General features: G+C 66.9%; 53 protein-coding genes, 1 tRNA gene, 5 pseudogenes and 1 other annotated feature. Of the genes and pseudogenes, 25 read left to right on the forward strand and 34 right to left on the reverse strand.

Features of this window, described 5'->3' with window-relative positions; genetic code table 11:
* A partial coding sequence (locus ABZ796_RS05470) for a HAMP domain-containing protein (protein ID WP_357335251.1) occupies nucleotides 1-4,156 on the forward strand: 4,156 nt, incomplete at its 5' end.
* The gene (locus ABZ796_RS05475; protein WP_357335253.1) at nucleotides 4,153-4,806 is read left to right on the forward strand and encodes a response regulator; all 654 of its coding nucleotides are present in this window, start codon (nucleotides 4,153-4,155) and stop codon (nucleotides 4,804-4,806) included. The genes ABZ796_RS05470 and ABZ796_RS05475, both read left to right, overlap by 4 nt.
* Nucleotides 4,807-4,835: 29 nt before the next feature.
* Here the strand turns inward: ABZ796_RS05475 and ABZ796_RS05480 are convergent, their stop codons facing one another.
* The 3 genes from ABZ796_RS05480 to ABZ796_RS05490 are packed head-to-tail and all read right to left on the reverse strand — an operon-like array spanning nucleotide 4,836 to nucleotide 7,115.
* A complete protein-coding gene (locus ABZ796_RS05480; RefSeq protein WP_357335254.1) occupies nucleotides 4,836-5,072 on the reverse strand; it encodes a DUF6752 domain-containing protein in 237 nt (78 codons plus the stop codon).
* 1 nt (nucleotide 5,073) lies between these two features.
* Nucleotides 5,074-6,687: a class I SAM-dependent methyltransferase gene (locus tag ABZ796_RS05485; protein WP_357335256.1), complete on the reverse strand. Its 1,614-nt coding sequence runs from the start codon at nucleotides 6,685-6,687 to the stop codon at nucleotides 5,074-5,076.
* Entirely contained in the window at nucleotides 6,684-7,115 is a 432-nt protein-coding gene (locus ABZ796_RS05490; RefSeq protein ID WP_350660472.1) for an adenylyltransferase/cytidyltransferase family protein, read from the reverse strand. The genes ABZ796_RS05485 and ABZ796_RS05490 overlap by 4 nt, the downstream gene beginning before the upstream one ends.
* A 234-nt stretch (nucleotides 7,116-7,349) precedes the next feature.
* Between ABZ796_RS05490 and ABZ796_RS05495 the strand changes: the two genes are divergently transcribed.
* Nucleotides 7,350-8,150, forward strand: coding sequence for an alpha/beta fold hydrolase (locus ABZ796_RS05495; protein ID WP_357335257.1), 801 nt, complete (start codon nucleotides 7,350-7,352; stop codon nucleotides 8,148-8,150).
* On the opposite strand, the gene ABZ796_RS05500 is transcribed toward ABZ796_RS05495, so the two are convergent.
* The 3 genes from ABZ796_RS05500 to ABZ796_RS05510 form a co-directional block, all read right to left on the reverse strand.
* Nucleotides 8,089-9,084 carry a TerC/Alx family metal homeostasis membrane protein gene (locus ABZ796_RS05500; RefSeq protein ID WP_357335259.1) on the reverse strand — a complete coding sequence of 332 codons (996 nt, stop codon included), beginning with the start codon at nucleotides 9,082-9,084 and terminating at the stop codon, nucleotides 8,089-8,091. The two genes, ABZ796_RS05495 and ABZ796_RS05500, sit on opposite strands and share 62 nt — an antisense overlap.
* Nucleotides 9,081-9,377: a hypothetical protein gene (locus ABZ796_RS05505; RefSeq protein WP_357335260.1), complete on the reverse strand. Its 297-nt coding sequence runs from the start codon at nucleotides 9,375-9,377 to the stop codon at nucleotides 9,081-9,083. Before ABZ796_RS05505 ends, ABZ796_RS05500 begins: the two co-directional genes overlap by 4 nt.
* A gap of 309 nt (nucleotides 9,378-9,686) precedes the next feature.
* Nucleotides 9,687-10,436, reverse strand: a complete 750-nt coding sequence (locus tag ABZ796_RS05510) for a zinc-binding dehydrogenase (RefSeq protein WP_357335262.1) — start codon at nucleotides 10,434-10,436, stop codon at nucleotides 9,687-9,689.
* Between the two features lie 445 nt (nucleotides 10,437-10,881).
* Between ABZ796_RS05510 and ABZ796_RS05515 the strand changes: the two genes are divergently transcribed.
* Nucleotides 10,882-11,037, forward strand: a complete 156-nt coding sequence (locus ABZ796_RS05515; RefSeq protein WP_357335264.1) for a hypothetical protein — start codon at nucleotides 10,882-10,884, stop codon at nucleotides 11,035-11,037.
* 253 nt (nucleotides 11,038-11,290) lie between these two features.
* Nucleotides 11,291-12,193: a hypothetical protein gene (locus ABZ796_RS05520; RefSeq protein WP_357335266.1), complete on the forward strand. Its 903-nt coding sequence runs from the start codon at nucleotides 11,291-11,293 to the stop codon at nucleotides 12,191-12,193.
* 72 nt (nucleotides 12,194-12,265) lie between these two features.
* Here ABZ796_RS05520 and ABZ796_RS05525 read toward each other — a convergent pair whose 3' ends face one another.
* Nucleotides 12,266-13,789: a SulP family inorganic anion transporter gene (locus tag ABZ796_RS05525; RefSeq protein WP_357335505.1), complete on the reverse strand. Its 1,524-nt coding sequence runs from the start codon at nucleotides 13,787-13,789 to the stop codon at nucleotides 12,266-12,268.
* Between the two features lie 204 nt (nucleotides 13,790-13,993).
* Here ABZ796_RS05525 and ABZ796_RS05530 point away from each other — a divergent pair, with 204 nt between their 5' ends.
* Nucleotides 13,994-14,413 carry a MerR family transcriptional regulator gene (locus ABZ796_RS05530; protein ID WP_357335267.1) on the forward strand — a complete coding sequence of 140 codons (420 nt, stop codon included), beginning with the start codon at nucleotides 13,994-13,996 and terminating at the stop codon, nucleotides 14,411-14,413.
* Here ABZ796_RS05530 and ABZ796_RS05535 read toward each other — a convergent pair.
* The 11 genes and pseudogenes from ABZ796_RS05535 to ABZ796_RS05585 all read right to left on the reverse strand — a co-directional run bounded on the left by ABZ796_RS05535 (nucleotide 14,389) and on the right by ABZ796_RS05585 (nucleotide 25,599).
* A pseudogene (locus ABZ796_RS05535) lies at nucleotides 14,389-15,500 on the reverse strand (aldehyde dehydrogenase family protein). The gene ABZ796_RS05530 and the pseudogene ABZ796_RS05535 overlap by 25 nt on opposite strands.
* A gap of 128 nt (nucleotides 15,501-15,628) precedes the next feature.
* Nucleotides 15,629-15,817 carry a hypothetical protein gene (locus tag ABZ796_RS05540; protein WP_357335269.1) on the reverse strand — a complete coding sequence of 63 codons (189 nt, stop codon included), beginning with the start codon at nucleotides 15,815-15,817 and terminating at the stop codon, nucleotides 15,629-15,631.
* 121 nt (nucleotides 15,818-15,938) lie between these two features.
* Entirely contained in the window at nucleotides 15,939-17,207 is a 1,269-nt protein-coding gene (locus ABZ796_RS05545) for an amidohydrolase family protein (RefSeq protein ID WP_357335271.1), read from the reverse strand.
* Between the two features lie 41 nt (nucleotides 17,208-17,248).
* Nucleotides 17,249-18,322: a ribose-phosphate pyrophosphokinase gene (locus tag ABZ796_RS05550; RefSeq protein ID WP_357335273.1), complete on the reverse strand. Its 1,074-nt coding sequence runs from the start codon at nucleotides 18,320-18,322 to the stop codon at nucleotides 17,249-17,251.
* 56 nt (nucleotides 18,323-18,378) lie between these two features.
* On the reverse strand, nucleotides 18,379-19,329 hold the full coding sequence (locus ABZ796_RS05555; RefSeq protein WP_357335274.1) for a PfkB family carbohydrate kinase: 951 nt from the start codon (nucleotides 19,327-19,329) through the stop codon (nucleotides 18,379-18,381).
* 37 nt (nucleotides 19,330-19,366) lie between these two features.
* Nucleotides 19,367-20,164, reverse strand: coding sequence for a glutamine amidotransferase (locus ABZ796_RS05560; protein WP_357335276.1), 798 nt, complete (start codon nucleotides 20,162-20,164; stop codon nucleotides 19,367-19,369).
* 23 nt (nucleotides 20,165-20,187) lie between these two features.
* Nucleotides 20,188-20,802, reverse strand: coding sequence for an HAD-IB family phosphatase (locus tag ABZ796_RS05565; RefSeq protein WP_357335278.1), 615 nt, complete (start codon nucleotides 20,800-20,802; stop codon nucleotides 20,188-20,190).
* 47 nt (nucleotides 20,803-20,849) lie between these two features.
* A complete protein-coding gene (locus ABZ796_RS05570) occupies nucleotides 20,850-22,349 on the reverse strand; it encodes an aldehyde dehydrogenase (protein ID WP_357335279.1) in 1,500 nt (499 codons plus the stop codon).
* Between the two features lie 97 nt (nucleotides 22,350-22,446).
* Nucleotides 22,447-22,776 (reverse strand): NIPSNAP family protein, encoded by a 330-nt coding sequence (locus ABZ796_RS05575; RefSeq protein ID WP_357335281.1) that lies wholly within the window; start codon nucleotides 22,774-22,776, stop codon nucleotides 22,447-22,449.
* Between the two features lie 112 nt (nucleotides 22,777-22,888).
* Nucleotides 22,889-24,091 carry an LLM class flavin-dependent oxidoreductase gene (locus ABZ796_RS05580; RefSeq protein ID WP_357335283.1) on the reverse strand — a complete coding sequence of 401 codons (1,203 nt, stop codon included), beginning with the start codon at nucleotides 24,089-24,091 and terminating at the stop codon, nucleotides 22,889-22,891.
* A gap of 44 nt (nucleotides 24,092-24,135) precedes the next feature.
* Nucleotides 24,136-25,599 (reverse strand): nicotinate phosphoribosyltransferase, encoded by a 1,464-nt coding sequence (locus ABZ796_RS05585; RefSeq protein ID WP_357335285.1) that lies wholly within the window; start codon nucleotides 25,597-25,599, stop codon nucleotides 24,136-24,138.
* 538 nt (nucleotides 25,600-26,137) lie between these two features.
* Between ABZ796_RS05585 and ABZ796_RS05590 the strand changes: the two genes are divergently transcribed.
* From ABZ796_RS05590 to ABZ796_RS05600, 3 genes and pseudogenes are all read left to right on the forward strand, one after another.
* Nucleotides 26,138-27,130 carry a LacI family DNA-binding transcriptional regulator gene (locus ABZ796_RS05590; protein ID WP_357335287.1) on the forward strand — a complete coding sequence of 331 codons (993 nt, stop codon included), beginning with the start codon at nucleotides 26,138-26,140 and terminating at the stop codon, nucleotides 27,128-27,130.
* Nucleotides 27,131-27,215: 85 nt separating this feature from the next.
* Nucleotides 27,216-27,509, forward strand: coding sequence for a transposase (locus tag ABZ796_RS05595; RefSeq protein ID WP_357335289.1), 294 nt, complete (start codon nucleotides 27,216-27,218; stop codon nucleotides 27,507-27,509).
* Between the two features lie 146 nt (nucleotides 27,510-27,655).
* Nucleotides 27,656-28,050 (forward strand): annotated as a pseudogene (locus tag ABZ796_RS05600) (transposase); the annotation flags it as partial.
* A gap of 60 nt (nucleotides 28,051-28,110) precedes the next feature.
* Here ABZ796_RS05600 and ABZ796_RS05605 read toward each other — a convergent pair.
* The 6 genes and pseudogenes from ABZ796_RS05605 to ABZ796_RS05630 form a co-directional block, all read right to left on the reverse strand.
* Nucleotides 28,111-28,299 (reverse strand): annotated as a pseudogene (locus tag ABZ796_RS05605) (ISL3 family transposase); the annotation flags it as partial.
* A 303-nt stretch (nucleotides 28,300-28,602) separates the two neighbouring features.
* Entirely contained in the window at nucleotides 28,603-29,166 is a 564-nt protein-coding gene (locus ABZ796_RS05610) for a flavin reductase family protein (RefSeq protein ID WP_357335507.1), read from the reverse strand.
* Nucleotides 29,167-29,190: 24 nt separating this feature from the next.
* A pseudogene (locus ABZ796_RS05615) lies at nucleotides 29,191-29,736 on the reverse strand (ester cyclase); the annotation flags it as partial.
* Nucleotides 29,737-29,831: 95 nt separating this feature from the next.
* Nucleotides 29,832-30,827, reverse strand: coding sequence for a nucleoside hydrolase (locus tag ABZ796_RS05620; RefSeq protein WP_357335290.1), 996 nt, complete (start codon nucleotides 30,825-30,827; stop codon nucleotides 29,832-29,834).
* Between the two features lie 207 nt (nucleotides 30,828-31,034).
* Nucleotides 31,035-31,393: pseudogene (locus ABZ796_RS05625) on the reverse strand (transposase); the annotation flags it as partial.
* Nucleotides 31,062-31,208: a sequence feature (AL1L pseudoknot), on the reverse strand. (Overlaps the previous pseudogene by 147 nt.)
* Nucleotides 31,394-31,640: 247 nt before the next feature.
* Nucleotides 31,641-31,719: transfer RNA gene (locus ABZ796_RS05630), tRNA-Gln, on the reverse strand.
* A gap of 303 nt (nucleotides 31,720-32,022) precedes the next feature.
* On the opposite strand from ABZ796_RS05630, the gene ABZ796_RS05635 reads away from it, so the two are divergent.
* Entirely contained in the window at nucleotides 32,023-32,610 is a 588-nt protein-coding gene (locus ABZ796_RS05635; RefSeq protein WP_357335292.1) for a GNAT family N-acetyltransferase, read from the forward strand.
* An 11-nt stretch (nucleotides 32,611-32,621) separates the two neighbouring features.
* Here the strand turns inward: ABZ796_RS05635 and ABZ796_RS05640 are convergent, their stop codons facing one another.
* Both ABZ796_RS05640 and ABZ796_RS05645 read right to left on the reverse strand, forming a co-directional pair.
* Complete coding sequence (locus ABZ796_RS05640; RefSeq protein ID WP_357335509.1) at nucleotides 32,622-33,236, reverse strand: type 1 glutamine amidotransferase domain-containing protein; 615 nt, start codon at nucleotides 33,234-33,236, stop codon at nucleotides 32,622-32,624.
* Nucleotides 33,237-33,332: 96 nt separating this feature from the next.
* On the reverse strand, nucleotides 33,333-34,019 hold the full coding sequence (locus tag ABZ796_RS05645; protein ID WP_357335294.1) for an aldehyde dehydrogenase family protein: 687 nt from the start codon (nucleotides 34,017-34,019) through the stop codon (nucleotides 33,333-33,335).
* 33 nt (nucleotides 34,020-34,052) lie between these two features.
* Here ABZ796_RS05645 and ABZ796_RS05650 point away from each other — a divergent pair, with 33 nt between their 5' ends.
* The 3 genes from ABZ796_RS05650 (at nucleotide 34,053) to ABZ796_RS05660 (ending at nucleotide 35,278) form a co-directional block, all read left to right on the forward strand.
* Nucleotides 34,053-34,244 carry a hypothetical protein gene (locus ABZ796_RS05650; protein ID WP_357335295.1) on the forward strand — a complete coding sequence of 64 codons (192 nt, stop codon included), beginning with the start codon at nucleotides 34,053-34,055 and terminating at the stop codon, nucleotides 34,242-34,244.
* Between the two features lie 104 nt (nucleotides 34,245-34,348).
* Nucleotides 34,349-34,612, forward strand: coding sequence for a GlsB/YeaQ/YmgE family stress response membrane protein (locus ABZ796_RS05655; protein WP_357335297.1), 264 nt, complete (start codon nucleotides 34,349-34,351; stop codon nucleotides 34,610-34,612).
* Between the two features lie 105 nt (nucleotides 34,613-34,717).
* Nucleotides 34,718-35,278 (forward strand): DUF1269 domain-containing protein, encoded by a 561-nt coding sequence (locus ABZ796_RS05660; protein ID WP_357335299.1) that lies wholly within the window; start codon nucleotides 34,718-34,720, stop codon nucleotides 35,276-35,278.
* Between the two features lie 29 nt (nucleotides 35,279-35,307).
* On the opposite strand, the gene ABZ796_RS05665 is transcribed toward ABZ796_RS05660, so the two are convergent.
* Genes ABZ796_RS05665 through ABZ796_RS05675 form a run of 3 tightly spaced genes read right to left on the reverse strand, consistent with a single transcriptional unit; the run spans nucleotide 35,308 to nucleotide 37,231 of the window.
* Complete coding sequence (locus ABZ796_RS05665; RefSeq protein ID WP_357335301.1) at nucleotides 35,308-36,114, reverse strand: ABC transporter permease; 807 nt, start codon at nucleotides 36,112-36,114, stop codon at nucleotides 35,308-35,310.
* Entirely contained in the window at nucleotides 36,102-36,869 is a 768-nt protein-coding gene (locus ABZ796_RS05670) for an ATP-binding cassette domain-containing protein (protein WP_357335303.1), read from the reverse strand. The genes ABZ796_RS05665 and ABZ796_RS05670 overlap by 13 nt, the downstream gene beginning before the upstream one ends.
* Nucleotides 36,866-37,231: a hypothetical protein gene (locus ABZ796_RS05675; RefSeq protein ID WP_357335304.1), complete on the reverse strand. Its 366-nt coding sequence runs from the start codon at nucleotides 37,229-37,231 to the stop codon at nucleotides 36,866-36,868. The genes ABZ796_RS05670 and ABZ796_RS05675 overlap by 4 nt, the downstream gene beginning before the upstream one ends.
* 61 nt (nucleotides 37,232-37,292) lie before the next feature.
* Between ABZ796_RS05675 and ABZ796_RS05680 the strand changes: the two genes are divergently transcribed.
* A complete protein-coding gene (locus tag ABZ796_RS05680; protein ID WP_357335306.1) occupies nucleotides 37,293-37,814 on the forward strand; it encodes a helix-turn-helix domain-containing protein in 522 nt (173 codons plus the stop codon).
* 28 nt (nucleotides 37,815-37,842) lie between these two features.
* On the opposite strand, the gene ABZ796_RS05685 is transcribed toward ABZ796_RS05680, so the two are convergent.
* Nucleotides 37,843-38,973: an aminopeptidase P family protein gene (locus tag ABZ796_RS05685; protein WP_357335308.1), complete on the reverse strand. Its 1,131-nt coding sequence runs from the start codon at nucleotides 38,971-38,973 to the stop codon at nucleotides 37,843-37,845.
* 26 nt (nucleotides 38,974-38,999) lie between these two features.
* Nucleotides 39,000-39,389, reverse strand: coding sequence for an STAS/SEC14 domain-containing protein (locus ABZ796_RS05690; RefSeq protein WP_357335310.1), 390 nt, complete (start codon nucleotides 39,387-39,389; stop codon nucleotides 39,000-39,002).
* 197 nt (nucleotides 39,390-39,586) lie between these two features.
* On the opposite strand from ABZ796_RS05690, the gene ABZ796_RS05695 reads away from it, so the two are divergent.
* The 5 genes from ABZ796_RS05695 (at nucleotide 39,587) to ABZ796_RS05715 (ending at nucleotide 44,606) form a co-directional block, all read left to right on the forward strand.
* Nucleotides 39,587-41,071: an APC family permease gene (locus ABZ796_RS05695; RefSeq protein WP_357335312.1), complete on the forward strand. Its 1,485-nt coding sequence runs from the start codon at nucleotides 39,587-39,589 to the stop codon at nucleotides 41,069-41,071.
* Nucleotides 41,068-41,514: a hypothetical protein gene (locus ABZ796_RS05700; RefSeq protein WP_357335314.1), complete on the forward strand. Its 447-nt coding sequence runs from the start codon at nucleotides 41,068-41,070 to the stop codon at nucleotides 41,512-41,514. The genes ABZ796_RS05695 and ABZ796_RS05700 overlap by 4 nt, the downstream gene beginning before the upstream one ends.
* Before the next feature lie 3 nt (nucleotides 41,515-41,517).
* The gene (locus tag ABZ796_RS05705) at nucleotides 41,518-42,864 is read left to right on the forward strand and encodes a dipeptidase (protein WP_357335316.1); all 1,347 of its coding nucleotides are present in this window, start codon (nucleotides 41,518-41,520) and stop codon (nucleotides 42,862-42,864) included.
* 86 nt (nucleotides 42,865-42,950) lie between these two features.
* Nucleotides 42,951-44,048: an ATP-dependent DNA ligase gene (locus ABZ796_RS05710; RefSeq protein WP_357335317.1), complete on the forward strand. Its 1,098-nt coding sequence runs from the start codon at nucleotides 42,951-42,953 to the stop codon at nucleotides 44,046-44,048.
* A 33-nt stretch (nucleotides 44,049-44,081) separates the two neighbouring features.
* Complete coding sequence (locus ABZ796_RS05715) at nucleotides 44,082-44,606, forward strand: hypothetical protein (RefSeq protein WP_357335319.1); 525 nt, start codon at nucleotides 44,082-44,084, stop codon at nucleotides 44,604-44,606.
* 200 nt (nucleotides 44,607-44,806) lie between these two features.
* Here ABZ796_RS05715 and ABZ796_RS05720 read toward each other — a convergent pair whose 3' ends face one another.
* Nucleotides 44,807-45,892, reverse strand: a complete 1,086-nt coding sequence (locus ABZ796_RS05720; RefSeq protein ID WP_357335320.1) for a DNA polymerase domain-containing protein — start codon at nucleotides 45,890-45,892, stop codon at nucleotides 44,807-44,809.
* Nucleotides 45,893-46,034: 142 nt separating this feature from the next.
* Here ABZ796_RS05720 and ABZ796_RS05725 point away from each other — a divergent pair, with 142 nt between their 5' ends.
* Nucleotides 46,035-47,306: a hypothetical protein gene (locus ABZ796_RS05725; protein WP_357335322.1), complete on the forward strand. Its 1,272-nt coding sequence runs from the start codon at nucleotides 46,035-46,037 to the stop codon at nucleotides 47,304-47,306.
* A gap of 125 nt (nucleotides 47,307-47,431) precedes the next feature.
* A complete protein-coding gene (locus ABZ796_RS05730; RefSeq protein ID WP_357335324.1) occupies nucleotides 47,432-48,313 on the forward strand; it encodes a DUF4349 domain-containing protein in 882 nt (293 codons plus the stop codon).
* Between the two features lie 72 nt (nucleotides 48,314-48,385).
* Here the strand turns inward: ABZ796_RS05730 and ABZ796_RS05735 are convergent, their stop codons facing one another.
* Nucleotides 48,386-49,693: an MFS transporter gene (locus ABZ796_RS05735; RefSeq protein WP_357335326.1), complete on the reverse strand. Its 1,308-nt coding sequence runs from the start codon at nucleotides 49,691-49,693 to the stop codon at nucleotides 48,386-48,388.
* Between the two features lie 336 nt (nucleotides 49,694-50,029).
* On the opposite strand from ABZ796_RS05735, the gene ABZ796_RS05740 reads away from it, so the two are divergent.
* The 4 genes from ABZ796_RS05740 (at nucleotide 50,030) to ABZ796_RS05755 (ending at nucleotide 54,973) form a co-directional block, all read left to right on the forward strand.
* Nucleotides 50,030-51,667 carry an FAD-dependent monooxygenase gene (locus ABZ796_RS05740; RefSeq protein ID WP_357335328.1) on the forward strand — a complete coding sequence of 546 codons (1,638 nt, stop codon included), beginning with the start codon at nucleotides 50,030-50,032 and terminating at the stop codon, nucleotides 51,665-51,667.
* Between the two features lie 34 nt (nucleotides 51,668-51,701).
* Nucleotides 51,702-52,754, forward strand: a complete 1,053-nt coding sequence (locus ABZ796_RS05745) for an amidohydrolase family protein (RefSeq protein ID WP_357335329.1) — start codon at nucleotides 51,702-51,704, stop codon at nucleotides 52,752-52,754.
* A gap of 126 nt (nucleotides 52,755-52,880) precedes the next feature.
* Nucleotides 52,881-53,612, forward strand: a complete 732-nt coding sequence (locus tag ABZ796_RS05750) for an IclR family transcriptional regulator C-terminal domain-containing protein (protein ID WP_357335331.1) — start codon at nucleotides 52,881-52,883, stop codon at nucleotides 53,610-53,612.
* Between the two features lie 65 nt (nucleotides 53,613-53,677).
* Nucleotides 53,678-54,973, forward strand: coding sequence for a GNAT family N-acetyltransferase (locus ABZ796_RS05755; RefSeq protein WP_357335332.1), 1,296 nt, complete (start codon nucleotides 53,678-53,680; stop codon nucleotides 54,971-54,973).
* A 4-nt stretch (nucleotides 54,974-54,977) separates the two neighbouring features.
* Here ABZ796_RS05755 and ABZ796_RS05760 read toward each other — a convergent pair whose 3' ends face one another.
* Nucleotides 54,978-55,418 (reverse strand): cysteine dioxygenase family protein, encoded by a 441-nt coding sequence (locus ABZ796_RS05760; protein WP_357335334.1) that lies wholly within the window; start codon nucleotides 55,416-55,418, stop codon nucleotides 54,978-54,980.
* Nucleotides 55,419-55,524 lie beyond the last annotated feature (106 nt).

Genomic DNA, 55,524 nt, shown 5'->3' on the forward strand with positions numbered 1-55,524 from the left:
GGCCGGCGGCGACCTGTCCCAGAAGATCACCGTCGACGTACGCGGCGAGCTCGCCGAGCTCAAGACCACCGTCAACACCATGGTCGACCAGCTCTCGGCCTTCGCCGACGAGGTCACGCGCGTGGCCCGCGAGGTCGGCACCGAGGGCAAGCTGGGGGGCCAGGCCGAGGTGCCCGGCGTCGGCGGCCGGTGGAAGAACCTCACCGACTCGGTCAACTCGATGGCGACCAACCTGACCAACCAGGTCCGCAACATCGCCCAGGTCACCACCGCCGTGGCCGGCGGCGACCTGTCCCAGAAGATCACCGTCGACGTACGCGGCGAGCTCGCCGAGCTCAAGACCACCGTCAACACCATGGTCGACCAGCTCTCCGCCTTCGCCGACGAGGTCACCCGCGTCGCCCGCGAGGTCGGTGGCGAGGGTCAGCTCGGTGGCCAGGCGGCGGTCCCGGGTGTCTCCGGCACCTGGCGCGACCTGACCGACTCGGTGAACTTCATGGCCGGCACCCTGACCGCCCAGGTCCGCAACATCGCCCAGGTCACCACCGCGGTCGCCCGCGGCGACCTGAGCAGGCAGATCACGGTCGACGCCCGCGGCGAGATCCTCGAGCTCAAGTCGACCATCAACACCATGGTCGACCAGCTCTCCTCCTTCGCCGCCGAGGTCACCCGTGTCGCGCGCGAGGTCGGCACCGAGGGCAAGCTCGGCGGCCAAGCCGACGTGCACGACGTCTCGGGCACGTGGAAGGACCTCACTGACTCGGTCAACTCGATGGCCTCCAACCTGACCTCCCAGGTCCGCAACATCGCCCAGGTCACCACCGCGGTCGCCCGCGGCGACCTGACCCAGAAGATCACCGTCGACGCCCGCGGCGAGATCCTCGAACTCAAGTCGACCATCAACACCATGGTCGACCAGCTCGGATCCTTCGCCGACGAGGTCACCCGCGTCGCCCGCGAGGTCGGCACCGAGGGCGCGCTCGGCGGCCAGGCCCAGGTGCCGGGTGTCGCCGGCACCTGGCGGGACCTGACCGTCTCGGTGAACTCGATGGCCTCCAACCTGACCAACCAGGTCCGCAGCATCGCCCAGGTCTCCAAGGCGGTCTCGCAGGGCGACCTGTCGCAGAAGATCTCCATCGAGGCCCGCGGCGAGGTCGCCGCTCTCGCCGGCACCCTCAACGCGATGGTCGACACGCTGCGTACCTTCGCCGACGAGGTCACCCGTGTCGCCCGCGAGGTCGGCACCGAGGGATCGCTGGGCGGCCAGGCTCACGTACGCGGCGTGGCCGGCACCTGGAAGGACCTCACCGACTCGGTCAACTCGATGGCCTCCAACCTGACCTCCCAGGTCCGCAACATCGCCCAGGTCACCACCGCGGTGGCCCGCGGCGACCTGACCCAGAAGATCACCGTCGACGCCCGCGGCGAGATCCTCGAGCTCAAGTCCACGGTCAACACCATGGTCGACCAGCTCTCCTCCTTCGCCGACGAGGTCACCCGCGTCGCCCGCGAGGTCGGCACCGAGGGCAAGCTCGGCGGCCAGGCCGAGGTCGCCGACGTCTCCGGCACCTGGCGCGGCCTGACGGAGAACGTCAACCAGCTCGCGGGCACGCTGACCACCCAGCTCCGCGCGATCGCCGAGGTCTCCGCTGCGGTGACCCAGGGTGACCTGAGCCGGCAGATCACCGTCGGGGCCGCCGGCGAGGTGGCCGATCTGAAGGACAACCTCAACGAGATGATCGACTCGCTGCGGGAGACGACCAGGGCCAACGAGGACCAGGACTGGCTCAAGACCAACCTGGCCCGGTTCACCGGTCACATGCAGGGCGGCCGAGACCTGCTCGAGGTCGCCCGGCTGATCGTCTCCGAGCTCACTCCGCTGGTCGGCGCCCAGCAAGGCTCGATCTTCCTCACCGACCAGAGCTCCGAGCACCGCGACTCCAAGGTCCTGCGCCGGATCGCCTCCTACGGCTACCAGCCCGGTCCCGACGTACCCGACGTCTTCGCACTCGGCGAGGGCCTGGTCGGGCAGGCGGCCTACGACCGTCAGCCGATCGTCGTACGCGACGTACCGGCCGAGTTCCTGCGGATCTCCTCGGGACACGGGTCGGCGGCACCGACCTCGATCGTCGTGCTCCCGGTGGCGTTCGAGGAGAAGGTGATCGGTGTCGTCGAGCTCGCCTCGTTCCGACCGTTCAATGCTGTCCACATGCAGTTCCTCGAGCAGCTCGCGGAGTCGATCGGGGTCTCGCTCAACGCGATCATGGCCAGCTCGCGCACCGAGGAGCTGCTGGTCGAGTCGCAGCGTCTGGCCGCCGAGCTGCAGGACAAGCAGGACGAGGGCGAGCGGCAGCAGGTGGAGCTGCAGCAGACCAACGCGGCCCTGGAGGAGAAGGCGCGCCAGCTCGCCGACCAGAACCAGGCGATCGAGATCAAGAACCTCGAGATCGAGGAGGCCCGGCGCGGCCTGGAGGAGCGCGCCGAGCAGCTCGCCCTCTCGTCCCGCTACAAGTCCGAGTTCCTGGCCAACATGTCGCACGAGCTGCGTACGCCGCTCAACTCGCTGCTGATCCTGGCGCGGCTGCTCTCCGACAACGTCGACGGCAACCTCAACTCCCGCCAGGTGGAGTACTCCCGCACCATCCACGGTGCTGGCACCGATCTCCTCCAGCTGATCAACGACATCCTCGACCTGTCCAAGGTCGAGGCGGGGAAGATGGACGTCCACACCACCGACGTCGCGGTGACCTCGGTGGTCGAGTACGTCGAGGCGACCTTCCGGCCGCTGACCGCCGAGAAGGACCTCGACTTCATCGTCAGCGTCGATCCCGACGTGCCCCGGCTGCTGCGCTCGGACCAGCACCGCCTGCAGCAGGTGCTGCGCAACCTGCTCTCCAACGCGGTCAAGTTCACCGACAGCGGCGCGGTTCGGCTGCTGATCCGCAACGCCTCCGGCGAGCGCTTCTCGACGCCCAGCCTGCAGCAGGCCGACGCGGTGCTGGCGTTCTCGGTGGTCGACACCGGCATCGGCATCCCGCCGGAGAAGCTGAAGGTCATCTTCGAGGCGTTCCAGCAGGCCGACGGCACGATCAGCCGCAAGTTCGGCGGCACCGGGCTCGGCCTGTCGATCAGCCGCGAGGTCGCTCACCTCATCGGCGGCGAGATCCAGGTCAAGAGCGACCCGGGACACGGCAGCTCCTTCACCCTGTACGTCCCCAGGATCAGCTCCGGGACGATCGATGCCCAGCCTTCGACACCTGCCGTCGGTGAGCAGAACACATCGCTTCAGGCTCAGGACTCACCGCTTTGGGCTCCGCTCCCGCAGGACGAGACCGAAAGCAGAGCCGACCAGGTCCTGCTGGTCCTCAGTAGCGGCAGCGACGAGTCCGGCCCCGCCACCAGTGCCGTCGTGGAGGCCCTGTTCGGCTCGGTCGACGAGGTCGAGACGGTCTTCGTCGCATCGCCCGAGGAGGCTCAGGCGGTCCTGGCCGACCGCGAGGTCGACTGCGTGGTGCTGGACCTTCCGCTGGCTGACGGCGGGTTCGACGTACTCCGCTGGATGCGCACCCACAAGCGCACCAAGAACATCCCCGTCGTGCTGAGTAGGGTCGGCGAGGTGACCAAGGCCCAGCAGAGCCGGCTGAACAGGTACGCCCAGGCGATGACCCTCAAGACGCCGGCAACCACCGAGGAGGCGATCGACGACGTGAGCGTGCTGCTGGGCCGCACCGGGACACAGCCCCCGAGGACGTACGTCCCCGAGCCGGCCGACCCGAACGGCCAGTTCGTCGGTCGCCGGATCCTGATCGTCGACGACGACGTACGCAACGTCTTCGCGCTCACCAGCGCGCTCGAGCAGCACGGTATCGACGTCATCTATGCCGAGTCCGGGGAGGCCGGGATCGAGGCCCTCCAGCGGGAGCCGGGCGTCGACCTCGTGCTGATGGACATCATGATGCCGGGCATGGACGGCCTGACCGCGATGCGCCTGATCCGCGACATTCCGCAGTTCAAGAGCCTGCCGATGATCGCGCTGACCGCGAAGGCGATGACCGGTGACCGCGAGGACAGCCTCGCCGCCGGCGCCTCGGAGTACATCACCAAACCGGTCGACGTCGCCGATCTGCTCTCCCTGTTCCGGTTGTGGCTGGCATGAGCGAGCGACAGCGAGCGACAACAGACCTCAGGCAAGGGACGGCGAAGATCCTGCTGGTCGACGACCGGGCCGCCAACCTGGTCGCGCTCGAGGCGATCCTCGGCTCGCTCAACCAGACCCTCGTCCGCGCGGGGTCCGGAGAGGACGCCCTGCGCGCCCTGCTGCACGACGACTTCGCGCTGATCCTGCTCGACGCGCAGATGCCTGGGATGGACGGCTTCGAGACGGCCACCCGGATCAAGGCGCGGGAGCGCACCAAGGACATCCCGATCATCTTCCTGACCGCCAACGACTTCGACACCCATCTCGCCTATCGCGGCTACGCGACCGGTGCCGCCGACTTCCTCGCCAAGCCGTTCGACCCGTGGCTGCTGCGCGCGAAGGTTCAGGTCTTCGTCGACCTGTGGCACGCGAGCCGCAAGCTCAGCACCCAGGCCGACCTGCTACGGCATTCTCTGGACGAGCGAGCCGCCCGGCCCGGCCGGGTCGACGTCGACGTCGTCACCGACCTCCGCTCCCGGCTGGCGGGGGTGGAGGAGGCGGTGGCCGAGCTCGACACCGGCAGCGACATCGGCCTCGGCGGCGATGCCCGCCGCCGACTCGGCACCCGGCTCGAGGATCTCCGGCAGGCGCTCGACGCGCTGGGCTGATCAGGCCAGAGGGGATCGTCCCAGAACGGTCAGATCCGTGCGCGGTAGGCCGCCAGGACCTGCTCCGCCTTCTCCTTGTCGGCGTCCTGCAGCGGGATGAGCAGCTCGGCGACCACGTCGGTCAGCTCGGCGACGCGCCGGTTGAGCTGACGCTGCTCCTGCACCTCGGCCTCGAGCGCCTCGATACGGCGGACCAGCGAGGCACGCGTACGGGCCGCGTCGCGGGCACCGCGGGCGATGTTCTTGATGCCGGAATCGTCGGACATGTCAGTTTCCTTCTGCAGACTGCTGTGCCAGATTGTGGGGGGATGGCCAAGACGCGCGCAGCCGGGCGACGCGCGGCAGCGGGTCGTCGAGCATGTCGCGGGCATCGACGATCTCGAGGTGCTCGACCACACCGCCGGCCGCCTCGATCTCGGCCTGGACCAGGGCGGGGTCGACGCGGCGTACGAGGCCCTCGGGCTTCGGGTCGGGAAGGTTCTCACCGGTGGCCGCGAACTCGAGGTAGAGCTTGCCGCCGCCGGGACGCAGCGCCATCTTCGACAGGGTCCAGAGCTGGTGCCGGGCCGCCTTGTCGAGGCAGCCGATCAGGTCACGGGCGTAGAGGTGGTGCGGGTCGCGGGCCAGGCGCGCGCCCAGCGTCAGGGTCGACCGGAGCTCGCCGAGGATGAGCTGGTCGGAGACCAGCGGGAGCTTGTGGCGCTCGGCCCGGCGGCGTACGGCCGCCACCGCGGCGCGGGAGAAGTCCACCGAGTGGACCTGGTGTCCCTTGCGGGCGAAGAAACGGCCGTCGCGACCGATGGCACCGGAGCCGAGGTCGACCACCTTGGCGCCCTCGGGAAGCTGCTTGGCGACCTGCGTCGCGAAGTAGGACTGCTTGCTCTCCAGCTCGCTGCCGTGGGTGTTGTGGAACTCGGTCCAGAACCCCATGTCGGTGCGGAACCCACGCAGCCAGCCGTCCAGGCGACGTACGCCCGCGGGCGGGTCGGCGTACTTGAACGACGGGTCCGGGGTGCGCCACTTCGGCCCGTAGATGAAGGCCAGCATCTCCTCGGGCTCGGCAGGGGCCGGGAAGTCGTAGCCGTGCAGGTTGATCGTCGAGACCGGCACGATCGCCTCGCGGCGCAGCCGGCCGGAGCGGTTGCCGAGCTGGTAGAAGACCGGCTCACCGTCCTTGTCGGGCACGTAGAACGCCACGAAGATGTCGATGTGCACCTTGCGGCCGTCCGAGACCTCGAGCAGCACCTTGATGTCACCGCCGGACATCCGCAGGATGCTCCAGCCGCGCTCGCGCATGGTGCGCTCGATCGCGTACGACTCGGTGATGATGTCGGCGGGGACGGTGTGCTTGGAGAGGTAGCAGACGTCGGTGTCGGAGTCGTGGCCGAGCATCCGGCCCTCGCGGATCGCACCGAGGAGCGCGCCGTAGTTGAGGTAGGCCTCGACGCCGATCACGTCGCGGAGGTCGGCGAGGACACGCTGGGTGCCCTCGAGGATCTCCGCGCGGATGCTCTCGTCGGTGGCCTCGAACGAGCGGGTCAGGTGGCCGACCTTGTCGACGCTGAGCGGGTGGCCGCTTCCGTCGACGATCGAGATGGCGCCTTCGCGGGTGCCGAGCGCGACCTTCTCCTCGAACAGCACCTCGCCGTCGTAGTCGGCGATGGTGATCGTCGCAGAGCCGTCCAGGAACCGGGTCAGCACGGTCGGCCAGGGCACCATCGTGCCCCTGTCCGTCCTGTGGCCGTCGCGGTCAGGGGTGAGGGACCAGACGTACTGGCCGTCGACGGAGAGGACCAGGACCGGCGTCGAGGAGTCCCGGACCAGGACCCCTTCGTCGGAGATCTCGAACTGTCCGCCAGCTGTGGGGGCACTGCCGGTCACGAGACCTGGGCATCCTCTCGCGCGATGGCCTTCCGCAGAGCGGTGCTGCTGGTCTGGAGCGTGTAGGGGAAGTAGACGACCTCGACACCGACCGACGCCATCTTCTTCTCGAGCGCGTCGCCCTTCTCGGTGCCCTTCCAGTCATCGCCCTTGAAGAGGTGGGTGAACCCGACCTCACGCCAGGAGTCGACCTTGTCGGTGGTGCGCTCGGCGTAGACCGCGTCCACGATGCCGATCGCCTCGACGATCTCCAGCCTCTCGACGAGCGGGACGGTCGGGATGATCCCCTTCGTCGTCTCGCAGACCTCGTCGGAGACCACACCCGCGATCAACGTGTCGCAGCGCTCTCGCGCCTGGCGCAGCATGTTGAGGTGACCGATGTGGAAGAGATCGAACACGCCAGGAACGTAACCGATGATCGGTCCCATACCCACGCTTCCTCCAAGTGTTTGTCGATTAGTTTGGGCGACTTTACACCCTGCTCCCCCACGGCCTCGATGTGAAGCCAGTATCCATACCACCTTGCGCATCCCTGCAATCACCAACGCGACACGCGGACGTTCACAGGAAGCCCGGCGACCTTACACGAAGATGAACGGCGCATGGCCATTGTTGCCCCATGTGTCAAGCGGAACCGCGAGCTGCTGAGCTAGCGTCGGAACATGGATGTCGCCGAGATCGACGGGTTGCGCATCGCCTTCCGGCGGGCCGGGCACGGACCTGCGGTGGTGTTCGTCCACGGCGGCGCCGAGGACGGTCGCACCTGGTCACCACAGCTCGACGCGCTCGCTGACGAGTTCACCGTCATCGCCTGGGACGAGCCGGGCGCGGGTGGCTCCTCCGACGTGCCCGCGGGGTTCGGGTTGAGCGACTACGCCGACGCTCTGGCCGGCCTGATCCGCGGACTGGACGTCTCTCCGTGCACGCTCGTCGGGATCTCCTGGGGAGTGACCGTCATCCTCGAGCTCTACCGACGCCATCCCGGCGTCGTCCGCAGCCTCGTCCTCGCCGACGGCTACGCCGGCTGGCTCGGCTCGCTCGGCCCCGAGGAGGCCGACGCCCGGCTCGCCGGCCTGCGCGACCAGCCGGAGGGCACCTTCGACCCCACCCTCCCGAACCTCTTCGCCGGCGCTCCGCCGACGGAGTTCGTGCCCCTGCTGGAGGCGATATCAGCAGACGTACGCCGCCACAGCATGCTCACCGCCCTGACCGCGATGGCCCACGCCGACCTGACCGACGTGCTCGACACGATCCAGGTGCCCACCCAGCTCATCTGGGGCGCCCTCGACGCGCGCTCACCCCTGTCGGTCGCCCACGAGTTCGATCGCCGTATCCCCGAATCCGACCTCGCCGTCATCCCCGGCTGCGGCCACGTCAGCAACCTCGAGGATCCGCAGGCGTTCAACGACATCCTCCGTAGCTTTCTGCGGCGGGACGGCGGCGTGTTGCCAGGTGGCTGGTGAGCACGGTGACGGCGAGGATCCCGGTGATCACGGCGAGAGAGGCCAGTGTGGGGATCTCAGGAATTGCTTCCCACCGCTGGTGCGCCCAGTGCAGCCCGAGCTTGACGCCGATGAAGGCGAGGATCACCGCAAGCCCGAAGTCCAGGTGAACCAGCTTGCTCAGCGCGCCCTGCAGCACGAAGTAGAGCGCGCGCAGCCCGAGCAACGCGAACGCGTTGGTGACGAACACCAGGAACGGGTCGCCGGTGATGCCGTACACGGCGGGCACCGAATCGACCGCGAACACGGCATCGGTGGTCAGCACCGCCAGCACGACGAGCGCGAACGGCGTGACCGCCCGACGACCGTCCACCAGGCCGAGGATCCGCGGTCCCTGATAGTCGGAGGTGACCGGGACGAATCGGCGTGCCAGCCGAACGACCCGCAACGCGTCGACGTCGACGTCGTGACTGCTGTGGGTGACCCGATTCGCAAGGACCCTCACCGAGGTGGCGATCAGGATCAGACCGAAGACGAGGAACGTCCAGTCGAACGCCGCCAGGGCGACGGCGCCGACCGCGATGAACACCGCCCGCAGGACCAGCGCGCCGACGATGCCGTACAGCAGGACGCGCTGCTGTAGCTCCAGCGGGACCGCGAAGGCCGCGAGCAGCAGCATGAACACGAAGAGGTTGTCGACGCTGAGCGACTTCTCGACCAGATATCCGGTGAGGTACTCCAGGCCGCGAGTGGCGCCGTAGCGCCACCAGACGAAGAGCCCGAACGCCAGCGGCAGCGCGATGTAGAAGACCGACCAGCGCAGCGCCTCGCGCATCGACACCTCGTGTGGGCGTCGGGTGATCACGAAGTCGAGTGCCAGCAGGACCAGGAGGGCACCGACCGTGACCAGCCACAGGCTGGGCGTCCCGATCGAGTCGATCGCCCCGGTCCTCACCTGGCGTCCTGGCGCCGCCCCGGTTGGCGGCGACCTGGCTTGTGCAGGACCGGATGGTGGTGCTGGTAGGTCCGGGCGATGTCGTACACCACGAACGCGACCAGCGCGCCGCCCCAGATCGCGAGGCCGACCCAGGCGAAGACCTCGCCCACCGTGATGGCCTGCGCCTCCGCAGAGGCCAGCAGTGGAGATCGCTCCGGCCTGGTCGCTTCCGCGCCGTTCGCATCGGCGTCGGGGGGCGGCTGAGAGTGCCACACACCCAGCACCGATCGATCCCACAGGAACGTAGACATTGCTGCACCTCCATCGGTAGTCCGACGAAGGTCTTCCTCAGCGGTTGCCCCACGGGCCGGGCGGGAAGCCGAGATGACGACACGTGGCTAGGAGGTACTCCCCTTCACCAACCATCCTAACGCCGCCCGACTCCATCCGACAGGGGTCGGACGCATGAACGGGCGCGTCGATGGTTACCGACGTCGCAACCCGATGAAGCAGTCTGGGTGCCTTTCCCTGCCACCGCATGGGAAGTGACACCACGACAGAGTCGTCGGGTGCCGCGACCTCGAGCAGCAGCCCGAGGTCGCGGCCCCTGAGCCAGGACCTTAGGACATCATCTGCTCCGCCCACCGCGCTGTGTTCGGCCCGAAATCGAAGAGTTGCTCGATACCGATCACCTCCACGCCGTTGGATCGCGCTTCCGCAGGGTCGATGGTCGTGACGTCCCCGCTGGAAGCGCCATGCACGGAGAAGCGGCCACCACGGGCGGTCACATCGAATGCGGCCCTCCCGATCTCTCCGCCCACGCCGTCGAATGCGACGTCGGGTCCGGCACCGCCTGTCGTTTCGAGCACCCGCTTCGTCCAGCCCCGTTCGGAGTAATCGACTGCGACGGCGCCCAGCTCCCGGATCAGGTCGAGCTTGCGCCCGCCGCGAGCAGCCCCGATAACTCGAGCACCAGCCGTCAGCGCCAGTTGCACCAGCAGGCTGCCGACGCCACCGGCTGCTGCTTCAACCAACACCCACTCGCCAGGGCGAAGGCGGGCGTTCTCGACCAATCCCTGGGCAGTGCTGCCATCACTGTGCAGCGCGACGGCCTCCGGTAGGCCCAAGGCGTCCGGCACAGAGAACAGTTCTGTCACCTCGGCCACCGCTTGCTCCGCGAACCCGCCTGTCTCTCCGGTATCAGCGACGACTCGACGACCAAGCCAAGCCTGATCCACCTGCGCCCCAATGGAACGCACTCGTCCGGCCACCAGACCGCCCGGCACGTACGGAAACAATGGCTTGGAATGCCACTTGTCGACACCGCGTCGGATCTGCGTCTCGACGAACGAAATGCCCGCGACCTCCACATCGACTACGACCTGACCCGCCCCAGCCGCCGGGCAGGTGCCTCCTTCGATACCAGCACCTCGGGCCCGCCGAAGCGCACCGCCTGAACCGTCCGCATACCGCCCCGTTCCCATCCGTTGGCTGCCGTGGACTTCCACCATGCAATCTCAACTGCGCTTGAAGTCAACGTGCCCGCTACTGCGCACCCGCCGCCGAGACCCAACTCGCAATCCCGACTTGCCTCGCCTGTCGCCGACCACTGGCCCCGGACAACGGCAGCCACACCCATTCGACCCGCGACCCGGAGGCCAGCCGATGACCGACCCGACCACGGTTCCAGGGCCCCTAAGCCGTACCAGCCGCGCCACCCCAAAACAGCACCTGAACAGCCTGAACACGTTTCCGGTACGGGCAGTACGACTCACCCCCTCCAGTTTGCAAGGCGAGTGCTGAGGAGTCCCACCAATGAGCGACAACCCACCCTCCGTCTGGCCGACCACATCGTCGGCGAGGACCGCGCTCGCCCGCCCCACCCGCCTGGGCCGCCGCGTGGCCTTCTCGCGCGAGCAGATCGCCGGCTACCTCACAGTTCTCGAAGCCGACGCGGTACACGCCGCGTAACGCTCCCGAAGGCTGCGCCTGTGTGCCGTGCGCGCTGGGCGGCACACACAAACGCCCGAACTGAGCGTGAATCCGCCTGAGGTCGACTCAGGCAGCACGCCGAACAAGCACCCGAACAGCACGCCGCATCGACAGGAGAACGACCATGGCTCGGTGGCCTGAACCACGCGACGATGAGCCGATCCGCCTCATGCGCTGGCCGAAACCACACCCCAAGGCGGGACAGCCGAGAGGCAAGAACCCTTACCGGGCTGTGATCAACATCCCCGCCACGGCTAACGAGGCTCGCCAGCAGGTCCAGAAGTCACACAAGACACTCACCGAGGCCCGCAACTGGGTGGCTGACACCAGAGCCGAAATGGCGCGGTCGACCTACGTCAAGCCAGCCAAGGACACCGTCGCCGACGTCGCAGAGCGGTGGCTCGCAGCGCGAGAGCGCGACGTAAAGGCAGGCACGCTCCGTACGGTTTCCGTCGAGGGCTATCGCAGCGCACTGACCGGCGTGAACCTGCACATAGGCACGTTGCTGGTGCAGAAGGTCACGACGACCGACGTCCGCCACCTGCTGGTCACTCTCGCCACCGACGGCGGGGGGCGAGGCAAGCCACTCTCGCATCGATCGGTGATCTACGCCCTGACCAGCCTCCGACTTGTGCTCGACTACGCCGTCGAGTCTGGGCTGATCCAGAAGAACCCCGCGGATGCGGTGAAGACGCCGAAGAAGCCCGTTGAGGACGAGCCCGAACAGATCACCACATGGGACCGTGACCAACTGGTGTCGTTCCGGCACCACCTAGCGGCGCTCGTGCCTGGGACCATGGCCGCACTCCGTGCGCTCTGGCTGCTCCAAGGACGCCCCGATGGAGATTCGCTGGTCATCTGCGACGCCGTGGGCGACCTGGTCCACCCGGATGCGTTCAGCGCTCGCTTCGACAAGCTGATCGCCGACGCGGGACTCCCCCACCTGACCGAGATCCACCACGTCCGGCACAGCCTGGCGCGCGCACTGCACAAGGCGAACTTCAAGCCCATCGAAGGGGCGTCCGTGCTGGGCCATTCGCTGGCAACGCACCTACAGCACTACCTGCCAACGGGAGATGAGTACGTGAGAGGAGCCGAAGAACGAATGCGCGCACTGTTCGCGGACGCCGTCTAGCCCGGAAGCATCGAGTAACGATCGACCGAGGTCAGCTGACCTCGGGCTGATTCTGAACATCCGAGTCCAGGATCAGTGCGTTGCGAGCTGGCCGGTCAGCCGCTCGTGCATTTTGCTGCTCGCCTCGTTGAGGCCGACGATCTCGACTGTCTTGTCTCTGCGATTGTACTTCGTTTCGATGGCGTCGAGCGCTGCGACCGTCGAGGCATCCCATACGTGGGCGCGGGTCAGGTCGATGACGACGCGGTGCGGATCCTCCGCATAGTCGAACTGGCTGTAGAGGTCGTTGCTGGAGGCGAAGAAGAGTTCGCCGGTAACGGTGTAGAGGGCGTACGGGGGGCCGCCCGGTCCGTCGATCAGGTCGCGCTGGACGCCGACGAGGTGGTAGACGCGTCGGGCGAAGAGCATGAACGCGAGGATCGTGCCGAGCACGACACCAATGGCGAGATTGTGGGTGATCACCACGCCCACGACGGTGAGCAGCATGACGAGATTCTCGCTGCGAGGGATTCGCCGCAGTGTGGCCGGGGCAATGCTGTGCCAGTCAAAGGTGCCGACGGAAACCATGATCATGACGGCGACGAGTGCGGCCATCGGGATCTTGCCGACAAGGTCGCCGACGCCGACCACCAGGACCAACAGGAAGACTCCCGCGAGGAAAGTGGAGACCCGGCTGCGGGCACCGGACACCTTCACGTTGATCATGGTCTGGCCGATCATCGCGCAGCCTCCCATGCCACCGAAGAAGCCAGTGATGACGTTGGCCGCTCCCTGGCCCCATGACTCGCGGTGCTTGTTGGAGTGGGTGTCGGTGATGTCGTCGACGAGTTTGGCCGTCATGAGGGACTCAAGCAGGCCGACCATCGCCATAGCGAAGGCATAGGGCGCGATGATCTGGAGGGTCTCCAGGTTGAGCGGCACGTCGGGGATCAGCAGCGACGGCAGGCGCTGGGGCAGGTCGCCCTGGTCGGCGACGTCGGGAACAGTCATGCCACCAGCAAGCACCAGTCCGGTGAGGAGCACGATCGCGATGAGGGGCGCAGGGATCGCGGTGGTGACCTTGGGCAGAAGGACCATGATTGCGATGCCGGCGGCGACCATCGGGTAGACGATCCACGGGATGCCGCCGAAGTGGAGCCCGTCGTGGGTGTCGATACCGAGGTGCGGCAGCTGAGCGAGGAAGATCAAGATCGCCAGGGCGTTGACGAACCCGACCATCACCGAGCGCGGCAGGAGGCGCATCAGTTGGGCGGTTCCGGCGAGGCCGAAGACTACTTGCAGCAGGCCGCCGAGGATGACGGTGGCGAGGAGGTAGTCGAGGCCGTGATCACGCGCGACTGGTGCAATCACCAGGGCGATGGCTCCGGTGGCCGCAGAGATCATGGCCGGGCGCCCGCCAAGGAACGCTATGGAGACCGCCATGATGAAGGACGCGAAGAGCCCGACACGCGGGTCGACGCCAGCCAGGATGGAGAACGAGATCGCCTCGGGGATCAGCGCAAGAGCGACGACGAGACCAGCCAGGACCTCGCGGCGAAGCAGGCTGGGCGAGCAAAGGACGGCACCTACACTCGCGTCGTCAACGTGTTGGGGCATGGACGTACTAGCCAACGGGGATATCTCCGTTTCGATCTGAGCCAGGGCACGGCGATGCCACTGTCAGCAGCGCTGGTCAACTGGCTCTGGTGGATGGGGTGCGCAACAAATAAGCGCGCGGCCGGCCTTGCCGGCGGAAGCATGACGACACCCTAACCTCACGTAACGTTAGAGTTCGAATCCGAGTTACCAGGAAACACAACAATGACCCCTGAACCGCCCCGTTCCAATGACAGCGCTGCAGAACGCCCGCTCATGCAGATCGGCGAGGTCGCAGCTCGCACCGAGTTGTCACTGCGCAGCCTCCGACACTGGGAGGACGTTGGTTTGTTGCGTCCGTCCGGAAGGTCCGAGGGCGGCTTTCGGCTATACACAGAAACCGACGTCGAGAAGATCCTCGTCATCCGCCGCATGAAGCCTCTCGGCTTCACGCTGGAACAGATGGGCGCAGCGATGCGACACATCGAGGCACTGCGGGACCCGGCTGCAAGGCCCCAGCACGACGAAGCTCGAGCACACCTCGACGGCATCCTGGCCGATGCAGCCGAGCGTCGCCAGAAACTTGAGAACCAACTCGCCATGGCAGATGAGTTCATCTCTCAACTGGCAGCGGAGCTCTCCTGACACAAGGCCGACTCGAGCTCGATCGTAACGGCCAGTTTCTGCTTCCCTGGGGGGAACCACCCTGCATCGGGAACAGCGCCTTGGACAGCGATGAGTGCCCCGTCGGCGACAACGGTGTCAACGAGCTCGGCGATTCCTTCGCGGGCCTTCTGGCTGATGACAGGGCCGATCTGGTTCGCCTCGTTGGAGGACGACCCAACCTTGAGGGCCGCGACTGCGGTGCTGAACTTGGTAACGAACTCGTCGACAACCTCGGCATGCGCATAGAAGCGATTGGCGGCGGTGCACGCCTGCCCTCCCCCGCGGAACTTGGCGATCATCGTCCCGGAGACTGCCGCGTCGATGTCCGCGTCGGCGGTGATGACGAAGGGAGCGTTCCCCCCTAGCTCCATGCTTGTGTTGACGACTCGATCGGCTGCCTGGCGCGTCAATGTGCGGCCGACGCCGGTCGACCCAGTGAAGCTGATCTTGCGGACGCGCTGGTCTTCGAGCCAGGCGGTGACGACGGCCGGCGCCCGGGTGGTCGGCACAAGGTTGACGACGCCTTCCGGGATGCCGGCCTCTGTCATGATCTGGGTGAGCGCCAGCGCGGTCAATGGGGTCTCCTCTGCCGGCTTCAGCACGACGGTGCAGCCTGCGGCGAGCGCCGGCGCGATCTTCCGGGTGGCCATCGCTGCGGGAAGTTCCACGGTGTTACCAGAGCGGCCACACCGATCGGGGTATGGGTCACCAGCGTCTTCGCGCCTCCGGCTGGCGCGTCGCCATAGCTCCCATCAGTGCGTACGGATTCCTCGGAGAACCACCTGAAGAACTCAGCGGCGTACGTCACCTCGGCACGTGCGTCCGCGACCGACTTGCCGTTCTCCGCCGCTATGAGCGAGGTGAGGATGTCGGCGTCGCGAACCATTAGGTCATAGCAGCGGCGCAAGATCTCTGCGCGAGCCCGGGCGGGGGTCACGGCCCATGCAGGGAAGGCAGCCGAGGCAGCATCGACAGCGCGGGTAGCGTCCTTGGGCGTGCCATCGGCGAGCTCCTCGATCACCTGTCCAGTCGCTGGGTTGTGAACCTCGAAGGTGGTGTCAGTCATCGGTGTCGCCAGATCGCAGGCGAGTGAGCACAGCAGCTACCGCGTGCTGGCCGACGTCTCGCCGTCGGCCAGCACGCGAAGGCACCACGGGCGTGGGCCAACCTCGGTGCGGGCAGGAGCGATCGCGGTCAGCCGAGAAGCTTGCCGCGGTAGCCCCAGCGGGACGGTTCGACGGGGCGGAGCACGATGGCGGTGTCGTTCGCCGCGTCCTCACCGAGGACGGAGCCGACCGCCTCGGTAAGTGCCTCGACCATCTTCTGGGCGAACTCCTCGTCCTCGAAACGGCTGGTGAAGAACGATGCTTCGATGTGAGCCATAGTGCTTTTCTCTTCCTTTAGTAGTGACATGTGGGGGACCTTCGTTCCCCCGGCTTGGGGGTAGCGCTGCCGTCGTGGCAGTCGTTCATTCCTCGTCAGAACCCGGCCTGGGCGTTGCGCCTTAGATGTCCAGCGCCGCCGACACATCCTTGAGGCAGGCGCTGAGGTCCCGTCCTGCCCGAACGACGTGCTTGATGTTGGCGGGCTGGGTCAGGCGACTGATGTCGGCGAGCACATTGCCCTTCACGACGACGACGTCGCCTGCGGCACCACTGCGTAGGGACCCGATGTCCGGTCGATCGAGAAGCGACGCTGCCGATGTGGTGGCGGTGGTGAGCGCTTCGTCGGTGGACATGCCGTGCTCGACGTACAACTCGAGCTCGCGCGCGTGAGCCCCGAAGGGACACAGTGTTCCGGAGGCGTCTGTGCCCATCACTACCTTGACCCCGGCTTCGCGTGCCATGGTGAAGGACTCGATGGTCCTGTCGTGGGCTTCGGCGAGGTCCGCGACCCCTTGGAGGCTCAGGCCGCGTGATGTCCCCTCGCGTTGACACCAGTCGTTGAATGCCATGGTCGGAACGAGGAAGGTTCCCCGTTCGGCCATCTCGGCCGCCATGTCCGCGTCGAGGTACGAGCCGTGTTCGATCGAGTCCACACCTGCCTGCAGGCTGCGCCGGATGCCGTCAGCGGACAGGGCGTGTGCGGCGACCTTCAGGTCCAGCTCGTGGGCTGTCTCGACGATGGTGGCCAGTTCGGCAACGCTGTAGTTGGGCCAGTGCGGCTGCTCGCCTTTCGACATTCCACCGCTGGCCATGACTTTGATGAAGTCGGCGCCCTCTTTGGCTTGTAGGCGCACGATCTTGCGGCACTCGTCGACGCCGTCGGCCGTGTCCCACCGTTCCCGCCGTGTGTAGGGCGGATAGAACAAGTCCCCATGACCGTTGGTCATGGTGATCCACCACGGAGCGACAAGCAGCCGAGGCCCGGTCGCCAGACCCGCATCGATGAAGTCTCGAAGTTCCACCTCGCCGACGCCACGGTGCCCCATCACGCGCAGCGTCGTGAATCCGGCGGCCAGCGCACGATGGGCGTTGCGCAGCCCGTGCAACAACTTGCCTGGATTGCTCACCTGGCCCCGGAAGACGTCGCTAGCCACCACGTGCTGGTGATCGGAGTTGGTCGTCAGGTGGACATGGGCGTCGATCAGCCCGGGAAGGACTGTGCATCCTGCGGCGTCGAGCAGCGGTGTCCCTGGTGGCACTTTGCTCCCCGAGCGGGGTCCGGCGTAGACCACCGACCCTTCTTGGATGTGAACAAGCCCGTCCTCGTGCTGCTCGCCCGGTCCCGTCCAGACCAGACCGCCTTCGATGGCGATGTCGCCGGGGGTCATTGTGTGCCCGCGAGGGTCAATCGATCTGACATGGCCATTCCTTAGAAGGTGTGGTTCTTTCCGCCGAAGACAGCACTCACGGAGTCATCAGTGAAGATCCTGGCGATCGAGTCCGCGAGCAACGGGGCACATGAAAGCACCTTGATGTTGTCGGGAGCACCCGTCCGCAGCGGGATCGTGTCGGTGACGACGACCTGCTCGAACGGCGAGTCGGCAAGACGCTCGAACGCCGGCCCGCTGAAGACTCCGTGGGTCGCGGCAGCGACAACTCGTCGAGCCCCCGCGCGCATAAGCGCTTCCCCTGCGGCACACAAGGTGCCGGCAGTGTCGATGATGTCGTCGATCACGATCGCGGTCTTCCCACGGACATCGCCGATAACCGTGGTGATCTCTGCAACCTGCTGCTGAGGGCGCTCCTTGTCCAAGATCGCAAGGCCGGCTCCGATCTGGGTGGCGAACTGCTTGTTGAGCTTCACCCTGCCGGCGTCCGGCGCGACGATCACGAGGTCGTCATCGAAACCAGCGAAGTAGTCGCTCAGTATCCCGACGGCCGTCATGTGGTCAACCGGGATCCCGAAGAAGCCCTGCAGCTGGCCGGCGTGGAGGTCCATCGTCAGTACGCGGTCTACGCCGGTCACCTCCAGGGTGCGCGCCACCATCCGCGCCGAGATGGGCTCGCGGGGCGCAGACTTCTTGTCCTGGCGCGAGTAGCCGTACCACGGAGTCACTGCGATCACCCTGCGGGCACTGGCGCCGACAGCCGCGTCGACCATCACCAACAGCTCAAGGAGCGCGTCGTTTGCATTGATGCCTGTCTCGGGGTTGCCACACATCGGCTGAACGATGAAGACGTCGGCGCCTCGAATCGACTCGTCGAACCGGCTGTAGACCTCTCCGCTGGAGAACGTCTTGAGAGTCACCTTGCCGAGGTTGATGTCGAGCAGGTCCCCGATGGCGCCCGCCAAAGGCGCGTTAGAGCGTCCGGAGAAGAGCATGAGCCTCTTGCCTGAACATGCTTGTATCGGTGCGTCCTCTGGACCAGCGTCCCGGAGATGAGGGTTGCGTGCGCTGGCGGGGCCGGTAAGCCCTCTTTGTATGTCAGTGCTCAGATGCATGACTAGAAACCTTTCGACTTCAGTTCAAAAAAAATCACGACGCCTCCAGATGTCCGTTAAGTGCGTGCGCTGGGCTGAGCGGACGCCATTGCGGCGTCGATCGCTGACGCACTCGGCATGCCTGTTCGTGCCCCGGCCGACTCGACCGACAAGCTCGCAGCCGCCACGCCTCGGCCTGCCGCATGGATGACGTCCGCTCCCATCGCCAGGCTGGCGGCGAATACGCCGTTGAAGGTGTCTCCAGCGCCGGTGGTGTCGACAACTCGTCGTGCCGATGCTGCCGGTATCCGATGGGGCACCCCGTCGGCACCGCACGAGAGCACACCTTCGGCCCCCAGAGTGACGACGACAGGTGCCCGGGTGTGTGATGCCACTGCCGCCGCCATCGTCTCGATTGAGGGGTCTCCCGGCTCGCCGAGCAGGTGGTAGAGATCCTTGAGCTCGCCCCTGTTGGGCGTGAGGATCGGCCCGAGTTGGAGGAGCCCGCGAATCCCCGGCTCGACCGGGGCCGGGTTGAGCACACAGAGCCAACCATGCGCCGCCGCAGCCTCGACCGCGGCGACGACGCCCTCGATGGAGATCTCGGTGCTGACCAGGACACATCCTGGCCAATCGCGCGCCCGCTCCACTGCGGCGCTCACATCCTGAGGCGTGACCGCAGCGTTTGCCCCCGCCGCGACGGCAATCTGATTCTCCCCGGCGGGGTCGACGACGATGAGAGCAGCGCCGGTGCTGGCTTCCTGCTTGATCGCAACGTCGTCGACATCGACCCCTTCGGCGTGCAGTTCGCCCAGGGCAGCGGTGCCGAGCTCGTCTTGCCCGACTGCTCCAACGTAGCGCACGTCGGCTCCGGCACGCGCGGCTGCCACCGCAGAGTTGCCCCCTTTGCCACCGCCGTAACGCTGCAGGTTCGATCCGACCACGGTCTCTCCAGGGCCTGGCAGTCTGGACGCTGCGACGACCATGTCGACGTTGACCGCTCCCACGACAAGGAGTCGTCCGCTCATGGCTGCACCGCCAGATTCGGCTTAGTCATGCGCGATCTCACGACGCCTGTTCTGCGCGCGTCGGGGTTTCCTGCGCCTGCGCAGCCCACGAGAGCATAGACGTCCACAGTGCGGCGTAGTGCGGCCAATCCAAGAACTCCGGGGGGGCCCAGTGCGGGGCGAGATCAGAGGCGAACGCGGCTGTGCGGCCGTTTCCGTACTCACCGACGACGAGCATCGGGTCCTCTCCGGCTCGAGCCACGACGGTCGCGGTGGGCTTGGCGATCAGCTTGTTGTAGCCGAGCAGCTGCGGCCATTCAGACGGCGTTCCACCGAGGACGGGATGATCGGGCTGGCAGACGTCGATGTCAACTCCCTGCGACATCTCGACCCGGTCGTCGAACGGGAGCATCGTGACGGGCAGCGGGTCGGCCAGGGGGCTCATGCCGAAGCGACCTTTGCCGTCGATCCCGGTGAAGGAAAGATAGCCCCCGACCATGACCAGACCGCCGCCTCGCTCGACGTAGTCGGCGACCAGCCCTAGGCGGTTCGGCGACTTCTCCGAGCGCAGGAAGGTTTCGTCGGGCAGCAGGAAAGAGTTGGAGCCGATGTCGGAGATGACGACCACATCGAACTCATTGAGCTCCTCGGCCGAACGGGGGAACCGCATCGTGATCTCGTGGCCGCGGACGTAGGTGACGTCGAAGCCGGCGTCGTCCAGGCAGCCGAGGAAGTAACCCGCTCCCTCTTCGTACTCGGTCGAATGGAACTGGTCGAAGCCCTTCATGTGGATCGTGTGCTTGATCCAAGACTCGCCCACGAACAGGACCTTCAGCGGTGATCCAGTGGTACCCATCGGTGTCTACTCCCTTGCGCTGGTTACTTGATAGTTGTTGAGGTGAGGAGTTCGCGACCCAGCGCGTATGCCTCGCGGATATCGGTGCCGAGATAGTGCTTGGCGGCTAGCGGCGCCAGGGTGGGAGCCGGGTTGACCGCGACCGAGTGCTCGAACGTGGTGAAAAGTTCAACGTCGCTGGATGAGTCGCCGTACACGACGCAGTCGTGATCGCTGAGGTTGCGATCGGCGAGCGCCATCTTGGTGATCGCAACCTTCGCCTCGGGCATCAGCGTGGCTGACTTCCCCAGGGGGCTGCCCAGCTCGACGGCCGAGCCGTAGGTGGCGCTGGCCCCCCACAGTTCGAGACCCCGGACGAAGAACGCGGGTGACTGGGAGATGACGATGATGTCCTCGCCGCGGGTTCGGATGTCGGCGAAGGTCTCAGCGATTCCGTCCATCCACGGCGCGAGCTGGAACGCGTCGTCAATGTCAGCTTCGGTGGCGTACTTGCAGATGTCCAGGAGGCTCAACCAGAAGTCGTTGTCAGAGATCCTCGCTTCTTGCCACATCGTCTCGATCTCATGCCCAGCCTCGAGCTGACCCATCTGGCGGGCCAGCTCGACGGTGGCGGTGCTCCGCAGCAGCGTGCCGTCCATGTCGAAAACGTGGAGGCCGCTGACGGCGCGGTTCTCACGGGAACCGGTCACTTCCCCTCCTTCTTTCCGATGGAGCGCGGTCGCTCGTCGAGCACGACGGTCTTGTTCTCAAGGTAGGGCAGCAGACCGGCGACACCGCCCTCACGACCGACACCCGACTGCTTGAAGCCACCAAACCCGATGCCGAAGTCCGCCCGGTTACCGTTCTGCCCCACGGTGCCCGCATGAAGACGCCTGGCGACCTCCCGGGCACGGTCCGAATCGTGAGTGAAGACGGATGCGTTCAAACCGAAGACCGAGTCGTTCGCGAGGCGGATCGCGTCCTCCTCGTCTGCCGCAGCGATGACCGAGGTCACCGGCCCGAAGATCTCTTCCTGGGCGAGTCGGGAGGAGTTGTCGACGTTCCCGAACACCGTCGGCTCGACGAACCAGCCTCGGTCCAGATCCGCGGGACGGTTACCGCCGAAGGCCAGCTTCGCGCCTTCGTCCTGGCCGAGCTGAACATAGCTCAAGACTCGCTCCCGCTGACGCTGGGAGGCCAACGGCCCCATCTGGACGCTCGGGTCGAACGGGTTTCCGACCTTGACTTTGGAGAAGTGGTCGGCCAGCGCCTCGACCATCTCGTCGTGGCGGCGGCGCGGCACGACGATCCTGGTCAGCGAGGCGCAGATCTGCCCGGAGACGAAGCACGCACCCCCGGTCAGGCTCGCGGCCGCCTCCGAGACGTCCATGTCATCGAGGATGATGGCCGCCGACTTGCCGCCCAGCTCGAGCGTGTACCGTCCGATGCGCTCAGCCATGATCCCGGCGATCCGCTTACCGACCCCGGTCGACCCGGTGAAGGTGATCTTGTCGACGCGGTGATCGGTCACCAGGGCCTCGGACGCTTCCCGGTCGGCGGTCAAGACGTTCACCACACCCGCCGGGAGCCCGACCTTCTCGACGACCTCCGCGATGATGTACGCCGCTCCGGGCGCCTCGGGCGAGGCTTTGACGACCACTGTGCAGCCGGCGAGCAGTGCAGGGGCCAACTTCCAGGCGGCCAGGTGCATCGGGGTGTTCCACGGAACGATCGCGCCGACTACGCCCACAGGCTCACCGACGATCATCCCGAAGCCTTGGCCCGAGCTGGTCGGAGCCTCCTGCTCGAACGGGTAGCGGTCCGCGAGGTCGGCGTAGTAGTTGAACGCCGCCGGAACCTCTTCGAGGACAGCCGGCACGATGCTGGCGATGATGCCGGTCTCACGGGGCCAGATCTGGACGAGGTCGCTGGAACGATCCGCCAGTCCCTGAGCGATCGCGCGCAGGTACTCCGCGCGCTCGCCCGGCGACATCTGCGGCCACGGGCCCTCATCGAAGGCACGACGCGCCGCGGCGATCGCCCGGGAGACATCGGTCTCTACGGCCTCGGCGACGGAGTAGTAGAGCTCTTCGGTGGCGGCTTCGACCACATCGATGGTGCGGGTCGTTGAAGGTTCGACCCAATCGCCATCGATGTAGAACTTCCCCGTGTGGGCGATCGGTGCCCCAGGCGGTTTGGTTGTCATTGAATTCGTCTCCCTCAACTGCGCGGCTGCAGCAGCTCGCGTGGTGTTCATTGGTTTGTCGATGACCTTGTCCGCACAACCGGTGTCTCGCCGGCGGTCACACCGAAGCGTTCAGGACCTCGTCAAAGGGGGCCGCGTCTACGACCCGGCGGCGGATCGCCTGGTACAGCGGACCGTTCTCCTCACGACTGGCCAGCGCGGAGGTCCACTCCGGGTCCGCGATGAAGGCCCGCCACTTGGCCTCGAGCTCGGTCAGGTCGGCGAAGCGCATCGTGTAGACGAGCTCGTTGAAGGAGTTGTCACCGATCGTGGTGAAACCCACCTGCGTGATCTCCATGTCATGCTTGCGGAAGAGCGGGATCACGACCTTCTTGAACATGTCCATGACGTCACCGAGCCGCCCGGGCACCGGTACGTATTCGCGCACCTCGTAAATCACTTCTCATGTCTCCTCTGCTGTCGTCGGGTCCGTCTTGGGTGACAGCCAGTGAAGCCGCAGGCTGTCACCCAAGACGTGGGGAACTGACAAACGCCGCGAGTCAGTCAGCGAATGCGGGGAGAACCTCTTCGGACATCATCTTCATGTTCTTGATGATCGCCTCGGTGGGCATGCCCACCGCGATGAGGCAGCCCATGTGGTCCACGCCGAGGTTCTCGTAGTGCTTGAAACGCTCGATCATCTTGTCGGGCGTGGTCAGGATCGGGTCAGCGTACTTCTCCAGCAGGTTCTCCTTGGAGAAGCTGTGGTTCTCTGGAGTCATCTTCCCGCCGTGCACGTAGTCGCGGCTCTCGCCGACGTCGCGGGTCGCCAGTCGCCCTTCCTTGGTGTCGACGGTGCCCGGACCCTTCACGAGGGCCATGTAGTAGTTGTACTCGTTGACGACGTCGTCGAAGTACTCCAGCGCCTCTTCCTCGGTCTGACCAACCCAGGTGTGGCGCAGCACCATCACCTGTTGCCGCTCGTTGCCGGACTTCTCGACCTCGTCGTTGTACGCCGCGAGAAGCTCTTCCAAGTCGCCGTAGGGCTCGAAGTTGCCATAGTTCGGCGCGGTGATGAGGTTGAGGCCCTGCTGGGCAACCCGCCGCACCCCGTCTGTGCTCTGCGACGCCACCCAGATGTCGGGATGCGGCTTGGTGATCGGCTTCGGCAGCAGGGTGGTTGGCGGGAATGAGTAGAACTGTCCGTCGTAGGAGAAATCGTCCTGGGCGAACATCGCACGGACAATCTCCAGCCCCTCCTCGTACTTCGCCCGCTGCTCCGACGGTGCGACACCCAGGCGGTCGAGTTGGAGTCGGCTACCGCCGCGAGCGACACCGAGGCCAACACGTCCTGGAGCGAGGTGGTCCAGCATGCTCATCTCGGACGCGACGAGCAGGGGGTTGTAGGCCGGAAGCACGACCACGCCTGGAACGATCCGCAGCCTCTTGGTGCGCTGGGCTGCCACCGCCGCGAACATCATGGCGGAGGGATTGCACACGTAGTTCTGGAACTGGTTCTCGTTGATCGTAATCCCTTCGAACCCGAACTCTTCCGCGGCGTCGACAATTCTGAGCATCTGGTCGAGAGTCTCCGACCAAGGCCGGCTCATGTCCGCGTAGAAGAACGGGGCCGTTACCCAGATCTTCATTCCCATTGTGCAACTCCTCAATTGTGTTTGGTCTCGGCCTCGGGTCGGACCATGTGTTTCGAGGCCGCTCGGCGCCTGGCCGTCGATGAGTGCCCAGCCAGGGTGGCACCGCACGTGCGCGGGACGGCCTCGTTTCAGGTCCCGCGCACGTGCGGGGCTCAGACAGTCATGAAATCGTCGACCCGGGTCTGCAGCATCGGGGCGATGTAGTCGGCGTACCACTCCTGCGGCACCGGCGCCTCGCTGGCCGCAATCAGCTCGGAGAAGTCCCACTTCTTGAGCAGCTTGCCGTTGCGGAAGACCGGCTTGAGGAGGTTCTGCTCGGAGTTGACCGAGTCACGCGGAACCGTCTTGTACTCGCCGTCTTCCAGGATCAGAGCCAGTCGCCCGGCCTTGGAGGCCTTGAAGCCGGCACCGGTGGGCTGCTTGGCAATGTTGCGCCACTCGCCGTTGACCCGAACTGCGTTCGCCTTCTGAGCGAAGTTGTTGGTGTCACGATTGACGTGCTGCAGGAGGCCGCCTCCCATCCCGAAGACGGCGTTGTCGGCCGCCAGGCCCCGGCGCTCCATCTCGATGAACACCTCACGCAGGCTCTCTCCGGTCACGCCGTCGCCCTGCGCAACCCGGATGAACGGCGGGAGGATCTTGAAGCCCTTGCTGTTGACCTCGTAGCCGAAGGCGTCCATGAGCCACTCGGTCGTGTCGGAGGTGACCTGGACGATGTCGCCGGAGTCGGGACGTGCGCCCACCAGACCAGGGAAGTTCTGGATCATCTCCTTGAGCTCGCCGCCGATGATGTTCTTGACGCAGTTCTCATGGTCGTAGGTGTCGGTGAGCAGCAGGACGAAGCCGTGGGGCTTGTGGACCTCGAGCATGTTGCGAAGCGCATCGACCTCGTGCTCGCGTCCCCAGGCGGTGAAGCCGGCGTGCTCAGAGTTGGGGCCGGAGTTCGACGGAGCTACGGCGTTGTACCAGCGCTTAGCGGCGAGGATGCCGGGGGTGGTGTCGCTCTGGCTGAAGTTGACCAGGTGCGCCAGGCCGCCGAGAGCGGCGGACTGCTGAGAGCTGACGCCGCGTGCGCCGTAGTCGTGGAGCATGTGCCGGAGCACGCCCTCGTTGTCAGACGTCCGCTCTAGGGCGGTGCGGATGACCTGCTTGCACAGCCAGCTCAAGGTGCCCACCGTGGTCGGATACCATACTGCCCTCAGGAGAGCGGTCTCGAAGAAGCTGGTCACCCAGTAGTACTTCGGGTCGGTGTTGATGAGCTGCATGAGGACGTTCTTGCTGGGCAGCACGGTGCCCTCGGGGACAGCTTCGATCTCGACGGGCAGGTAGCCGCCGTGGTCGTTGATGATGCCCATCCAGTTCTCGCGGTTGAAGTGCATGCCCTGCTCGCGCATCAAGTACTCGGCCGCGTCGACATCCTCGATCGTCACCGGGCGCATGAGGTAGTCCCGGAGGAAGGCCTGCAGGCCCACGAACATCGTGACGGGGAACTCGCCGCCGCGCGACTCGATGTACGACGAGACGTACTCAGTGCCCGGCGGGTACAACGGGTAGTGACAGTGCTTGTAGTTGTCGGTGTTGATGATGATGTTGTCGAACTGCTCTCCAAGGGACATTGTTGCGCGCCCTTCCTCTAGGTCGCCCACCTGCGACCGTAGCGGTCGCGAAGCGGACTATTAACGATTCTATATGACGACGGAGCAGTCGGCTCGCCACTGCTGTTTCCCGTCTTCAGAGTGCTTTACTTGAAGAAGTAGAAACCTTTCTAGTTGCGCGACTGTATCAATGTGATGTCGGTCATGTAAACCCCGAGTTTTCGATCGGTCTGACCCGACTCGCGAACGATGCCGAGCAAGGATGGGGCGCCAGTGCGCTTGCTTCGGGCGCATGCGTGGCCGTCGTTGTCTCCCCCAGAGGAGATTCGGCACGAGCAAGGAAGAGAGGCGTCGGCGTGCGCGAACGCCAAGACCCCGCATAGATGAAAGGTTTCTAGTTGACAGTGCCTACGCGCCACCGGTCGAACAGGACGGAGCGCGGATCTGCTGGTCGAATCGAGTATGGTCGGAGTAACAAGCTCGGGAACGAGGCGACTGCTGCAATCGAGGGGGAGACTTGGCTTGGAACTCAGAGCCCAGGCCGGCGCGCAGACCCACTATGAAGGACGTCGCCGAGCGGGCGGGCGTCGCCGTCAGCACCGTCAGCTACGTGCTTAACGACAGTGGGCCAGTAGCTGCGGACCGGCGCGATCGAGTTCTCGACGCCGTACGCGCACTGGGCTATCTGCCGAACGAGTCCGCGCGCAACCTCAAGCGGCGGAGTGTGGCGACCGTGGGCTTGGTTATTCCAGACCTCGTGAACCAGTACTTCGCGATGATCGCTGAGGGTGTGGAGCAGGCCGCCTCCGAGAAGGACGTCCTCGTTGTGTTCTGCACACCAGAGGCGGTCGGCGTCGGCGAGTCTTGGAACAGCCGACTGTTGCGGAGTCAGCGACTCGATGGGCTCATCTACCTGTCGGGGGCCGAGACGCGGATGGAGGCCTTGGTGGAGTTGACCCGGGTCGGCCCTGTCGTCCTGGTCGATGAGAAGCTCCCTGGCTTCGACCTTCCAGCTGTGGTCTCTCAGAACCGTCGGGGGGCCCGAGAGATCGCGGCCCACGTCACCTCGCTCGGGCACGAGCGCCTCGCCATCCTCAGCGGCCCCCGCGAGCTCTGGACCGCCGAACAGCGCCTGTCGGGATACCGCGAGGCCATCGCGGCCGCCGGGCTCGACCCTGACGAGGTTCCCGTTCTCGCCGGCGATTACCGGATGACGTCGGGCGCGCAGCTGGCAGAGGAGATCCTGAGCCGTCCCGCGCACGAACGACCCACAGCCCTTATCTGCGCGAACGACCTGATGGCGATCGGCGCTCTCTCCTACTGCCGCCGCTCCGGCCTGCGGGTACCGGATGACGTCTCGGTGGTCGGCTTCGATGACCTGCCATTCGCTTCGCTTCTCACCCCAGCGTTGACCACTGTCCGACAGCCAGCCAGGGAAATGGGCGTTCAGGCAGCCAAACTGCTGCTGAGCATGGTCGACGGCGCCGATCAAGTCCCTCCCCCACCCTCGCCGGTCTCACTGAAGATCCGGGAATCGACGGGTTCGCTCTAACCGCTGCGGAACGCAGGGGACTGCTGCAGGGGTAGGTGACATCTGATCTGTGGTGCCGAGAGGTGCTGCTGGAAGGATGTGTGCTGTGCCGAAGCCGTACCCCAAGGAGTTCGGTGACGACGTTGTTCGTGTTGCGAGGAACCGTGAGCCTGGTCAGCAGTTGAAGCAGATCGCTGTGGACTTCGGGATCAGTGAGTCGCGTCTGACCAACTGGCTGCGGCAGGCCGATGTCGAGAACGGCGCCAAGCCGGGGACCACGGCGGCTGAGAACTCTGAGCTGCGAGAAGCGAAGAAGCGGATCCGGTTGCTCGAGCAGGAGAACGAGGTGCTGCGTCGGGCCGCGGCCTATCTCTCGCAGGCGAACCTGCCGGGAAAATGATGTACCCGCTCGTTCGTAGTTGAGTCCCCGATAGTGGTGTAGCGCGGTCGCCCAGGTCGTTGCTGGCGTGTACGCCGGACGACGGTGCGGCCACCGCGTGATCCTTCGAGTTCACCTTCCACAGCTCTCTCGAACGGAACCACACGATGACCGCACCACATACTGTTGACCCTGCGGGCCTGCTCGGTGAAACCCTGGCTGAGGCCAGCCCTGATCTGATGCGATCGCTGCTGCAGTCGATCATCAAGCCCTAATCTCCGCCGACGCCGATGCCGTGGTCGGTGCCGAGTACGGCCGGCCCTCACCGACCCGGACCAGCCAACGCAACAGCTACCGACACCGCGACCTCGACACTCGCATCGGGACCGTCGATGTCGCGATCCCCAAACTGCGGCAGGGCACCTACTTTCCCGAGTGGCTCCTCGAGCGCCGCAAACGTGCCGAGTCCGCGCTGATCACGGTCGCGGCTGACTGCTACCTCGCCGGTGTCTCCACCCGCCGGATGGACAAGCTGGTCAAGACTTTAGGGATCGACTCGCTGCCACTTCGCGGGACGGTGCTCATGGTCAGTGGACGAGCAACCTTCGAGCTCGTGCAACAGGACGCTGTCGCGAGCCAGACCCTCGCCGCCGCATCGTCGACACCACTGATCAGACTGGTCGGGTTCAGCGACCCGGCACAGCAACAGCGTCCGATCCGGATCGAGTCCCTGCCCGATCGCGACGAGTCCGAGCTTGTCCAGGCGCGTGAAGGTCGTCAGGTCATTGGTCGTGAAGGTAGCGTCAGGCAACGTCGATGTCTTCCCGATGGCTGTGTGAGAACTTCCATCATCGGAAGACCTCGACCTCTACCCCCGGACCGACGCGCCAGCCACCGATCCGGGACCTACACCCTCATCTGTGAAGAGCCCGGTATCCCAGCGCTGGCCGCAGTCTCCGCTCAGACGTCGCAGTAGAACTGGGGGCAGGGTCGCCAAGCAGCCCCCACGTCGGAGACGGCTTCTCACGCGCTCCAACCTCATGACTGCGGTCTGCACGATCACGTACCCAGCGTTTGACGACGCCCCCGATCACAACGGGCCGGCGGTACGTGGCTAGATCTCTGCGAGAGATGCGCCGTCGTAGAACTTGGCCGCCTTGTAGACCATCGGATCCAGGCTGGATACTTCGAGGTAGCTCACCTGAGCGACGATCAGCACGTGGGTCTTCGCGCGGAACCGCTCCTTGATCTCGGCCTCGATCGACGCCGCCGATCCGCGGATCAGAGGGGAGCCCTCGGGGCCACTGTGCCAATCAAGTCCAGCGAACTTATCGTCGGACTTGGTGGCAAACCTGTCCACAACTGGCCGCTGAGTATTGGCGATGATGTTAATGCCGAGGTGCTCAGATTCGAAGAGAGACGAGTACGTCGAGGACGTGTTCTGCACGCACACAGCCACCAGCGGGGGGTCCAGCGAGATGGGCATGTAAGCGCTGACTGCCAACCCCCGGGGCTGATCAGCGGAATCCATCGTCGTCACCACGGTGACGCCGGTGACGAACTTGCGGTTGAACTCCTTGAGATCCTCGATGCTAGGCATCTCAACGTTCTCACCGCCGCTTTGCTGGGACGGGTCGAATGCCGACCCCAGTCCAGGCGTCCCCAGCTCAGACAGCATGTCGACAGTCGGGTCCCAGGCCACGCGCTCGCGAATGATCCGACCGTCACGCAGCGTCCCCTGCACCGCACCTCGTGATTGCAGTACACGGTGCGTTGGGGGAACGTCGCCGAAAGCATTCATGAACGTGCCGGTGGCCGACCAGAAGAGGGCGAACCCGTCGCCGTCAACAACGATTGCGTCCACCGAGGTCCGAAGATCCGGGATCGCGGCTCGCATGTCTCGGATCTGGCTCTTGAGCCCAGCGAGCCCCGCGGTGAGGCCCAGACCGGCATTCTCCAGCTCGTAGTCAGGGTGAACGATCATGTCAAGAGCGTCGCAGTCGCCGTGGTTCCAGGCGGCATCCCAGGCCGACCGCACGAGGTCTTTGAAGTCCGGCATCTTTTTCAAGTCCTCACTCTGCCCGTTGGGCGGCGTCTGGTGTGACGGTTTCTGGCTCGAGCCCTCTGGATGTCCGATCTTCGCTGAAGGGACGCACCACCTGTGCCGATTGGGCCTGGCACAGGGAGCGGGCTCTGAGCGAGTATTATCGATTCTAGTTTGGATGTCAATGGACGCAACAAGAGCCATCCCTCACCGCTTGCAACTGCACTATCGAAGGAGTTCGACTATCAAAGAAACGTTTCTACATGTGGCAGCCAACTTTGGGGACGCACACGCTGCGGCTACCGTTCCGCGTGGTGGCTGGCCCCGTTGTCGCAGCCGCAGCGGCCGTCGAGGGTCTCGAGGAACATGGCGAGCACTTCGTTGTTCGAAGCCGAAGTAACCACGTCGACGAGTGGCACTGGCGCGGTCATGCCGTGGGCGGAGTCCTCGCCGGCCATTTCTCGTTGATCGACGATCGTCTGCCCACGGGCGGGGCCGGGGGTGAGGACGACTTGGACTGGTCGGCTCTCGATGCCAAACAGCTCTGGTGCCGCCATGACGCACAGGACGCCAGCGTCGCCTATGCAGTCGTAGATCACCGGTGACCCGTTCGCCGGATCTGCAGCCGCGAAGGCGAGCAGGCGACCGGCGATCTGGCGCACCTGATCAGCAGAGTCGCACAGTTCCGCGATCTGATGAGCCCCTGTTCTCATGCTCCACAGAATGTCCCAGCCGTACATCGTCAGCGGTATACCGCTGGTCAGCACGATGTGGGCCGCCTCTGGGTCATGCCAGAAGTTGAACTCGGCGGCGGGCGTGGCGTTGCCGACCGTGGCTGAACCGCCCATGAAGATGATCCGCTCGATTCGTCCCGCCACCTCTGGGTACGTCCGGAGCAGCAAAGCGACGTTGGTCATTGGCCCGAGCGCGATGACTGTGAGCCGGGCCTCGGAAGAAAGAAGGCACCGGCGCATCAGCTCGACCGCATGGACCGGCTCGATGCCGCGGCCGCTGACAGGCAAGTCCACGTCGCCGAGGCCGTTCGGGCCGTGGATCCACGAGGCATCTCGGAGCGGCTCGATCAGGGGGCGCTGAGCACCCACAGCCACTGGGATCGGTGGCGCTTCGACGAGATCGAGGATCCTCAGGGTGTTGGCAGCAGCATTTGCGGCGCTCGTGTTCCCTGCGACGCAGGTGATCGCGTGAACATCGATGTCCGGATGTCGCATTGCGAACATAATGGCAAGCGCATCGTCGCGCCCTGTGTCAACGTCAAGCAGAATTTGATGTCTCATGTCGCAGCAGCCTCACTGATCGTCATCCAGAGGCCTCGACAACGGCCCGCCGGCTGAGTGGGGACGGTTGACCCCTATGGGCCCGCCGAGTCACGATGCAGAATCGTTTCTTGCGCCAGCGACGCTAGCACAAGAACGAACTCGGCATGCCCAGGATGCAGTCCGATCTTCGGCTTGGGATGCAGTAGGTATCGGTGGCGGTGGTGGCCGGTTCTTGGCCGCGTAGTAGCTGCCCGGGGCGATCTGCACGCCGGCCTTCTTCAGCACCGTGCAGATCGGCTCGACCCCACCCTCGCGCCCATCGACCACGTCATGGCGATGGGCGTCGATGTAGGCCACTACCTGTTCGAGGGGCGGTCGAGCTCCGCCGCGAAGAAAGCCGACTCCGTCTTCAAGATGTGGTTGGCCCGACGCAGCTCACGATTCTCACGCTCGAGCTCAGCGATCCGCTCCGCCTCCGCGGACGTGGCCCCAGGACGCAGGCTCTCATCGATCTCTGTGCGCTTGACCCACGTCCGCAACGTCTCCGGGTTGATCCCCAGCTGGCCCGCGATCCGAGCGATCGCTCCCTGCGTCGTCTCAGGGTCTCGGCGGGCGTCGACCACCATCCAGAAACTCGGACGCCGTAGAACCCGGGACACACCAGAGCCTCCATCAGACCCGGGGCGATTCAGGCAGCGAGTACGTCACGACCACACATCAGCGACCCAAGCTAACCAAAGCTGCGCCCCCGCCCCCAGGGTGCCCAGCGGTCGAAGTCGCGGACCCGAAGACACAAACCGCCCGAGGTCATTTGACGTCGGGCCGTTTCTGCTCCCCAGGTTGGAGTCGAACCAACGTCCCTAATCCAGATTCAAAGTCTGGCGGCCCCTACCGGCAGAGCAACTGGGGATCGGACCGTTTCCGGTCCACTGTGTGCCATTCTCCCCCGCTGGGTACCGGCACGGAGCGTAATTCTGGCACACGACAGCGTGATTCAAAGTCAGGCGGGCCCTGCAGGCAGACCAACCGGGGAACGTACGCCGAAACGCACGGGACAACTGTAGACGGCAGAGGCCGCGCTCACCGCACTGACTCAGCAACATCCGTCGCCCCGAGTGGGTGGAGCGCGCTATCGTCGATAGACCGTCCTGTGTCGCATCCCTGTCCTCGATGCGATGTCGGCGGACGGTCATCCCCTTTCGAGGAGCTCACGTTGGCTGATGACGTCACGATCGATGGCTCGACCATTCGTACGGCGCGGGTGCGGCTTCGGCCATGGCGCGAGGACGATGCGCCCGCGGCACTCGAGATCTACGGCAGCGCCGAGGTCTCCCGCTGGCTGGCGCCGGCCATGGGGCAGGTCACCGACGTCGACACCATGCGGGCGACGATCAGCAGCTGGCTCGCCGCGCCCCCAGGACCCGCCGGCCGGGCGAGCGGCCGATGGGTGGTCGAAGAGATCGAGAGCGGACGTGTCGCGGGCTCGGCACAGATCCTCCCGCTCCCTCCGGAAGGCGAAGACCTGGAGGTGGGCTACCAGCTCGCCCCCTGGGCGTGGGGCCGCGGACTGGGCTCGGAAGCCGGGCACGCCCTTGCCCATTACGCGTTCGCCAACGGCGAGGAGGAGATCTTCGCCGTCGTACGGCCCCGGAACGAGCACGGCATCCACGCCGCACGCCGCATCGGTATGGACTGGGTCGGAGAGACGGAGAAGTACTACCACTTGAGGCTTCAGGTCTACCGCCTCCGCAACAGCGACCTGGACACGTCCCTTCTCAACCCGAGTCCCGTCGAACAGTGACCCGCGCGGGGTCAGAGGAGCTCGGCAACCTTCGTGGCCGTCTCCTTGGCCGACCCCGGGTTCTGCCCGGTGACGAGGTTGCCGTCGACGACGGCGTACGAGACGAACGGAAGCATGGCCTTCTCATAGAGCGCACCACGCTTCTTGGCCTCCTCCTCGGCGTTGTACGGGACGAGCTTGTCGACCCGGGCGAGGACCTCCTCCTGCCAGGCGAAGCCGGTCATCCTCCGGCCGGCGATGAGGTAGGAGCCGTCGGAGAGGCGGGTGTTGAGGAGACCGCAGTAGCCGTGGCAGACGGAGGAGACGATGCCGCCGCGCTCGAAGATCTCGCGGGTGATGCGCTGAAGACCCTCGCTGTCGGGAAAGTCGTACATGACCGCGTGGCCACCGGTGAAGTAGATGGCGTCGTAGTCGACGGAGTCGATCTGGTCAGGGCTGAGAGTGTTCTCCAGCAGCGCCATCCGCTCCGGGGAGGCACGCCAGGCCTTGGCGGTCCTGTCGTAGCTGGGGAACTTCAGCGAGCGCGGTTCGAGCGGGACCGCTCCCCCGGCCGGGCTGACGAGGGTCTGCTCGAAGCCGTGCTCCTCGAAGACCTGCCAGGCGTGGGTGAGCTCGGAGAGCCACAGGCCGGTGGGTGGGACGGGTCGTCGTAGTGACCGACGTTGGTGACGACATTCAGGATGCGCTTGGTCATGCCTGGATCTCCTTCGAGCGGACCCGGGTCACCGGACGCCGGCCCTACGTAGTGTCTTCAGTGCGAGCGTAAGGATCCGGGACCACTGATCGTGGTCGATCGCGCTGGGCGGGGTGAACCCCTGCAGCCGCTGGTGGGCGACCGTCTGGGCCTCGGTGTACTTGAGCAGCCCGTCGGCACCATGCCTGCGGCCGAGGCCGGAGTCGCCCATCCCGCCCATGGGTGCGTCGATGCTGCCCCACGCGGCGGCGAAGGCCTCGTTGACGTTGACCGTGCCGGCGTGGATGCGCGCCGCCACGGCACGGCCCTTCGCCCCGTCGCGGCTCCAGACGCTGGCGTTGAGGCCGTACGCCGTGGAGTTGGCCATCCGGACGGCGTCGTCGATCTCGGAGTAGCGGTAGACGGAGACCACCGGACCGAAGGTCTCGTGCTCGAACAGGGTCATCTCCGGGGTGACGTCGGCGAGGATCGTCGGCTCGTAGAATAGCGGACCGAGGTCGGGGCGGGGCGTGCCACCGGCCAGCAGCGCCGGGATGGCGTCACCGGCCGCCATGCTGAGCGGGTAGTTCCAGGGCGAGATCACGGCGACCACACCTTTGGGGTGGTGCAGCTCGGTGGTGTGGGCGGGCAGCGCTGAAGCTCCGCGACGGCGCTTCAGCGCACCGACCGGTGGGGCGGCGACCTGACCGAGCCCGACCTGCCGAACACCTGGCATCACAACGCCGAGGCACGCGTCGACCTGGCGCCGGTGCGGATCGAGGACAAGGCCGTCGCGTCGGCCGCGAGCATGGCCCGCGTACGCCAGCAGCTGCGCCGCCTCGGCGCCGGCCGCCGCACCCGCCCCGGACTGGACCCCCGGCTCGCGCTGGCGAAGGAGACCATCCTGCAGGGTCGCGCCCTGCGCCGGTACCGCACCTGGCTCCAGACCCGCAGCGCCTGACCCGTCGAGTTTGAGCCTGTCGTCCTCAGCACCCAGGTCGCCAAGATCGAGGAGTGTCCTTCAACGCCGGAATAAGAGCGTCTGGGTTGCGGTACGTTGCCGAGATGCTCATCATCGCGATCATCCTGTTCGGCATCGTGGCAGGCGGCGTGGCACAACTCGTTCTCGGTCGGTCGATGAAGGAGATCGATTGGACCACCGCGGCGGTGACGGGCCTCCTGGGCTCCTTCATCGGCGGTCTGGGGCTCAGTCTCGCGACCGGCAACGGCCTCGATCTCCACCCGACCGGGTTGATCGGGTCGATCCTGGGCGCCCTGCTCCTCACCTGGGCCTGGGGGTTCTGGCGCCGATCGCGCCAGGGCAAGTGATCATCGGATCGCCCGAGCGGCACGCCCACCCCACCCGCTACGGGTGATGTCGCCGCGCCATGACCGTTCGAGAGTGGAATCCCAACCACCCAAGGAGCGGATGTCATGGCAGACGAGAACACCCCCGACCTCGAGGTGCGCGCGGCCTCCGTGTCCGACGGCGCCTACACCCTCGTCATCGCGGATTTCAGCGAAACAGACACGGCGTGGGAGGCGTACGAGGCCCTCAAGTCGGCCGAGGACGGCCGCACCGTCGAGATCGAGGGCGTCATCGTGGTCAACCGTTCGGCCGAGGGCCGACTGGAGATCCAGAAGGCGACCGACCACAGCACGAAGTCAGGGCTCAAGTGGGGCGTCGTCGGCGGTATCGCGCTCGGGGTGGTCTTCCCGCCGTCGATCCTCGGCAGTGCCGCAGTGGCCGGCGGCACCGGAGCGCTCGTCGGAAAGCTGCGACAGCGCCACCACAACAAGGAGCTCGAGCAGCAGCTCGAGAATGCGATCACACCAGGACACTCGGGCCTGATCGCTCTCGTCTCGGACCCCGGCGAGGTCAAGATCCGCAAGGCCCTCGAACGGGCGGAGACCATCGTTCAGTCCACCGTCGAGAAGGTCGAGGCCGACGACATCAAGGCCGCCGCCAAGGAAGTCCAGGGCGGTCACGCCTGAGCCCGGCGGCGTCGCGTACGCGCACGAACTCAGGCGACGTCGCGGCGTAGGGATACCGCTGCGGCCAGCGCCGAGGTGGCCAGGGCGTAGCCGAGAAGTAGGAGAGCGCCTACCAGCGGCGCCTGAGCGACCGGGCTGCTCACCCCCGCCTCTGCCGCGATCATCTCCAACAGCGCCGTCGACCCGGTGAGCGCGGCGGTGGCTCCACCAGGAAGGAAGGGATAGACGACGTTGACTCCAGGGAGAATCATCATCAGGTTCTCCATGAAGTAGAAGTAGCCCAGCGTGATCCCGATCGCGAGCAGCTGGTGCCGCGCGACGGCTCCGATGCCGACGCCCAGCAGCATGTAGATGGCTGCCGCCCCGCCGTACCTCGCCGTGGTGCCGAGAATGGCCTCGGGATCGAGCCCCGCCTCGATCCCGTGCGCTGAGGTCCCTGCGTAGATCCCGACGACCGCGGAGAGCGCCAGGACCACCCCGTACGTAAGGCCAAGACCCCCGTAGGCGATCAGCTTGGCCACCAGCACCCGGCCGCGCTTCGGGACCGCGAGGAAGGTGGTGGCTACGGTCCGATGCCGGTATTCGCCGGTGATCGCCACAGTGCCGATCAGGGCAGGCACGAAGAGGGCGACGCCGAGGAGGCTCAGAACTCCGGACACACCCGCGACCGTGTCCAACCCAGGCATCGGCGGAGTGGCGTTCTCCGGTCCGGTCAGTGCGACAAGGCCGGTGAGCAGGCCACCGCACGCCACCGCGGCGACCAGCGTCCACAGGGGCAGCCGGGTCCTGGTCAGCCGCACGACCTCACCTCGGATCGCGTCCTTCAGCTGTCGCATGCCATCTCCTTCTCGATCATGCTCAGGTAGGCCCCCTCGAGTGAGGCGTGTTCACCGGTGAAGTCGCTCAGCGAACCGGACCAGAGCGTGCGGCCGGCCTCGACGAGCACCAGGTCGTCGATCACCTGCTGCAGCTCGGTGAGCACATGACTGGACACGAGCACCGTCCCACCGGCATCCGCGAAGGATCGCAGCAGGCGGCGCAGCCAGACGGTGCCCGAGGGGTCCAGGCCGTTGGTCGGTTCGTCGAGGATCAGCCCGGACGGTCGACCCAACAGGGCCGTCGCCAACGCCAGTCGCTGGCGCATCCCGGTCGAGAAGCCGCGGACTCGTCGGCGCGACACGGAGCTCAGGCCGGTCTCCTCGAGCACCTCCTCGACCCGCTCGCCGGCCACACCGATCAGAGCGGCCTGAGTCTGCAGGTGCCCGCGAGCGGTCATCCCCGGATGAGCGCCGGCCAGATCGCCGACGACACCCAGGACTCGGGAGGGCGAGCTCAACCCGACGTAGGGCACCCCGTCGATCGTCGCCGTGCCGCGATCCGCACGGGCAAGTCCGGTGAGGATGCGCAAGGTCGTGCTCTTGCCCGCGCCGTTCGGCCCGATGAAGCCGGTCACCCGTCCCGGCCGTGCGACCAGATCGACCCGGGTCAGCGCCGGCACCGGTCCGAAGGACTTGACCAGACCCTCGGCCCGCAGGGTCGGGCCTGACAGCACCCTCTCCGCCGCTACGCCCGCGGCCGCAGCGGCGCTCATGGCCGAGCCAGAGCGTCGAGCTCCGACGCCAGCTCCGCGGCCTCCGGAGCGCTGACCAGCAGCTCGTCGAAGCCCGCACCGACATCCCGGCCGCGAAACCGGATCCGCAGCAGGGGCAGCCCACGCGTCATCGAGACCAGTCTGCGGGTGCCATCGGGATGCCGAAAGGTGCCCAGCTTGCGAAGACCGGAGATGACCAGGCCAGAACGCCAACCCAAGATCTCGGAGCTCCAGCCCGGCAGCACCTCGACCGAGTCGACCGCGCTGACGGCGACGGAGTAGTCCGCGCGGCCGGCCATCATCCGCTCCCACCCAGGAAAGGTGAGCGTCAGCAGGCCGTCCTGGACGTTGAGGATGGTCATCTCATCTCCTAGAATATACTCAGATCAGGAACATTCTAAGAATGAGAATAATGGGAGTCACATGCCGTCGCAAGGCAATATCTCCGAGGTCGTTGCCCACCCCGTACGACTTCGGGTACTGCAGGCGGTGGGGGGCCGCGATCTGACCACCGCCCAACTCCGGGAACTGCTGACCGATGTCCCCCAGGCAACGCTGTACCGACACATCGCCACCCTCGTCGAGGCCGGCTTCCTCGCCGTGGCGTCGGAGCGGCGGGTGCGGGGCACGATCGAGCGCACCTACACGCTGGGCGAGCGGATGGCTCACGTCGAGCAGGCCGAGCTGGCAACACTCTCCGACGAGCAGCTCCGAGCCGGCTTCCTGGCGTTCGTCGGTGAGCTGCTTCGTACGTTCGAGGGCTCACTCGCGCTCGGCGAGGTGACCCGCAGCCACCTCGGGTTCGGCACCGGCGCGCTGTATGTCGACGAGGAAGACCTCGCACGAATCCAGCAAGGATTCAACGAGCTCATCGCCCCGTACGTCGGCGAGGCGGCCGGAAAGCAGCGCGTCATGCTGTCTACCGCGCTCCTGCCCACCGAGTAGTGCCTGTACGTCCCGGTGCCACCAAGCCTCAGCTGACGACCTTCAGGTCGCGCTCGGTGTTGTTCAGGCGCCGGCCGCCCTCCTCGGTGACCGTGACGATGTCCTCGATCCGGACACCGAACTCTCCGGGGAGGTAGATCCCGGGCTCGACGGAGAAGCACATCCCCGGCACCAGCGGCTGCTCCTCACCCTCGATCATGTACGGCGGTTCGTGCGTGGTCGTGCCGATGCCGTGCCCGGTGCGGTGGATGAACCGATCGCCGTAGCCCGCGTCCGTGATCACCTTTCGCGCGGCCCGGTCGATCTCCTGGCAGGCAACGCCTGGGCGTACCGCGTCGACGCCTGCCTGCTGCGCTGCGCGGACGACCTCGTGGACCTCGCGGACCAGGGCGGAAGGCTCGCCCACGCACACCGTGCGGCTGGTGTCCGAGCCGTAGCCGTGCATCAGCCCACCGAAGTCGAGGACGATCGCATCGCCGACCTCGATGGTGCGGTCGCCGGCCTCGTGGTGAGGGTTGGCGCCGTTGGGGCCCGATCCGACCACCGTGAAGTCGACCTGCTCGTGCCCGAACTCCCGCAGCAGGCGGGCCAGGTCGGCAGCCACGTCCGTCTCCTTCCGTCCGGCGAACCGGACTCCGAGGATCTGCTCGTACGCCGCGTCCGCAGCGGCCCCGGCAGCTGCCAGCCGGGCGAGCTCCTTGGCATCCTTGACCGCGCGCAGCATCGGAAGGGCCTGCGTCAGCGACCGGTAGGAGGATTCGGGCAACGCGCCCTGTAGCCCGAGCAGGTGCATCGCCCAGGCGGAGTCGGCGATCCCCATCGTGGCGCGGGCGGGGATCATGGTGCCGGCGCGCGCGAACGGATCCTCACCGTCGGCCCAGTCGACGATCGAGAGGCCCGGTGCGCCCACGGCACTCTCGGCGTCCGGCCGCTCCAGGGTCGGCACCAGCAGCGTGGGCTGTTGGCCGGGAGCGAGGATGAGCACCGTCAACCTCTCGGTGATGGCCGTGGGCTGGTAGCCGGTGAGCCACACCAGGTCGGGCCCGGGCGTGACGAGGAGCCCGTCCAGCCCCGCGTCGGCCGCGTCGGTCACGGCACGGTTCATCCGGGCCTCGTAGTCCTCGGTCGTGATCGGCGCGGGTGACTGCGTCGTGGTCATCGTGTCCTCCTGGTCGGATCGTGATCTCAGCCCGGGTCGGGACCGGACTGGTCCTCACCAGCCGCCCAACGCTTCGCGGCCTCTAGGTCGGCGAGCGGGAACGCGCGTGCTTGTCCTGGCCACAGGACGCTGAAGACTCTGATCGTAGGGCCTGCCCAGCGCGCGTCGGTCACGATCGCGATCCGCTCGAACGACGTCGGGTGACGGACACCGAGCTTCAGGTCCTCCCAGGCGGCGTCCCCCTCGTACTCGTCGAACTCGGGACCGAGGACATAGACGAGACGGACCTTTCCGTGCTCGGCGATCGCCGCGTCGACGGCAGGCACCACGACGTCGCGATAGTCCTCCGCCTCCACGTCATCGATGGCCTCGAGCCCGAGAACCCCTGCCGGCATCCCGCTGAGGAGCTTGATCATGGACACGGACTATTGCCGCCGAGGCTCAGGCACGGATCACCCGTCATGGATGAGGCACCCCCCTCCCGCGTACGCAGCACCGGCTCCGGAAGCAGCCTCGCTCTCATCCGTGGAGGATGATCCACGCCCGCGCATGTCGTTCCTACCCTGAGCCATCAGCAGCCGTCGCTTTCGCAAGGAGTGATGAGGATGTCCACATGGTGCAGGAGCCACCCCCCGCTGCGGTGGCCGACATGAGCGCGGGAGACACCGCAGCCGATCTGGCGACACGAGCCAAGATCCCGCCCACCGCCTGGATCTCGTGGGTGGCGCTGGCGATGATGACCACGAGCTCGGTCGCCAGCCTGCGGGCGGCACCGACGATGGCGGTCTACGGCCTGGCCTGCGTCTTCTTGTACCTGCTCCCGGCCGTCGTGTTCCTGCTGCCGACCTCGCTGGTCTCCGCGGAGCTCGCCTCGGGGTGGGAGGGCGGCATCTACAAGTGGGTCTCGGAAGGGATCTCCAAGCCGATGGGCTTCCTGGCGGTGTGGTGCCAGTTCGCCATGACGATCTTCTACTACCCGAGCCTGCTCGGGTTCGTGGCGAGCACGCTCGCGTACGTGTTCAATCCGGACCTGGCCAGCAGCGGGGTGTGGACCGCGTGCGTGATCATCGTCGTGTACTGGTCCGGCGTCTGGATCTCCTCACGTGGCACCAAGGGGGTCGCGGGTCTCGCCAGCGGCGGCCTGATCATCGGGACCCTGATCCCCGGCGTCGTGCTGGTCCTTCTCGGCATCGTCTTCCTCGGGCAGGGCAACGAGTCCGCGGCGCCGATGACCTCCGACAACATCCTCCCGGTGTGGGCCGGCCTCTCGAGCCTCGTGCTCATCGTCAACAACTTCCTCTCCTACTCCGGCATGGAGATGAACGCGGTCCACGTGTCCTCGCTGAAGGACCCGGGCAAGGAGTTCCCGAAGTCGATGTTCCTGGCCATGGGCCTGGTCCTTGCGATCTTCATCCTCCCGGCGCTGGCGATCAGCTGGGTCGTGCCCGCTGAGGAGCTGTCCCTCACTGCCGGTGTGATGCAGGCCTTCGACGCGGTCTTCGCGAACTTCGGCTGGCAGTGGCTGACCCCGATCGTGGGCATCATGCTGGTCACCGCATCCCTCGGCGGCATGCTGACCTGGTTGGCCGGGCCGTCGAAGGGCCTGCTGCTGATCTCTCGTCAGGAGGGCTACCTTCCGCCCTTCCTGCAGCAGCTCAACAAGAACGGTGTCCAGCAGAACATCCTGGTCGTCCAGGGATTGATCACCACCGTGATCGGACTGGCGTACGCGCTGATCCCAGACGTGTCCAGCGCCTACTGGATCTTCTCCGTCATCACCACCCAGGTCTACCTGATCATGTACCTGCTGATGTTCGTCGCCGCGATCCAGCTACGTCGTAAGCATCCCGATCACCCGCGCGGCTACCGCGCGCCCATGCTCGTCGGGATGTGTGGCGTCGGCTTCGCGGCCTCCCTTGCCGCCCTCCTGGTCGGCTTCATCCCGCCATCGCAGTTCTCGTCCGGCAACTCCGGTGTCTACTTCGCCATCGTCGGCGGCGGCGCCCTCGGACTCGGTCTCCTCGTGCCGTTCCTGTTCTACCGGTTCCGCAAGCCGTCCTGGAAGCAGCCCGATACGCAGGAGGTGACCCCCTCATGAGCACCCCGACGGAGACACAGAGCACGCGCGAACGCAGCTGGATCTACATCACCGCCCTCGTGGTCCTCGGCGTCCTCCTCGTCGCCGGGCTGATCGCCTTCAGCTCGGCCCGGGAGACCCAAGAGGCGGAGGACAAAGCAGACGAGCTGATCGCGGCCCTCGAGGACGCGGGCGCCCGCACCCCGGACAGGGACCAGATCGTGCGGGTCCTGGGAGCCGACGGTGGTGCGACCTGCGCGAACCCCAACGACGCACTGAGCCAGGCCGTCCTGCTGTCGCAGCTCGCGAACGGGGCGACCGGCCCCGGGGCACGCCCGGTGGTCGCCGACAGCCGCGTCGTCCAGGGCCAGCTGCTGATCATCGAGATCTACTGCCCCGATGAGCTGGACGAATTCCAGGAGTTCGTCGAGGACCTCAAGACCGATGACGTGGCGGGCGAGTGAGACATGGATCCGAGGAGCCGCATCACCGAGCTCATGCCCCGGGCGCGGGAGGAGCTGGCCGAGCTGGTCGCCATCAGGTCGGTCGCCGACCCGCGCCAGTTCCCGCCCGAGGAGTGCCACCGTGCCGCGCAGTGGGTGCTCGACCACTTCGCAGCTCTCGGGTTCGGCGATGCCCGGCTGGCGGAGACCGCGGACGGCAGCAACGCCGTCGTCGGCTCTCGTCCGTGCGCCCGACCCGACGCACCCACGGTGCTGCTGTACGCCCACTACGACGTGCAGCCACCGCTCGACGACGCCGCCTGGCAGACACCGCCGTTCGAGCTGGTCGAGAAGGACGGGCGCTGGTACGGCCGCGGGACGGCGGACTGCAAGGGCAACATCCTCATGCACCTCCTGGCGCTCCGCGCCTTGGGGCAGGACGTACCGGTGAACCTCAAGCTCGTCGTGGAAGGGTCCGAGGAGCAGGGCACCGGCGGCCTGGAGGCGTTCGTGGTCGACAACGCGGATCTGCTCCGCGCCGACACGATCCTGGTCTGCGACACCGGGAACGCGGCCGTCGGCCAGCCCGCGGCAACCGTCAGCCTGCGCGGCATGGTGAACGTGGTCGTCACGGTCGAGGCGCTGGCCTCGGAGGTGCACTCCGGCATGTTCGGCGGTGCGGCCCCCGACGCCCTCGCGGCTCTGATCGCGATGCTGGCGAGCCTGCGCGACGCGGCCGGCAACACCACCATCGAGGGGCTCGACAACACCCGACGCTGGGAGGGCCAGCCGTACCCGCCCGAGCAGTTCCGCCGCGACGCCGGTCTGCTCGACGGGGTGCAGCTGCTCGGCGACGGCTCGGTGTCGGACATGTTGTGGGCCCGGCCGGCGCTCACGGTGCTCGGCATCGACTGCCCGCCCGTGGTCGGCTCGGCGGCGGCGATCGTGCCCAAGGCGGCGGCGCGACTGAACCTCCGGATCCCACCCGGGCTCGCGCCCGACGTGGCTCAGCAGGCGCTCGAGACGCAGCTCCACCTGACCGCACCCTGGGGGGTCCACGTCACCATCGAGGTGGAAGCCACCGGCTCCCCGTTCCGGGCCACGACCGACGGCCCGGCCTACCAGGCCATGGGCAAGGCGATGCAGGAGGCGTACGAGAAGCCGATGGCGACGCTCGGACAGGGCGGCTCGATACCGTTGTGCAACGTCTTCACCGACACCTACCCCGACGCCGAGATCATCCTGATGGGCGTCGAGGAGCCGCAGGCGTTGATCCACGCGCCGAACGAGAGCGTGGACCCACGCGAGATCTCGACCATGGCACTGACCGAGGCGCTGTTCCTGCAGCGCTACGCCGCCGTGGCGACCTGACCCCACGCGCATCCGTCGGGACGACCGTCGCCGGGGCCGCACGTGTACTCACCCGAATTCCGCGCGGCGCGCCTAGGCTGAGCGACGTGGACCTTCCCGTGATGCCGCCGATCCTGCCGATGCTCGCGAAGCCCGCGAAGGGCGTGCCGACCGACGGCGGGTATGCGTTCGAGCCGAAGTGGGACGGCTTCCGGTGCATCGTGTTCAAGGACGGCGACGAGGTGGAGCTGGCCTCGCGGAACACCAAGCCGCTGACGCGATACTTCCCCGAGGTCGTCGAGGCGCTGCGGAAGGCGCTGCCGGAGAAGATCGTGCTCGACGGGGAGATCTTCGTGGCGATCGGGGACCGGCTGGAGTTCGAGATCCTGCAGCAGCGGATCCACCCGGCCGCGTCGCGGATCAGCCTGCTGGCGGAGGAGACGCCCGCCGCGTACGCGGCCTTCGATCTGCTCGCGCTGGGGGAGCGGTCGTTCCTCGACGAACCGCTGAGCGAGCGGCGGGCGGCGCTGGAGGACGTCTTCGCCGCGGTCACCTCGGACAACGTCCACCTGTGCACGACGACGACCGACCCCGAGGTCGCCCAGGACTGGTTCACCCGGTTCGAGGGCGCCGGGCTCGACGGGGTGATGGCGAAGCCGCTGGACGCCCCCTACGTCCCCGACAAGCGCACGATGCTGAAGATCAAGCACTCACGTACGGCTGACGTGGTCCTGGCCGGCTACCGCGAGCACAAGACCTCGACGCCGGAGAAGCCGCTGCTCGGGAGCCTGCTGCTGGGTCTGTACGCCCCCGGGGAGGACGGTCAGCCGGAGCTGCAGCACATCGGGGTCTCGGCGTCCTTCACCGCCGCGCGACGCGCCGAGCTGTGGCAGGAGCTGCAGGAGCTGGTCGTCCCGATCGAGGACCACCCGTGGGGCCGCTGGAGCGAGTGGCTCACCGCCAACCCCGACCGGGTCCCCGGCACCCAGAGCCGCTGGTCACAGGGGAAGGACCTGTCCTTCACCCCGCTGCGCCCGGAGCGGGTGCTCGAGGTGGGCTACGACCACATGGAGGGACGCCGGTTCCGGCACACCGCCCAGTTCAAGCGCTGGCGCCCCGACCGGGAACCGGAGTCGTGCGGCTACGAGCAGCTCGAGGAACCCGTGGCGTACGAGCTGTCCGAGGTGCTCGGGGTGCCCCGCTAAACAGGGCAGATAAACCCGGCTAGGGTCGGACACATGAGTTACGACGTCGTTCTCCTGGTCGAGCAGGCAATCACCCTCGACGACGCGACCCGGGTCCACTCCCTCCACGAGGGAGTCGAGGACCCGGTCTACCACGTGCTGCTGCCCTTGGAGGATGCCGCGGCCCGGATCGAGTCGGCGATGGGCACGCTCAGCGCCGCCGAATACCTCGGCTCGGCGATGATGATGAACGAGATCGACCTCGACGCGGTGCGCGAAGAGGCGAAGGACGAGGCCGAGAAGGCGCTCGAGCAGACCTTGAAGGTCCTCAAGACCTCCGGCGCCTCGGCCCACGGCGAGCTCGTCCAGGACCCGGTCAAGGCGCTGCGTGCCAAGGTCGCTGCGGTCGACGGCCGGGAAGCGATCATCATGACCCGACCGCACGTGGTCGCGGAGTTCTTCCACGTCGACTGGACCCACCAGGCCCGGCGCCATCTCCATGTCCCGGTGCTGCACCTGATCGAGCACGAGAACTTCGACGAGCAGGCCGGCGAAGGCGAAGGCATCACCGGAATGTGAGGGGTTTCGTCCGCGTGACAGTCGAAGTCCGCCGACGTGACAGCCGACACACCAAAGGTTACCGCTCTGTTACCGGCTTCACGTGGCAGTTGTGGGCCGCATTCGCCTAGGATCTTGGGGTTCGCTGTTCCGGGGGGATCCAGCGACAAAGAAGTGCCTGCTCGTGCGATCGGGGGATCCGCGCTGAGCAGGCACTTCTGCTATTTGTCGCCGATCCGGTTGCCTTCCTGGTCCCAGTGCGCGGCAACCTTCTTGCTCGGCTGTACCCGTGGCGGCTCCCCCGGCATCTTCGGGTAGTCGGGCGGGAAGTTGAGCTCGCCTCCGGGCAGGTTCTCCCAGAGCTCGAGCAGGGGCGTGAGGTCGTACGCCTCGTCGTCGATCTGCGCCCAGCGGTCGCCGTCGGCGAGGAGGTCGGGGACGGTGAAGAGGTTGAGCTCGCGCGGATCCTTCAGGTCGGCCAGCTCGTCCCAGGTGACCGGCGTGGAGACCGGGGCGCCGGGCTTGGGGCGCAGCGAGTAGGCGCTCGCGATGGTCCGATCCCGGTTGTTCTGGTTGAAGTCGACGAAGATGCGCTCCCCCCGCTCCTCCTTCCACCACGAGGTCGTCACTCCCCCGTCGCGACGCTCCAGCTCACGCCCGAACCCGATCGCGGCATGACGCAGCTCCTCGAAGGTCCACTCCGGCCGGATGCGTACGTAGATGTGTACGCCGCGGTTGCCGCTGGTCTTCGCGAAACCGCGCAGACCGAGCTCCTCGAGGGTCTCCCGGGCGACGCCAGCGACCCGCACCGCGTCGGCGAAGTCGGTGCCCGGCTGGGGGTCGAGGTCGATGCGCAGCTCGTCGGGGTGATCCACGTCAGCGCGCCGGACCGGCCAGGGGTGGAAGGTGAGTGCGCCCATCTGGGCGCACCAGACCGGGACCGCGGGCTCGGTCGGGCAGATCTCGCGCGCCTTCCGCCCACTGGGGAAAGTGATCTCGACCTCCTCCAGATAGTCGGGGGCGCCCTTGGGCGTGCGCTTCTGGTAGAAGCCGTCGCCTTCCTTGTCGGTGGGGCCGGTGGCCAGCTTCATCCCCTCGCGCCAGCCGTCGGGCCAGCGCTCCAGAGCGGTCGGACGCTCCCGCAGCGCCCGCATCAGCGGGTCGCCGACGGTCGCGAAGAACTCCGCGACCATCAGCTTGGTGACCTCGGGGGTGCGGTCGGTCGCCTCGTAGATCACTCGGTCGGGGCTGGAGATCCGCACCTCGCGCTCGCCTGCCCGCACGTGTGCCGCCGGTGTCTTCGCCATGGCGTCAACCTAGCCCGCTCCGGGCCGCTCCCCCAGCGAAATCGCCCGGAGGACATCCCCAGACGCACTGGTCAGCACGCCCCGAATCCGACATGATCCGCTTCAACGTACGGCAACCGCCACGATCTCGGAGGACCCCCGCATGTCGACTCGTACCACGACACTGACCGCAGCCACGGCGGCGCTAGCCGCCGCCATCACCCTCGGCCTCACCGGCGCGCCCGCGACCGCGACCGCGAACACCGACCCGGAGTGCGGGACCCTCGCCTCGCCCGAGACCCGGGTGGAGCACACCCGGCTCACGGACCCGGCGGTCACCGACATCCTGGCCCGCTCCGGGTTCGATGACGTCGCCGGCGCGGTGCGGACGGCCGTCTGCGACGCGGCCAGCAGCAGGGCCGCCACCGTCGCAGCCCGGATCGCCGGCCGGGCGCTGTGGCAGCGCGCGGTCGACCGGGTGCAGGGGCGCGGCGACGCCGGTGGCGACCTGCCGCGCAGCGACGACCGGCCGCTCTACTGGGCACGCCTCGCGGGCGAGCTGGAGATCGCGCGGGTCGCGCCTGCGTACCGGTCCTGGTCCGAGGACGCCCGGGCGAAGGTGCTGGCCGCCTTCGACCGGAGCTCGCGCGGGATCGAGTCGACCACGTTCGCGCGGGGCGAGCCCGGTCGGTCGCGGCAGGTGCTGGCCTCCGGCTTCGACCCGTTCACCCTCGACCGCAACATCCGCCAGTCGAACCCGTCCGGGGCGACGGCGCTGGCGATGGACGGCCGGGTCGTCCGGACGGCCAAGGGTCCCGTCGAGATCCAGACCGTGGTGTTCCCGGTGCTGTGGGAGCCATTTGCGCAGGGCACCGTCGAGCGCGCCTTCCTGCCGCACCTGGTCCCCGGCAAACGCGACGTGGACACCGCCGTCACCATCAGCCAGGGCCGCGCGGGCCGGTTCGACCTGGAGGTCTGGAACGGCGCCCATCGCGGCACCTTCCCCGACAACGACCGGGTCAGCGTCAACGAGACGGCTCCGATCCCCGAGGACGTACCTCATGCCGACCCGCAGCCGCAGTGGACCCGGACCACGCTGCCGGTCCAGGCGATGAAGGCGGCCGTGCCCGGCACCTTCCCGGTGAACATCAACCGGGTCGTCACCGAGATCCCGGCCGGATCGACCGCGCCGGTCACCCGGGAGGACCCGACGCCGGGCTCAACGGCGGTCGCCGGTGGCGGCGGTGACTACCTGTCCAACGAGTCGGCCTACCGCACCACCGCCCTGCGCGATGCGCTCGGGGTCGAGACCAAGCAGGGTCACATCCACGTGCCGATCCTCGACGGCGACGCCAACGGCGAGCCGCTGGCCGACATGCGGGCCGACATCGTGGCGCAGACCCTCGACCTGGTGGCGGCTGCGGCGACGAGCTGACCGCGCAGTGCCTACTCCAGAGATGGCCCGAAGGAACCAGCCGGGTCCTGCACTGTTTTCATGCCCCCGGGCGTACTAGGGGCATGAAAACAGCAAAGGTCAGGCCTATCTCGGGTGCGGCCCTTGTGATCGTCAGCATCTTCGCCCTCAGCGCCTGTGGCGGGTCAGGTGGATCCAACGACTCCTCCGCCGACTCGGGATCGGTCGAGTCGCTCGCCGACACGTCGGCCGGGAAGGCGGCTCCGGAGGTAGCCGCGGAGGATGCGGACGCGGCGACACCCAAGCAGGCCGTCACGAAGGCCTCGATCATCTCCACCGGCTCGGTCGCGCTCAGCGCGAAGGACGTCGGGAAGACGCGTACGCAGGTTCAGCACGTCTCCGACAAGTACGCCGGGCAGGTCACCGAGCAGCAGACCAGCGACAGCGACGAGGACGGCGCCGAGGAAGGTCTCAGCCATGCCCGCATGGTCCTGCGGATCCCGTCGAAGTCGTTCGCCGACGCGATGGCCGACCTCGAGGACACCGCCACCCTGGTCGACTCCAGCACCACGTCCACCGACGTCACGACCGAGGTCGTCGACACCGAGGTGCGGGTGAAGAACGCCCGGACGAGCATCGAGCGGATCCGTACGCTCCTCGCCCGCGCGGAGGCGATCGGTGATGTCATCGCGATCGAGTCCGAGCTCGCGCGGCGGGAGGCCGACCTCAACTCGCTGCTCGCCCAGCAGGCGGCCCTCGAGGACCAGACGTCGCTGTCGACCATCACCGTCGACATCGACCGAGCCGGTCCCGGTGGCTCCTCCGACGACGACCCCGGCTTCCTGGCCGGGCTGAGCGCCGGCTGGGACGCGCTGGGCGACTCGGCCCGTGTGCTCGCGGTCGCCCTCGGCGCGGTCATCCCGTGGGTGCCGGTCGTCCTGCTCGTCGGTCTTGCCGTCTGGGTGCTCGTGCGGCGGCGACGTACGACCTCGGGGGTCGCACCCGCGGAACCGGCCAAGCCCGCCTGATTCGTCAGCGGACTCGACCGGACACCGAAGGCCCGTTCAGATAGATGGACGGGGCTTCCTCGGGCCAACCAGTCAGGTGGCGTCGCCCATCAGCCGCCGCGCATCTCGCGGCGGGTTGAAGAGGGCGAGCGCCGCGACACCTCCCAGGGCCGCGAGGACACCGAGCGAGGCGAGACCGCGACCCCAACCGGTGGCGGGGTCCGGCGCAGCGTCGACGATGTAGCCCACGACCGCGGGCGTGATCAACGCGCCGAAGTAGTGGATGCCCATGAAGATCCCGAGGATGGCCGAGGTCTGGCGCGGTGGGCAGATCTCGGAGATACCGGCCGTCAGGAGCGGGTTGGAGATGTTGATCAGCGAGAACCCGACGATGTAGAACGCTACTGCCACCCACTGGCTGGGCTGCGTGAGAAGGAACCCGAAGAACGCTCCCCCGACGATGAGGACGACACCGGACAGGATCCCGCGAACCAGACGGGACGAGCTCCCGTGCTGGATGGCACGGTCGGTCACCAGGCCCGTGGGCAGCGCTGTCAGCAGCGTGAAGACGCCCACAACACCCAGCAGCGATCCGGCCACCGTCTGGGAGAAGCCGACACCCACCTCGAAGTACGTCGGGAGGAAGGTGATCATCGCCGAGATGATGCTGTATGTGGCGAACATGGCTGTCGAAGCACCGATGAACGTACGCGTCAGGAGGACCTTCCGCAGCGGGACGTCCGGCCCCTCTGCAGCCCCGGCGCCCTCACCGGCCGCGGAGGCACGGCCGTAGGGGCCGTCCTTCCACAGCGGAATCCAGATCAGGACCCAGGCGATCGTCATGATCGCCAACAGACCGAAGGCCCAACGCCAGCCCCACTGCGCGATGATCAGCGCCAGCACCGGCGCCAGCGCGATCTTGGCAACCGAGGGCATGCCGGTCGCGATCGTCGAGGGGAAGCCGCGCTTGGCGTGGGGGTGCCAGGAGTAGATCGCGCCGACGAGCAGCGCGCCCGCGGGCCCCTCGCCGAGGCCGAGGACGACGCGCGCGGCCAAGAGCAGGGCGAATCCGCCGACGGCCAGCATCGGAGCGAACATGGCCAGCGCCCAGGTGGTCACCAGCAGGGCGAGAGCCCACTTCGCGCTGAACCTCTTCTGCAGGGCGCCTGCAAAGAAGCCGCTGATCGCGAAGGCGAGGTAGAAGGCGCTGCCGAGGAGGCCGATCTGCGCCGTAGTCAGGCCGAACTCTCTCGCGAGCGGCTGCGCGGCCAGGCCGAGGACTGCCTTGTCGGTCCAGTTCAGCGCGTACAGGAACAGCAGGAGGCTCGTGTAGCCCCAGGCCGTCGTCGGGCGCGGGGCGGCGTCGCGCTGCGGCGTCTGACTCTGCGGAGACAGTGTCATTGGATGCATAACCTCACTCGTTCCAGGAAAGCGGGACCGTCGGTGACCGACGCGCGAATTATCAGATATCGAGAATGCACTCTTAATTGATGGAACGACCGTAGAGTGATTGACATCACACGTCAATAGGCGTCCCGAACTTCTCCGCCCACACGCCAGCGAGCCCCGGGCGGCCAGCCGACCCAGGCACACCTAGCCGTTCAAGGGTTGACGCCCATCCCGCGAATCCCTACAGTCCTCTCAAAATCAGATAATCGATTCTCCGTGAGCGAGAATCTGGCCGGATCGCGCAAACATCAGGTCGCATCCAGCTCCTTCAGAGAGGTAGCCAGCACAGTGAACACGTACGACGTCGTGGTCGTCGGGGCCGGTCCCGTCGGCCTCACGCTCGCCATCGAGCTCGGGCAGCGAGACAAGCGAGTCCTGGTGCTGGAGAAGCGCCCGAAGCTCGGCAAGCTCCCGAAGATGGAGCGCTGTAACGCCCGTACGATGGAGAACTTCCGCAGGATGGGCCTCGCCGACCGCATCCGGGCCGCAGGCCTCGACAACGACATGCCGATGGACGTGTTCATCTGCGACGAGGACCTCACCCGGATCCCGCTGGTCCACCACGAGTACCCGTCGGTCAACGAGCTCAAGAAGCAGTACGCCCAGGTCAACGACGGCACGAAGCCGGCCGAGCCGTACCAGCTGATCTCCCAATACACACTCGAGCCGCTGCTCGTCGAGGTCTTGGGCGGGCTCGAGAACGTCGACGTGGTCTTCGACCGCGAGGTCGTCTCCTACGACGAGCACGAGGACCGGGTCGAGGTCACCAGCAAGTCCTCCGACGGCACCGAACACGCGGTCGCCGGCACATTCCTCGTCGGTTGCGACGGCGCGTCCAGCACGATCCGCCGCCAGCTCGGGTTCGAGCTCGAGGGTGAGTCCCTGCTGGAGATGCACCAGGCCCTCTTTTACTCCGAGGACCTGCTGAGCAAGATTCCGATCGGCATCGGCCGCCACTACCACGTGGCCGACGACAAGTCCTCCTTCATGATCGTGCAGGATGACAAGCGGCACTTCTCCCTGCACGCCACGGTCGCCACCGACGAGGAGATGGCTCCGCTGTTCGAGCAGATCGTCGGGGTCCCGTTCGAGTACGAGACGCTCTATGTCGGCTCCTGGCGCCAGCGCCTGATGCTCTCCTCCGGGTACGCCAGGGGCCGGGTCTTCACGGCCGGCGACGCCGCCCACCTGGTGATCCCCACCGGCGGCCTCGGCATGAACACCGGCCACGGCGACGCCGTCGACCTGGCCTGGAAGCTCGCCGCCGCCCTCGATGATTGGGCAGGCCCGCAGCTGCTGACGAGCTACGAGCAGGAGCGTCGCCCGATCGGCGCACGCAACATCGCGGCGTCTCGCAAGGCCACCATGGGCCGCCGCAAGTGGCGCGGCCTGTGGAGCCCGGAGATCACCGAGCGCAACGACGCCGGCGAGAAGAAGCGCCTGGAGGTGGCCGAGGTCGCCGACGCCGAGCAACGCTGGAGCAACGACCTCTACGGTATCGAGATGGGCTACGGCTACCTCGGCTCGCCCATCATCGACTACGGCGTCGACTACCCGGTCGAGGACCTCGGCCTGGATTTCTCCTACACACCGCGCTCGATCCCCGGCTTTCGCCTGCCGAACGTACGCGTCAACGACGGAGTCTGCATCCAGGACATGGTCCCGCGCGAGTTCACCGTGCTGAGCGTGGGCGTTCCCGCCGCGGGTGCCAAGGAGGTCGTGAACGCGTTCGCCGCTGCCGGTGTCCCCATAAGCACCGTCGAGGTTGACGACGACGCCGCCGTCGAGACGTACGGCGTGGGCCACATCCTCGTCCGTCCAGACATGCACATCTCCTGGCGCGGCCAGGACGTCCCCGCGGACGCCGACTCCCTCGTCGCCCTGGTGACCGGCCACAAGGCTCCGGTCGCGACGAGCGCCAACTGAAACGACGACCATCAACAACGCAAAGGAAGACTCGATGACCAACGACCTGCCGAACGCCCCGTACCGACGCATCGCCGTCGAGGAGGGCTGGGGCTGCCAGGAGATGTTCGACGTCTACCGGAAGTTCCTCTCGGACTACCCGCAGGACGACCCCAGCTTCATGAGCTTGATGGGCTACTACGCCCTGGGTGAGGGCGAGCGCCCGGAGTCGGTTCGCAAGCGTCTGATCGACACCCCCACCCGTCTGGCCGAGATGGACGCCTCCGGCATCGACCACCAGATCCTCTCGCTCACCTCCCCGGGTACGAACCCGCTGGCCGCCAAGGAGGCGATCTGGCTCTCGACCCGCGCGAACGACGCGATGGCCGCCGTCATCGCCGAGCACCCGACCCGATTCTCCGGCTTGGCCGCGGTGCCGTTCACGGCCGCCGACGCCGGTGCGGCCGAACTCGAGCGTGCGGTGAACGAGCTGGGCTTCAAGGGCGCCATCCTCAACTCGCACGTACGTGATGAATACACCGACACCGAGCACTACATGTCGTTCTACGAGGCCGCCGCGAGCCTCGGTGTGGCCGTCTACCTGCACCCGAACGGCCCCTCGCAGGGCCTCTTCAAGCCGTTCCACGACCGCGGTCTGGACGGGTCAATCTACGGGTTCGGCGTAGAGACCGGCCTCCACCTGCTGCGCCTGGTGGTCTCGGGCGTCTTCGACCGGTTCCCGGATCTGACGATGGTCGTGGGTCACCTCGGCGAGGCGCTGCCATTCTGGCTCAACCGGATCGACTACATGTACGAGCGGCAGATCAAGACCGGTCGCTACCCGCACGTGAAGCCGCTGCCGAAGCTGCCCTCTGAGTACCTCAAGACCAACGTCTGGTACACCACCTCCGGCATGCCGTGGCAGGAGGAGGTCATGTTCACCCGCACGATGGTGGGCGCCGACCGGGTCATGTACGCGATGGACTACCCCTACCAGTACGAGCCGGCCCAGGTGGCGCTGCAGGACTCGCTGCCGATCTCGGACGAGGAGAAGTTCGAGTTCTTCGAGGGCATCGCGACCCGCGTGTTCACGTTGAACCTTTCCTGATAGGCCGAGAGTTGATCGACACCTCTGGTGGGGCCTCCCGATACGGTGAGGCCCCACGAGGCATGCTGTAACACCACGCCAGCCGACATCGAGCGCGCGCTGGCCTCGAGACTTGGGAGGACGCAGGTGGCAACGCAGGGCGAGACAGGCGGTTCCAGCAGCTCGAGAAAGGTTCTCGAGATCCTGCTCGCCTACTCCGCCGAGCGCACCGAGCTCTCCGTCCCCGAGATGTCCGAAGCCATCGGCGCGAGCACCCCGTCGACCTACCGTTATCTCTCTTTGCTCAAGAGCCTCGACCTTCTCGTGGAGGGACGACCCGGGCGCTACCACCCGACCGCGCGGATGATCCCGATCGCTCGAGCCGCCCAGTTGACCAACGCTCTAGCGCAGGTCGCTGCTCCGCTGTTGAAGGAGGCGATGGAGGAGATCGGCGAAACGGTCATGCTCATGCAGCAGTCCGGCGAGGTCCTCGTGTGCACCGCCGTAGCCGAGTGTCGGCACTCGATGCGGTTCACCATCCCCCAGGGGCGCATCGTCCCGTTCAGCCAGGGCGCTTCCGGGAAGATGGCGGCGGCACTGGCCGCCGACGCCGGGCGCCCCCAGGGCAACCTGAGTGCCGATGCGTCGCGTGAGATCGAGCAGATCCTGGCTCAGGGCTATGCGACCAGCGTCGCGGAGATCGACGAGGGGGCCTGGGCCTGCAGCTTTCCGGTCCTGACCGTTCCCAACGACCTGGCCGTGCTCTCCTGCGCCGGCCCCGAGTCGCGCATGTCGGCCGAGGTCCAGGCCCGGGCGAAGGAGACCCTGCGGGAGAGCGCTGCGCGGATGAGCGAGCTCGCCTCAGGGATAGTGCTGTAGCCGCAGCCTGGCCAGCGGAGACAAACCGGTCGCGAGGGCCTGGCGAAGCGGCGTACGTTCTGACCATGAGCGCGCTCGAGCACCCCGGCCTCGTCTTCCGCAGCCTCGACCCCTTCGATGGGGACGATGCCCTGCTGAAGGGGTGGTACGAAGCGACACGGCGGGGCTTCCACCAGTCCCGAGGCAACGACGACGGCATCCAGGTCTGGCGCGACCACACCCGCAACGACTCGGTCACGCTGCTGGGCGCATGGGCGGAGAGCACGGAGTTCGCCTCGGCCACGATCCCGGTCGCGACGTTCTCGTCCTGGACCTCGCCGATCAACGTCGGCGGTGGCACCAGCCTGCCGGCGCTGCTGATCAGCGACGTGACCGTCTCCCCCACCCACCGGCGCCAGGGCCTGCTGCGCAAGCTGATGACGGTCTCGCTGGCCGACGCGGTGGCCGCGGGCGTGCCGCTGGCGGCGCTGACCGTCTCGGAGGGCTCGATCTACGGTCGCTTCGGGTTCGGCACGGCCACTCATCTGCGCCAGGTCGAGGTCGATGTGACCGCGAAGTTCCGCTACCGCTCCGAGGTGCCTGACGACGACGGGTCGGTGACGCTCGTCGAGCCGGCCGAGGCCTGGAAGACGGTCGCCGAGATCTACGCCACCTTCCAGGAGCGCACCCGCGGCTCGGTCACCCGGCCGCAGTTCTACGAGCCATGGCTCTCCAGCGGCTACGACTTCGACGGTGACTCGAAGGGCGAGTCGAAGCAACGGGCCGTGCTGCACCTGGACGCCTCCGGGACACCCGACGGCTATGCGATCTACAAGACCGCCGACGAGCGCAACGACTCCGGGCTGCGGATGGCGCGCGTCGTCGACCTGGTCGCGCTCACCCCGGCGGCCTACCTGCGGCTGTGGCGGTTCCTCGCCGACATCGACCTCGTCGAGCGGGTGGCGTGGCGCAAGGCGCCGGTGCAGGACCCGCTCTACTGGGCGCTCGCCGAGCCGTTCGCGGTCAGGAACGCCGAGCTCGACGACATGCTGTGGATGCGCGTCCTCGATGTCCCGGCAGCCCTGCAGGCCCGACCCTGGTACGCCCCCGGCGAGATCGTCCTCGGCGTCGAGGACCCGCTCGGGCACGCTGCCGGTGCCTGGCGGGTCGCGGTGCGCGACGGCCGCGCCGAGGTCGCGCCGACCGATGCCGCGCCGACCGTGGAGCTGGCCGCGGACACCCTCGGCGCGCTGTATCTCGGTGGCGTCGACGTACGCACCCTGGCGGCCGCCGGCCGGATCACGGGCTCACCCGAGGCGATCGAGACCTGGGCGGCGATGGCCGACGGCGGCCCGCTGCCCTATTGCATCACCGGCTTCTGACCCGTCAGGGGCGACCGGGCTCGGCACCGATCAGGGTGATCCGGTCGCCGCGAAAGTGGTAGTGGTGCATCGCGTCCAACCGCGGCGAATAGGCGTGCAGGCTGAACGCCGGGCGCGAGCCGACGTTGCGTACGTCATGGACGTGGCCGGCGTCGTGCGCCCGGGCGTCGCCGGGGCCGACGTCGGCGATCTGCAGACCACCGAGCCAGTTGTGCTCGACCAGGCTGCCGGTGAGCACGGTGAAGGCGGTGGTCGCGGTGCCATGGTCGTGGAAGCCGGTGCTGGCGCCCGGGGCCCAGGCGATCAGCCAGACCTCGACCTCGTCGTCGCGGTGGAGCAGGTGGAACTCGCGCCCGGTCTCGGGCACCTGCACCCCCGCAAGCAGGTCGTCGTCGGCGTAGGTGCGGATGGCGTCCAGCAGGGGCTGTATGGCAAGGGCGGTCAAGGTGGCCTCCTCCAGAAGCGTCGTGGATTTAAGTATAGTAGATTGCTCGACTTCGGCAATGACTCTGACAATGGCGGGGCGCTCCCACACCAGACGTACCATTTCA

It is taken from the genome of Nocardioides sp. NPDC047086 (genome assembly GCF_040643685.1).
GTDB lineage: Bacteria > Actinomycetota > Actinomycetes > Propionibacteriales > Nocardioidaceae > Nocardioides.

Excerpts from the sequence above, each read along its gene's own strand:
- ABZ796_RS05505 (WP_357335260.1), bottom strand. The coding sequence starts at position 9,377 with ATGTCTACGTTCCTGTGGGATCGATCGGTGCTGGGTGTGTGGCACTCT.
- ABZ796_RS05720 (WP_357335320.1), bottom strand. The coding sequence starts at position 45,892 with ATGGCGAAGACACCGGCGGCACACGTGCGGGCAGGCGAGCGCGAGGTG.
- ABZ796_RS05495 (WP_357335257.1), top strand. The coding sequence starts at position 7,350 with ATGGATGTCGCCGAGATCGACGGGTTGCGCATCGCCTTCCGGCGGGCC.
- ABZ796_RS05715 (WP_357335319.1), top strand. The coding sequence starts at position 44,082 with ATGAGTTACGACGTCGTTCTCCTGGTCGAGCAGGCAATCACCCTCGAC.
- ABZ796_RS05620 (WP_357335290.1), bottom strand. The coding sequence starts at position 30,827 with ATGAGACATCAAATTCTGCTTGACGTTGACACAGGGCGCGACGATGCG.
- ABZ796_RS05700 (WP_357335314.1), top strand. The coding sequence starts at position 41,068 with ATGAGCACCCCGACGGAGACACAGAGCACGCGCGAACGCAGCTGGATC.
- ABZ796_RS05545 (WP_357335271.1), bottom strand. The coding sequence starts at position 17,207 with ATGACCCCCGGCGACATCGCCATCGAAGGCGGTCTGGTCTGGACGGGA.
- ABZ796_RS05655 (WP_357335297.1), top strand. The coding sequence starts at position 34,349 with ATGCTCATCATCGCGATCATCCTGTTCGGCATCGTGGCAGGCGGCGTG.
- ABZ796_RS05755 (WP_357335332.1), top strand. The coding sequence starts at position 53,678 with ATGAGCGCGCTCGAGCACCCCGGCCTCGTCTTCCGCAGCCTCGACCCC.
- ABZ796_RS05560 (WP_357335276.1), bottom strand. The coding sequence starts at position 20,164 with ATGGGTACCACTGGATCACCGCTGAAGGTCCTGTTCGTGGGCGAGTCT.
- ABZ796_RS05590 (WP_357335287.1), top strand. The coding sequence starts at position 26,138 with ATGAAGGACGTCGCCGAGCGGGCGGGCGTCGCCGTCAGCACCGTCAGC.
- ABZ796_RS05705 (WP_357335316.1), top strand. The coding sequence starts at position 41,518 with ATGGATCCGAGGAGCCGCATCACCGAGCTCATGCCCCGGGCGCGGGAG.
- ABZ796_RS05665 (WP_357335301.1), bottom strand. The coding sequence starts at position 36,114 with ATGCGACAGCTGAAGGACGCGATCCGAGGTGAGGTCGTGCGGCTGACC.
- ABZ796_RS05540 (WP_357335269.1), bottom strand. The coding sequence starts at position 15,817 with ATGGCTCACATCGAAGCATCGTTCTTCACCAGCCGTTTCGAGGACGAG.
- ABZ796_RS05670 (WP_357335303.1), bottom strand. The coding sequence starts at position 36,869 with ATGAGCGCCGCTGCGGCCGCGGGCGTAGCGGCGGAGAGGGTGCTGTCA.
- ABZ796_RS05695 (WP_357335312.1), top strand. The coding sequence starts at position 39,587 with ATGGTGCAGGAGCCACCCCCCGCTGCGGTGGCCGACATGAGCGCGGGA.
- ABZ796_RS05610 (WP_357335507.1), bottom strand. The coding sequence starts at position 29,166 with ATGCTGTCTGAGCTGGGGACGCCTGGACTGGGGTCGGCATTCGACCCG.
- ABZ796_RS05585 (WP_357335285.1), bottom strand. The coding sequence starts at position 25,599 with ATGTCCCTTGGAGAGCAGTTCGACAACATCATCATCAACACCGACAAC.
- ABZ796_RS05675 (WP_357335304.1), bottom strand. The coding sequence starts at position 37,231 with ATGACCATCCTCAACGTCCAGGACGGCCTGCTGACGCTCACCTTTCCT.
- ABZ796_RS05725 (WP_357335322.1), top strand. The coding sequence starts at position 46,035 with ATGTCGACTCGTACCACGACACTGACCGCAGCCACGGCGGCGCTAGCC.
- ABZ796_RS05745 (WP_357335329.1), top strand. The coding sequence starts at position 51,702 with ATGACCAACGACCTGCCGAACGCCCCGTACCGACGCATCGCCGTCGAG.
- ABZ796_RS05660 (WP_357335299.1), top strand. The coding sequence starts at position 34,718 with ATGGCAGACGAGAACACCCCCGACCTCGAGGTGCGCGCGGCCTCCGTG.
- ABZ796_RS05530 (WP_357335267.1), top strand. The coding sequence starts at position 13,994 with ATGACCCCTGAACCGCCCCGTTCCAATGACAGCGCTGCAGAACGCCCG.
- ABZ796_RS05690 (WP_357335310.1), bottom strand. The coding sequence starts at position 39,389 with ATGATCAAGCTCCTCAGCGGGATGCCGGCAGGGGTTCTCGGGCTCGAG.
- ABZ796_RS05555 (WP_357335274.1), bottom strand. The coding sequence starts at position 19,329 with ATGAGCGGACGACTCCTTGTCGTGGGAGCGGTCAACGTCGACATGGTC.
- ABZ796_RS05570 (WP_357335279.1), bottom strand. The coding sequence starts at position 22,349 with ATGACAACCAAACCGCCTGGGGCACCGATCGCCCACACGGGGAAGTTC.
- ABZ796_RS05515 (WP_357335264.1), top strand. The coding sequence starts at position 10,882 with ATGAGCGACAACCCACCCTCCGTCTGGCCGACCACATCGTCGGCGAGG.
- ABZ796_RS05565 (WP_357335278.1), bottom strand. The coding sequence starts at position 20,802 with ATGGACGGCACGCTGCTGCGGAGCACCGCCACCGTCGAGCTGGCCCGC.
- ABZ796_RS05490 (WP_350660472.1), bottom strand. The coding sequence starts at position 7,115 with ATGGGACCGATCATCGGTTACGTTCCTGGCGTGTTCGATCTCTTCCAC.
- ABZ796_RS05550 (WP_357335273.1), bottom strand. The coding sequence starts at position 18,322 with ATGCATCTGAGCACTGACATACAAAGAGGGCTTACCGGCCCCGCCAGC.
- ABZ796_RS05685 (WP_357335308.1), bottom strand. The coding sequence starts at position 38,973 with ATGACCACGACGCAGTCACCCGCGCCGATCACGACCGAGGACTACGAG.
- ABZ796_RS05645 (WP_357335294.1), bottom strand. The coding sequence starts at position 34,019 with ATGCCAGGTGTTCGGCAGGTCGGGCTCGGTCAGGTCGCCGCCCCACCG.
- ABZ796_RS05680 (WP_357335306.1), top strand. The coding sequence starts at position 37,293 with ATGCCGTCGCAAGGCAATATCTCCGAGGTCGTTGCCCACCCCGTACGA.
- ABZ796_RS05480 (WP_357335254.1), bottom strand. The coding sequence starts at position 5,072 with ATGTCCGACGATTCCGGCATCAAGAACATCGCCCGCGGTGCCCGCGAC.
- ABZ796_RS05735 (WP_357335326.1), bottom strand. The coding sequence starts at position 49,693 with ATGACACTGTCTCCGCAGAGTCAGACGCCGCAGCGCGACGCCGCCCCG.
- ABZ796_RS05525 (WP_357335505.1), bottom strand. The coding sequence starts at position 13,789 with ATGCCCCAACACGTTGACGACGCGAGTGTAGGTGCCGTCCTTTGCTCG.
- ABZ796_RS05475 (WP_357335253.1), top strand. The coding sequence starts at position 4,153 with ATGAGCGAGCGACAGCGAGCGACAACAGACCTCAGGCAAGGGACGGCG.